The sequence below is a fragment of the Pseudovibrio denitrificans JCM 12308 genome (genome assembly GCF_001310815.1).
GTDB classification, from domain to species: Bacteria; Pseudomonadota; Alphaproteobacteria; order Rhizobiales; family Stappiaceae; genus Pseudovibrio; species Pseudovibrio denitrificans.
Map to the genome: position 1 here is coordinate 114,933 of NZ_BAZK01000009.1, position 57,671 is coordinate 172,603.

General features: G+C 50.2%; 50 protein-coding genes and 5 pseudogenes (2 of these 55 cut by a window edge). 33 read left to right on the forward strand and 22 right to left on the reverse strand.

Going from position 1 to position 57,671, the window contains the following annotated elements:
* From JCM12308_RS13955 to JCM12308_RS13965, 3 genes are all read right to left on the reverse strand, one after another.
* A protein-coding gene (locus tag JCM12308_RS13955) for a TRAP transporter large permease (RefSeq protein ID WP_054784165.1) crosses the window boundary here: on the reverse strand, positions 1–942 show its 5' portion. 360 nt of this gene lie to the left of the window's left edge; 942 of the gene's 1,302 nt are visible here — the first part of the coding sequence; the start codon lies at positions 940–942; the stop codon falls past the left edge of the window.
* Complete coding sequence (locus tag JCM12308_RS13960) at positions 942–1,487, reverse strand: TRAP transporter small permease (protein WP_054784166.1); 546 nt, start codon at positions 1,485–1,487, stop codon at positions 942–944. The genes JCM12308_RS13955 and JCM12308_RS13960 overlap by 1 nt, the downstream gene beginning before the upstream one ends.
* Before the next feature lie 94 nt (positions 1,488–1,581).
* Positions 1,582–2,574, reverse strand: coding sequence for a TRAP transporter substrate-binding protein (locus JCM12308_RS13965; RefSeq protein ID WP_008548988.1), 993 nt, complete (start codon positions 2,572–2,574; stop codon positions 1,582–1,584).
* A gap of 608 nt (positions 2,575–3,182) precedes the next feature.
* On the opposite strand from JCM12308_RS13965, the gene JCM12308_RS13970 reads away from it, so the two are divergent.
* Positions 3,183–3,908, forward strand: a complete 726-nt coding sequence (locus JCM12308_RS13970; RefSeq protein ID WP_054784167.1) for an FCD domain-containing protein — start codon at positions 3,183–3,185, stop codon at positions 3,906–3,908.
* A gap of 206 nt (positions 3,909–4,114) precedes the next feature.
* Here the strand turns inward: JCM12308_RS13970 and JCM12308_RS13975 are convergent, their stop codons facing one another.
* From JCM12308_RS13975 to JCM12308_RS14010, 8 genes are all read right to left on the reverse strand, one after another.
* Positions 4,115–4,978, reverse strand: coding sequence for a sugar kinase (locus JCM12308_RS13975; protein ID WP_208978571.1), 864 nt, complete (start codon positions 4,976–4,978; stop codon positions 4,115–4,117).
* Positions 4,979–5,189: 211 nt separating this feature from the next.
* Complete coding sequence (locus tag JCM12308_RS13980; protein ID WP_054784168.1) at positions 5,190–6,224, reverse strand: zinc-dependent alcohol dehydrogenase; 1,035 nt, start codon at positions 6,222–6,224, stop codon at positions 5,190–5,192.
* 2 nt (positions 6,225–6,226) lie between these two features.
* Positions 6,227–6,985, reverse strand: coding sequence for an SDR family NAD(P)-dependent oxidoreductase (locus JCM12308_RS13985; RefSeq protein ID WP_054784169.1), 759 nt, complete (start codon positions 6,983–6,985; stop codon positions 6,227–6,229).
* Positions 6,986–7,011: 26 nt separating this feature from the next.
* Entirely contained in the window at positions 7,012–8,142 is a 1,131-nt protein-coding gene (locus JCM12308_RS13990; RefSeq protein ID WP_054784170.1) for an extracellular solute-binding protein, read from the reverse strand.
* Between the two features lie 145 nt (positions 8,143–8,287).
* Positions 8,288–9,610 (reverse strand): TRAP transporter large permease, encoded by a 1,323-nt coding sequence (locus JCM12308_RS13995; protein WP_014290248.1) that lies wholly within the window; start codon positions 9,608–9,610, stop codon positions 8,288–8,290.
* A 2-nt stretch (positions 9,611–9,612) separates the two neighbouring features.
* On the reverse strand, positions 9,613–10,035 hold the full coding sequence (locus JCM12308_RS14000) for a TRAP transporter small permease (protein WP_164845314.1): 423 nt from the start codon (positions 10,033–10,035) through the stop codon (positions 9,613–9,615).
* 223 nt (positions 10,036–10,258) lie between these two features.
* Positions 10,259–11,356 carry a C4-dicarboxylate TRAP transporter substrate-binding protein gene (locus tag JCM12308_RS14005; RefSeq protein ID WP_208609265.1) on the reverse strand — a complete coding sequence of 366 codons (1,098 nt, stop codon included), beginning with the start codon at positions 11,354–11,356 and terminating at the stop codon, positions 10,259–10,261.
* A gap of 36 nt (positions 11,357–11,392) precedes the next feature.
* A complete protein-coding gene (locus JCM12308_RS14010; protein ID WP_054784172.1) occupies positions 11,393–12,397 on the reverse strand; it encodes a LacI family DNA-binding transcriptional regulator in 1,005 nt (334 codons plus the stop codon).
* 352 nt (positions 12,398–12,749) lie between these two features.
* Here JCM12308_RS14010 and JCM12308_RS14015 point away from each other — a divergent pair, with 352 nt between their 5' ends.
* Genes JCM12308_RS14015 through JCM12308_RS14030 form a run of 4 tightly spaced genes read left to right on the forward strand, consistent with a single transcriptional unit; the run spans position 12,750 to position 16,661 of the window.
* Positions 12,750–13,940, forward strand: a complete 1,191-nt coding sequence (locus JCM12308_RS14015) for a CaiB/BaiF CoA transferase family protein (RefSeq protein ID WP_054784173.1) — start codon at positions 12,750–12,752, stop codon at positions 13,938–13,940.
* Position 13,941: 1 nt separating this feature from the next.
* Entirely contained in the window at positions 13,942–14,733 is a 792-nt protein-coding gene (locus JCM12308_RS14020; RefSeq protein ID WP_054784174.1) for an enoyl-CoA hydratase/isomerase family protein, read from the forward strand.
* A 25-nt stretch (positions 14,734–14,758) separates the two neighbouring features.
* On the forward strand, positions 14,759–15,712 hold the full coding sequence (locus tag JCM12308_RS14025; RefSeq protein WP_208609266.1) for an MBL fold metallo-hydrolase: 954 nt from the start codon (positions 14,759–14,761) through the stop codon (positions 15,710–15,712).
* Positions 15,713–15,728: 16 nt separating this feature from the next.
* Positions 15,729–16,661, forward strand: coding sequence for a 3-hydroxyacyl-CoA dehydrogenase family protein (locus JCM12308_RS14030; protein WP_054784230.1), 933 nt, complete (start codon positions 15,729–15,731; stop codon positions 16,659–16,661).
* A gap of 151 nt (positions 16,662–16,812) precedes the next feature.
* Here the strand turns inward: JCM12308_RS14030 and JCM12308_RS33020 are convergent.
* Both JCM12308_RS33020 and JCM12308_RS14035 read right to left on the reverse strand, forming a co-directional pair.
* Positions 16,813–17,282: pseudogene (locus JCM12308_RS33020) on the reverse strand (GGDEF domain-containing protein).
* Entirely contained in the window at positions 17,239–17,838 is a 600-nt protein-coding gene (locus JCM12308_RS14035; RefSeq protein ID WP_054784176.1) for an FHA domain-containing protein, read from the reverse strand. Before JCM12308_RS14035 ends, JCM12308_RS33020 begins: the two are co-directional and overlap by 44 nt.
* A gap of 285 nt (positions 17,839–18,123) precedes the next feature.
* Here JCM12308_RS14035 and JCM12308_RS14040 point away from each other — a divergent pair, with 285 nt between their 5' ends.
* From JCM12308_RS14040 to JCM12308_RS14050, 3 genes are all read left to right on the forward strand, one after another.
* Positions 18,124–18,399, forward strand: coding sequence for a hypothetical protein (locus JCM12308_RS14040; RefSeq protein WP_054784177.1), 276 nt, complete (start codon positions 18,124–18,126; stop codon positions 18,397–18,399).
* A gap of 280 nt (positions 18,400–18,679) precedes the next feature.
* The gene (locus tag JCM12308_RS14045; protein WP_208978572.1) at positions 18,680–19,714 is read left to right on the forward strand and encodes a YcaO-like family protein; all 1,035 of its coding nucleotides are present in this window, start codon (positions 18,680–18,682) and stop codon (positions 19,712–19,714) included.
* Positions 19,715–19,718: 4 nt separating this feature from the next.
* Positions 19,719–21,080, forward strand: coding sequence for a TfuA-like protein (locus JCM12308_RS14050; RefSeq protein ID WP_128647406.1), 1,362 nt, complete (start codon positions 19,719–19,721; stop codon positions 21,078–21,080).
* On the opposite strand, the gene JCM12308_RS14055 is transcribed toward JCM12308_RS14050, so the two are convergent.
* The 6 genes from JCM12308_RS14055 to JCM12308_RS14075 form a co-directional block, all read right to left on the reverse strand.
* The gene (locus tag JCM12308_RS14055) at positions 21,050–21,742 is read right to left on the reverse strand and encodes an SDR family oxidoreductase (RefSeq protein WP_164845315.1); all 693 of its coding nucleotides are present in this window, start codon (positions 21,740–21,742) and stop codon (positions 21,050–21,052) included. The genes JCM12308_RS14050 and JCM12308_RS14055 overlap by 31 nt on opposite strands.
* Before the next feature lie 2 nt (positions 21,743–21,744).
* On the reverse strand, positions 21,745–21,939 hold the full coding sequence (locus tag JCM12308_RS32310) for an SDR family oxidoreductase (RefSeq protein ID WP_128647408.1): 195 nt from the start codon (positions 21,937–21,939) through the stop codon (positions 21,745–21,747).
* 42 nt (positions 21,940–21,981) lie between these two features.
* Positions 21,982–23,001, reverse strand: a complete 1,020-nt coding sequence (locus JCM12308_RS14060) for a hypothetical protein (RefSeq protein WP_128647409.1) — start codon at positions 22,999–23,001, stop codon at positions 21,982–21,984.
* 47 nt (positions 23,002–23,048) lie between these two features.
* Positions 23,049–25,535, reverse strand: coding sequence for a protein kinase domain-containing protein (locus JCM12308_RS14065; RefSeq protein ID WP_054784181.1), 2,487 nt, complete (start codon positions 25,533–25,535; stop codon positions 23,049–23,051).
* Between the two features lie 197 nt (positions 25,536–25,732).
* Positions 25,733–26,509 carry a DeoR/GlpR family DNA-binding transcription regulator gene (locus JCM12308_RS14070; protein WP_008547099.1) on the reverse strand — a complete coding sequence of 259 codons (777 nt, stop codon included), beginning with the start codon at positions 26,507–26,509 and terminating at the stop codon, positions 25,733–25,735.
* Positions 26,510–26,611: 102 nt separating this feature from the next.
* A complete protein-coding gene (locus tag JCM12308_RS14075; protein WP_054784182.1) occupies positions 26,612–27,505 on the reverse strand; it encodes a sugar kinase in 894 nt (297 codons plus the stop codon).
* Positions 27,506–27,753: 248 nt separating this feature from the next.
* Between JCM12308_RS14075 and yihU the strand changes: the two are divergent.
* The 15 genes and pseudogenes from yihU (at position 27,754) to JCM12308_RS32325 (ending at position 44,290) form a co-directional block, all read left to right on the forward strand.
* Positions 27,754–28,589 (forward strand): annotated as a pseudogene (gene yihU, locus JCM12308_RS14080) (sulfolactaldehyde 3-reductase).
* Positions 28,590–28,604: 15 nt separating this feature from the next.
* Positions 28,605–29,656 (forward strand): annotated as a pseudogene (locus JCM12308_RS31565) (aldose epimerase family protein).
* 33 nt (positions 29,657–29,689) lie between these two features.
* Positions 29,690–30,430: a sulfite exporter TauE/SafE family protein gene (locus tag JCM12308_RS14090; protein ID WP_054784183.1), complete on the forward strand. Its 741-nt coding sequence runs from the start codon at positions 29,690–29,692 to the stop codon at positions 30,428–30,430.
* Between the two features lie 195 nt (positions 30,431–30,625).
* Complete coding sequence (locus tag JCM12308_RS14095; protein WP_054784184.1) at positions 30,626–31,480, forward strand: class II fructose-bisphosphate aldolase; 855 nt, start codon at positions 30,626–30,628, stop codon at positions 31,478–31,480.
* A gap of 487 nt (positions 31,481–31,967) precedes the next feature.
* Positions 31,968–32,801, forward strand: a complete 834-nt coding sequence (locus tag JCM12308_RS29965; protein WP_208978577.1) for a hypothetical protein — start codon at positions 31,968–31,970, stop codon at positions 32,799–32,801.
* A complete protein-coding gene (locus JCM12308_RS29970; protein WP_208978578.1) occupies positions 32,789–33,313 on the forward strand; it encodes a hypothetical protein in 525 nt (174 codons plus the stop codon). Before JCM12308_RS29965 ends, JCM12308_RS29970 begins: the two co-directional genes overlap by 13 nt.
* A 92-nt stretch (positions 33,314–33,405) precedes the next feature.
* A complete protein-coding gene (locus tag JCM12308_RS14105; RefSeq protein ID WP_054784185.1) occupies positions 33,406–33,930 on the forward strand; it encodes a TRAP transporter small permease in 525 nt (174 codons plus the stop codon).
* A gap of 30 nt (positions 33,931–33,960) precedes the next feature.
* Positions 33,961–35,250, forward strand: a complete 1,290-nt coding sequence (locus JCM12308_RS14110) for a TRAP transporter large permease (protein ID WP_008547030.1) — start codon at positions 33,961–33,963, stop codon at positions 35,248–35,250.
* A 72-nt stretch (positions 35,251–35,322) separates the two neighbouring features.
* Positions 35,323–36,378: a TRAP transporter substrate-binding protein gene (locus tag JCM12308_RS14115; RefSeq protein WP_054784186.1), complete on the forward strand. Its 1,056-nt coding sequence runs from the start codon at positions 35,323–35,325 to the stop codon at positions 36,376–36,378.
* Between the two features lie 127 nt (positions 36,379–36,505).
* Positions 36,506–38,520: pseudogene (locus JCM12308_RS14120) on the forward strand (alpha-glucosidase).
* Positions 38,521–38,804: 284 nt separating this feature from the next.
* A pseudogene (gene dhaK, locus JCM12308_RS14125) lies at positions 38,805–39,868 on the forward strand (dihydroxyacetone kinase subunit DhaK).
* Positions 39,869–39,879: 11 nt separating this feature from the next.
* On the forward strand, positions 39,880–40,503 hold the full coding sequence (gene dhaL / locus JCM12308_RS14130) for a dihydroxyacetone kinase subunit DhaL (protein ID WP_054784187.1): 624 nt from the start codon (positions 39,880–39,882) through the stop codon (positions 40,501–40,503).
* Between the two features lie 5 nt (positions 40,504–40,508).
* Positions 40,509–42,905, forward strand: coding sequence for a phosphoenolpyruvate--protein phosphotransferase (gene ptsP / locus JCM12308_RS14135; protein ID WP_054784188.1), 2,397 nt, complete (start codon positions 40,509–40,511; stop codon positions 42,903–42,905).
* Between the two features lie 300 nt (positions 42,906–43,205).
* Positions 43,206–43,868, forward strand: a complete 663-nt coding sequence (locus tag JCM12308_RS32320) for an iron-containing alcohol dehydrogenase (RefSeq protein WP_280138379.1) — start codon at positions 43,206–43,208, stop codon at positions 43,866–43,868.
* Positions 43,869–43,891: 23 nt separating this feature from the next.
* Positions 43,892–44,290: a dehydroquinate synthase/iron-containing alcohol dehydrogenase family protein gene (locus JCM12308_RS32325; RefSeq protein ID WP_444544400.1), complete on the forward strand. Its 399-nt coding sequence runs from the start codon at positions 43,892–43,894 to the stop codon at positions 44,288–44,290.
* A gap of 117 nt (positions 44,291–44,407) precedes the next feature.
* Here the strand turns inward: JCM12308_RS32325 and JCM12308_RS14145 are convergent, their stop codons facing one another.
* The gene (locus JCM12308_RS14145; RefSeq protein WP_054784189.1) at positions 44,408–44,869 is read right to left on the reverse strand and encodes an Lrp/AsnC family transcriptional regulator; all 462 of its coding nucleotides are present in this window, start codon (positions 44,867–44,869) and stop codon (positions 44,408–44,410) included.
* A gap of 113 nt (positions 44,870–44,982) precedes the next feature.
* Here JCM12308_RS14145 and JCM12308_RS32770 point away from each other — a divergent pair, with 113 nt between their 5' ends.
* The 6 genes from JCM12308_RS32770 to JCM12308_RS14170 all read left to right on the forward strand — a co-directional run bounded on the left by JCM12308_RS32770 (position 44,983) and on the right by JCM12308_RS14170 (position 50,786).
* Positions 44,983–45,660 (forward strand): amidohydrolase, encoded by a 678-nt coding sequence (locus JCM12308_RS32770; protein WP_306303346.1) that lies wholly within the window; start codon positions 44,983–44,985, stop codon positions 45,658–45,660.
* Between the two features lie 62 nt (positions 45,661–45,722).
* Entirely contained in the window at positions 45,723–46,124 is a 402-nt protein-coding gene (locus JCM12308_RS32775; protein ID WP_306303347.1) for a M20/M25/M40 family metallo-hydrolase, read from the forward strand.
* A 13-nt stretch (positions 46,125–46,137) separates the two neighbouring features.
* Positions 46,138–47,307 carry a diaminopropionate ammonia-lyase gene (locus tag JCM12308_RS14155; RefSeq protein WP_054784190.1) on the forward strand — a complete coding sequence of 390 codons (1,170 nt, stop codon included), beginning with the start codon at positions 46,138–46,140 and terminating at the stop codon, positions 47,305–47,307.
* A 455-nt stretch (positions 47,308–47,762) separates the two neighbouring features.
* Positions 47,763–48,773, forward strand: coding sequence for a TRAP transporter substrate-binding protein DctP (dctP, locus tag JCM12308_RS14160; protein WP_054784191.1), 1,011 nt, complete (start codon positions 47,763–47,765; stop codon positions 48,771–48,773).
* 52 nt (positions 48,774–48,825) lie between these two features.
* A complete protein-coding gene (locus JCM12308_RS14165; protein ID WP_054784192.1) occupies positions 48,826–49,476 on the forward strand; it encodes a TRAP transporter small permease in 651 nt (216 codons plus the stop codon).
* Positions 49,477–49,478: 2 nt separating this feature from the next.
* On the forward strand, positions 49,479–50,786 hold the full coding sequence (locus JCM12308_RS14170) for a TRAP transporter large permease (RefSeq protein WP_054784193.1): 1,308 nt from the start codon (positions 49,479–49,481) through the stop codon (positions 50,784–50,786).
* Between the two features lie 37 nt (positions 50,787–50,823).
* Here JCM12308_RS14170 and JCM12308_RS14175 read toward each other — a convergent pair whose 3' ends face one another.
* On the reverse strand, positions 50,824–51,480 hold the full coding sequence (locus JCM12308_RS14175) for a GntR family transcriptional regulator (protein ID WP_054784194.1): 657 nt from the start codon (positions 51,478–51,480) through the stop codon (positions 50,824–50,826).
* 464 nt (positions 51,481–51,944) lie between these two features.
* On the opposite strand from JCM12308_RS14175, the gene JCM12308_RS14180 reads away from it, so the two are divergent.
* Positions 51,945–53,294 carry an FAD-dependent oxidoreductase gene (locus tag JCM12308_RS14180; RefSeq protein ID WP_054784195.1) on the forward strand — a complete coding sequence of 450 codons (1,350 nt, stop codon included), beginning with the start codon at positions 51,945–51,947 and terminating at the stop codon, positions 53,292–53,294.
* 155 nt (positions 53,295–53,449) lie between these two features.
* On the forward strand, positions 53,450–55,063 hold the full coding sequence (locus tag JCM12308_RS14185; RefSeq protein ID WP_128647410.1) for a BCCT family transporter: 1,614 nt from the start codon (positions 53,450–53,452) through the stop codon (positions 55,061–55,063).
* A 33-nt stretch (positions 55,064–55,096) separates the two neighbouring features.
* On the opposite strand, the gene pdxR is transcribed toward JCM12308_RS14185, so the two are convergent.
* Positions 55,097–56,584, reverse strand: coding sequence for a MocR-like pyridoxine biosynthesis transcription factor PdxR (pdxR, locus tag JCM12308_RS14190; protein WP_054784196.1), 1,488 nt, complete (start codon positions 56,582–56,584; stop codon positions 55,097–55,099).
* A gap of 199 nt (positions 56,585–56,783) precedes the next feature.
* On the opposite strand from pdxR, the gene JCM12308_RS14195 reads away from it, so the two are divergent.
* Together JCM12308_RS14195 and JCM12308_RS14200 are read left to right on the forward strand one after the other, a co-directional pair.
* Positions 56,784–57,524, forward strand: a complete 741-nt coding sequence (locus JCM12308_RS14195; protein WP_054784197.1) for an enoyl-CoA hydratase/isomerase family protein — start codon at positions 56,784–56,786, stop codon at positions 57,522–57,524.
* A 20-nt stretch (positions 57,525–57,544) separates the two neighbouring features.
* Positions 57,545–57,671, forward strand: partial view of an acyl CoA:acetate/3-ketoacid CoA transferase gene (locus JCM12308_RS14200; protein ID WP_054784198.1) — the start only. It continues 1,460 nt past the right edge of the window; 127 of the gene's 1,587 nt are visible here — the first part of the coding sequence; it begins with the start codon at positions 57,545–57,547; its stop codon lies off the right edge, out of view.

The following is a 57,671-nucleotide window of genomic DNA, read 5'->3' on the forward strand; positions in this document are numbered from 1 at the left end:
GATCGCCAGCAGTGCATCTGTAATCATGTAAGGAATGTCGGCGCGGGTCATAACCCAGGACATACCAATGGAGATTGCGATAAGCACCATCACGATCGATGTGGTGACGACAGCTTCCAAAAGCAGTTTGGGCAGCTGATGTAGTTTGATCTCGCGGTACACGATCACAGAGAGAAAGAACGCATAAACTACCGCAATTGCTGAAGCTTCAGTTGCTGTAAACACGCCGCCCAGAATTCCACCCATCACAATAATGACGAGCAAAAGGCTTGGTATCGCATCCCACGTCACTTTCAAGGCTTGCTTGAGCGTTGGACGCTCGGCGACCGGATACCCACGTCGTTTTGCAATGAAGCTGCCAACCACCATAAGGCTCAGCCCCATGAGAATACCCGGCAAGTAACCAGCCATAAACAGTGTTGCAACTGACACACCACCCGCGGTGAGTGCGTAGATGATCAATACGTTGGAGGGAGGAATGAGCAGACCAGTAATGCAGGAAGTGACGTTCACTGCTGCAGAGTAAGCGGGGTGATAGCCTGACTTCTTCTGCAATGGCGCCATCGTGCCACCAACCGCAGCTGCCGCCGCTGTTGCTGAACCTGAGATCGATCCAAACAACATGTTCGCCATGACATTAACGTGTGCAAGCGAACCCGGCATGCGACCAACCAGGATCTGAGAGAAGTTTATCAGGCGTATAGCAATACCGCCGCTGTTCATCAGCACGCCAGCAAGAATGAAGAATGGAATTGCCAGAAGCGCAAAGCTATCCAATCCAGCAACCATGCGCTGACTGATGACGGCAAGGATTACCTCTAAAGGCATCATCATAGCGCCGGCGATGATTGCAGAAACCCCAAGAGAAAACGCAATCGGAACGCCTGTAAAGACAAGAAAGAAGAAAGACCCAAACAGAGCCAGAGCAACATACCATTCCATCACGCCACCCCATCCTGCTCGAATTCACGGGAGAGATTATGAGCAGCTATAGTCTTCTCGAAACCAAGTAAGTTCCGCAGTGCTTCAATGGCAAAGTGAAGTGAGTAAATCACGATTACGCCGCCGCTCAAGGGGAGAACAAGATAGATGTACTCCATTGGCAGCAGCATAGCCGGAGACAGTTGGCCAGTTGCCTGCACCTTGAGGAGCAGTCGCATACCACCAAAGATCATTGTTGCTGCTGCAAAGCCTCCAACAACCAGATTGGAGTATGCTGTAAAGAGTAGCTTTTTGCGGCCTGTCAACCGGCCAGTAAAAAGGTCAATCGCCAAATGACGCTGTGCCCCAACACAGTAAGCCCCACCTAGTAAACCAACCCAAATCATCGAAAACCGAGCGATTTCATCGGTGAATGTGCTTGGTTGGCCAAGTATATAGCGGCTCACAACCTGCCAGGTGACACACACCACCAGCAGGGCCATGACGGATACGCTGAAAGCTGCAATGATCACGTCAATGAACTTTTTGAGTTTGTTTGGAAGCATCACGCCTCTCCAAAACAGGTATAAAGAGAGTGCAACTCAAGCGTTGCTGCTGAAAGATGGAGGGACACAGTATGCCCCTCCAAACATGTTGAAGTTACTTGCCAACTGCCTCAATGCGCTCAATCCAGGAGTATTTCTTTGGATCTTTTTTTGCATCGTCATACAGGGGCTGAAGAGCCGCACGAAATGGCGCTTTATCAACCTTGTAGAACGTTGCTCCTGATGCAGCGGCTTTCTCACGAGAGTTCTGAACTTCTTTATCCCAGAGGACTTGCTCATACTTCTCGGACATCTCAGCGGCCTTCATAAGGATTTCACGCTGTTCTTCTGAAAGAGCATCCCAAGTCTGCGTTGCGATCACGAGATAATCTGGAACCGAGGTATGGCGGTCTTCAGAATAGTGCTTTGCGACTTCCACGTGACGAGTTTGATAATAAGAAGGCTCGTTGTTTTCCGCCCCATCAATGACGCCTTGCTGTAGTGCTGTGTAGACTTCACCAAATGAGATCGGAGCAGGAGAACCACCAAGCAACTCAATCATTTTGTTGGTTGTTGGTGTTGAAACAACACGAATTTTCATACCTTTCATGTCTTCAGGAGACTGAATAGGTTTACCCGCATAAAAGCTACGCTCACCGGCCACGTAGCCAGCAATTGGAAGGAAGCCTTTTTCCTTTGGTAGTTGCATCATCTCACGACCAACTTCACCAAAAAGAACTTGGTTGAAGTGTTCTTTGGAGCGGAAAAGGTAAGGCATGCTGAAGACGGAGAATGCGCTTTCAAAAGATTCCATCTCACTGGCGGAGCCCTTTGTCATGTCCAATGCGCCTTGCTGAAGCATTTCGAGCGTTTCACGAGGGCCACCCATCTGACCACCCGGATAAATCCGAAGCTTCATTTTGCCATCAGACAGCTCTTTCATGTCTTCAGCCATTTTTTCAAGCGTCTGCGCAACAACGTGACTTGGATCCAGATTGTGGGCCAGGCGCAAGGTCACTGCCTCCAGTGCATAAGCAGAAACAGAAGAAAATGCGGCAGGTAGAGCAACAACCAGGCCGAGTGCTAGCTTTGAGTATTTATTAGTCATGTAATCCCAACTTCTTGGAAGAACCACTTCCCTCATAATGCTTATCTAAATTGATCTATAGCAGTCCGAAACTAAGCGGATATGTGGTAAAATTGGTTCGACCAAAACCTCCGATACGAATTGGTAGATTTTATTTCCCATTGCGCTTACTCCGTCCAAAGAGTCTAGCGTCGTTGAATTTGTTATACCAATAATCCAATGTTAGCAAATAAAAATCCAAGAAAATGCGGTTATTGGGTAGCATTTCAAATATTGGTATGACAAATAAAATCTATTTAAATCAATGCCATATGTGGCTAATTGGTGAATTTTGTCGCATCGGTTTACAGATTTATCACAGATGTGGAATTGATGTCTGAAACCCGAAATGCAATACAATGATTTTTTGTTATACCAATTGAAGAGAGGAATGTTTTGTCTTAAAATCGAAGCCAAATTTTAGAGTGAGTTCTTTCCCATTGGCGAGAATGTTGTTTTCTAATCGCTGAATTTGATGAGAGCTAATCCCTGAAAAGACAGCGTAAACCATTGGATTCGAGGAGACGGATCTTTGAGCTTATCTTGGGAGGCAATTGCTTCCACAGTATGATCTTGGATCTGGAGTTTGAATGACTGAAGCTAATAATCGCCTGTACCGTATGATCGGCGAGCAACTCAAAGAGAAAATCAAAAATAAAGAATATGCTATTGGAGGAAAGTTGCCGCCAGAGCGTACAATCTGTCAGGAACTCGGTGTTAGTCGAACCGTGGTACGCGAAGCAATTATTATGCTAGAGATTGAGGGGATTGTCTCAGTACGTAAGGGCTCGGGAATTCATATTCTGAGTGATCAGCCTAAAAGGGTGGAGCAGGCTCCCGAGGAGCTAGATAGTATCCTCTCCCGAGTTTCAGCTGATTTGAAAAGTACTGGTCCTTTCGAATTGCTTGAAGCACGCCAAAATTATGAATGCATGATTGCAGAACTAGCAGCGATCAATGCAACTCAAAAAGACATAGAAGAACTCAGAAGAATCCAAAAAAACGCATTGGCGGAAGATCGTTCTCGCGATTCAAAGTGGGACAAAGAGTTTCACATCGCACTAGCAAGATCATCCTCTAACCCGGTTCTGGCAATGCTGGAGGAGATTCTGTGGCATGACCGCACAGCAAACCCACTCTGGCAAAACCTGCACACGCATATTGATGTGAATGACCTGAATAGCTGGCACCAGGAACACCAGCTAATCCTCGATGCTATCGAAGCCAGAGACCCCAAACGCGCCTACAACGCCATGTGGAACCACATAGAAAGCACCAAAAACACCCTCTACAAAGCATCCTCTGCGTTGGAGTGAGGTCGATTTCAAATATCGCGAACCCAATGCTCTGTGACTGTTCGTTTTAATCACAATTCAACCCACATAGGTTTACATTTGCTATTGGTCTTAAGAGGACTTTAAGACGTTTCCTTTTTGAGTTGAGGAAATTATAACTTTGTTACCTTAAGTGGTTACTTTTATCCCACAAACCACTTCATCAACAATCGCACCCGGATGCTGAATCACCTGGCTGCTACGCAATGTGCCAATGTTGCCGCGTGTTCGATGGGTTGGCCTATTAAGCGGGCGCCTAGGTAGCCGGCGGCGAAGGAGTCGCCGGCGCCGGTGGTGTCTGTTGGGGTGATTTTTTGAGGAAGTGGAGCTTCGGTCAAACCGTCTTGGTTCAGGATTATGCAGGTGTTGGCGCCTTCTTTGACGACAACTTCTTTTGCGCCCCAGTCCAGCCAGTTTTGGGCGATGGTTTTGGGGTTGTCTTCTTGCCAGAGTGCCGAGTGATCATCGGTTGTGACCAAGGCAATATCGGCTATGGAAGCTGCCGTCTGGAAGAGTGATCGGCATCGATCTTGATTAGGCCAAAGACGAGCCCGAAAGTTGGGATCAAAAGCGATCTTTGTGGACCCGGAGAGCTCTTGCAATGCACTCATGAGATTGTCTTGCTGTTGTGTGTCTAGAATTGCAAGGGAGATGCCTGAGAAGTAGATCATCTCAAAAGGCGACAAGTACTCGCAGATCTGATGAGCAGACCAGCCAGCAAACATCTGGCGAGCTGCCGAGTTTTCACGCCAGTAATGGAAACTACGTTCGCCTTCATCATCTGTTTCCACCATGTAAAGGCCCGGCTGCCCCTCAGGGATTTCAATAATATGAGAGGTATCAATGCCTTCTTTGACCATGGCTGCACGCATTGCCTGACTGAAACTATCTGAACCAAGGCCAGTGAGATAAGATACTTCCAGATCAGGAGAAAACTGTCTGGAGAGATAGACTGCGGTGTTGAAGGTATCTCCTGCAAAACCTTGCTTGTACTGGCCTGAACCTGCCTCTGCCAATTCAATCATGCATTCACCAAGAGCGACAATTTTCATAGGAGATCTCCTGCCGCCTGGTGTTCTCCCGTTGAGTAAGAAGGCACAAAGGCGCTGTTCCTGGCTTCATAAAGCCAAGCTTGAATCAAGTTTGTTTTTGGTCGGTTTGCGGACTATCAGCCTGTAGAAGCAGGCTGATAGTCCTTTTTCTGCCACTGGTTACCCCAAGTTCGCCTCATGAGGTCAATGTTCACCAGTGGCAGGGAGGTTCTTAGTCCCGTTGTACGAGTACTTTGCCGACTGCTTTACCGCTGTTCATGAACTCACAAGCTTCTTGAACCTGTGAGATTGGATAGCGACCAGCGATGATTGCATCAAAGTTCACCGAGCCGGATTCAATCAGCTTCACAGCCTGATCATATTCATTGGTGAAGAGGATGCTGCCGATGGAGCGGACCTCTTTAAGAGTGTTGAGGTGCAAGTTGATCGGAACTGATGTTGGTTGTATCAAAGACAGGATTGAGATTGTGCCCTGCTTGCGCACTGATGCCAGCGCCTGATTGTAAGCGTGCGGTGAACCACTTGCTTCAATCACCACGTCATAATGGTTTTCAGGCACTTTCACATCTACATCAGGGCCGCTCAAGTATCCTTTGGAAGCCCCAACAGCTTTAGCCGCTTCAAGGGCTTCGGCATTCAGGTCAGTTGCGTGCACTTCAGCGCCCAATGCATACGCCGCGATGGTGGCCAGAAGACCCATTGGCCCCATACCTGTGACGAGAACTTTATCGCCTGCTTTCACCTCTGCGCGGTTCACTGAATGCATCGCACAAGCCAATGGTTCGGCAAATGTCAAATGCTCAGGATTAGCATCCGGAGTAACCGCACGCAGACAGCGGGCAGGAAAATCGAAGTACTCCCGAAAGAACCCGTCAATATGCGGTTTTGTGGTTGCTGAACCCGGAAAGCGCTTGGTGGCACACATGTTGATGTCGCCAGACTGACATTTCGGACAAGAACCACACTCGATCACCGGATTGATTGCAACCAGCTGATCGTTTTCAAATGAGTGACCGTTGGCATCGACGACATAAGCACTGGCTTCGTGGCCCAATGTAACAGGATAATCCAAATAGAAGCCGGAGTTCGCGAAGTGGCGGAAGTAGTGCATGTCTGTGCCGCAGATGCTAGCCGTTGCCAAACGCAGGCGCACATGATCCTTCTCGATGGTTTCAGGCATTTCTGCCTCAACCACTTCAATGGTCTTTGCGGACGTCAAAAGAGATTTTGTGTAGGAGATAGTCATGATCAAAACCCTACAGAAAAGCCGCCATCGACCGCTATGGACTGGCCGCTGACGTATGCTGCATCTTCAGAGCAAAGGAAGGCGACCATCGCAGCGATCTCTTCAGGCTGGGCAAGGCGTGGCATTGGGATGCGGCCTTTGATTTTTGCACCGCGGACTGGATCACCATCCAGAACTGCACGTGTCATTTCCGTATCGATGAAGCCTGGGCAGATGGCATTAACACGGATGTTTTCCGGTCCCAAGTCCACAGCGAGGTTACGGGTCAAACCAATAACTGCTGTTTTTGTGGTGACGTAGGCTGGTGCCGTTGGCAGGGCCAGCAAACCACCCATGGAAGATACGTTCACGATGGAACCATCCTTGCGTGGGCGCATGTGGCGCAGTACTTCGCGAGTCATCACGAACAAGCCGTTCTGGTTGATGTTGACTACATTCAGCCATTCCTCATCAGTCACATCCCAGATCGGCTTTTTCAGGTGAACGCCAGCGTTGTTGACCAGACCAAAGATAGGGCCTTCCTTCGCTTCAATGTCGTCGACAAGCGCAGGTGTGCTGTCATAAGCCGTTACGTTGTGAACGCGATAGGAGGCGTTTTCTCCGAGCTGCTCGCATGCAGACTTGAGGCTCTCTTCCTGAAGATCAGTGATCACCACCTTTGCATTGGAGTTGATTAGCCTTTGCGCCATTGCGAAGCCGAGGCCACGTGCACCACCGGTTACAACAACCAGTTTGCCTTTGTAATCGTAGGTTACGGACATTTTTGTTCTCGTTTGTGCTTGTATTATCAGGACTTGAAAGATTTTCGGTAGGCTGTGTCGATGAGATGCAGGGTCTCTTCTGTGCCCATATCTCCGCGGAGGAAGGCATTTACATAGTCGCCTGCATCATCAATAAACGGGAGGAAACCTGCATAACGCGGGCGTAGCCAGCTGCGATCCATCGTCTCGCGGATATTGCGGAACCAATCATTCGACAGCTCATTAGCCGCGTCATCGTTCCATGCTGCAGCATGTCCGGGTTGACCGTTGTTCTGGACATAAACGCCGGTTTGACATTCTTTGCCAGCAAGCCAGTAAGCGAACTTGATGGCTTCTTCTTTGTGGGTGCATTTAGCAGAAACGCTGATACCGGTACCGCCGATGATGGAACCAACAGGCCCGTTATCACCCAAGGCAGGCAGGTTCTCCTGATGAACGATCTTCTCGCGGAAGCCTGCCTGAGAATAATTGACATAGCCAAACAGCACAGGCGCGTAAGAAAAGTCATCGCAGGAAGACAGGATGTCCAGTGCGCCAATCGGGTTCATGTCGAAGCAGGAGGTGTAAACGTTCTTAGCGACAGCGCGCATTTGCTCAAGCACAAACCGTCCTGTTTTGCGGGTGACCAGATACTCCTGCGTCGTGCCGCATGGGTCACCAACGTTTGCGCAAAGGCTCATGAAGCCGTCAATGGCATCAACTGGTTTCAGCGGATAGAGCACCTTACCCTGCTCTGCGAGGCGGATCACCTCATCCCATTTAGTCACCGGTTCCTCAAGCAGGTCACGGCGACGGGCTGACACTTGAGCAGCAGCATCAATTGCCAGTGCCCATTGCGCTCCATTCCACTCATAGCTTTCGTGAGATGGGCCGATTGTGTTCTGGGCCAGATCAGCAAGCTCATCGGCGTACTCTGGCAGCGAAAGCGAGGCCAGAATATTTTGCTCACTTGCTTCGCCAACATGCGGATGGTCAATGACCATAAAGTCATAGGTGGTAGCGAGTGTGTCGAGGGGCTGATCACCGAACGCCTGCAAGGAGCGCTTCTCCCATTGGAAAGAAACACCTGGGTTTCGTCGGCTGTATTCTTCTGAGGCTGCGATCAGAGGATCTACACCGCGCGGGTGATCCCACGTCATACCTTTGAAATTAATCATTTTATCTCTGTGCAACTGTGTTCTGTTTTTGGAAGGATCAGGCCGGATGCAGAACCGGACGAGAAAGGCCTTCGTTTTGGGAGGAGCAGAGAAAGAGCCAGAGAGGGGAAATCTCCGTAGGGTGGCTCTTTCTCTAAGTCGGGAGCTACATAATGCTCGGCAGGTAATTGGTGACCATTGGCACCTTCACCAGAAGAATGATCAGGATAAGCAGCATGATCCAGTAGGGTGCTGCCCCTTTGAAGATCTGGCCCAAGGTGATTGCGGGGTCATTGAGCGCCGCTTTCACCGTGTAGACGCAGAGCCCTAGTGGAGGTGTCAGGATACCTGCTTCGATTGCCAGGATCGCGATGATTGCAAACTGGAGAGGCTCGTAACCTGCCGCGATTGCAATCGGAGCAAAGATCGGAATGGACAGTAGAATGATCGAGTTGGAGTCGATGAACATGCCCATGATGAACCAGACAAAGACCATCACCACCAGCAGCATTCCCGGAGACAGACCCCAGCCACCAATCACGCCGTCTACCAGATCAATAACCCCGCCGAATGCCAGCAGACGACCATAGAAAGAACCAAAGATTAGCAGCAAAAGCAGAGGAGCTGAGACGCGACCTGTGTGCAGGATCGATTCAACGATCTGATCTTTCTTCAAACCTTTGATCAGAGCCAGGATGAAGCCCAGCAGAGCACCGAAACCAGCAGCTTCAGTCGGCGTAAACCAGCCAAACCAGATACCGCCGAGTACGAGGAAGATCACACAGATGGTGCCCAGACCTCCAATGTATTCAACACGGCCCAGTGGTTCCTCATTGTACTGAACCTGATCATTCCCCTTGGTTTCACCAAGCCATTCCGGTCTGAAGATCGCCAGCCCGACAACATACAGCGCGAACAAGGTTGCCAGAGCAAGGCCCGGAATAAGGGCAGCCGCAAAGAGTTTGCCAATCGACATCTCTGTGAGCATGCCATAGATGATCAGCAGCGTGCTTGGCGGAATGAGCATGCCGAGACACGCACTGCCGGCAATACAACCAAGAGAGATGGAGTCATTGTAGTTCTGCTGCTTCATTTCTGGATAAGCAATCCGGGTGAAGGTCGCTGCAGACGCAATGCTTACACCAACAGCAGCTGCAAAGACGGTGTTACCAGCAACCGTTGCCACAGCCAACCGGCCAGGAAGGCGACGGAAGGCCTTGTTCATGACCCTGTACAAGTCTTTCGCCGCGCCACTGCGCGCTAGAAACTCACCCATCAGGACGAATAGCGGAATGACCGCAAAAACGTACTCTCGCAATGCTTCAATCAGCGTGGTGGAGAGAAGTGTCATTGCCAGATCAAAACTGCCGGAGAAAGCCCAGACACCCGCGATTGTTACCAGACCCAATGCAACAAAGATATGGAAGCCAGCAAAGATCAGAAGCAGCAGACCGCCAAACATGCAGGAGACAAGCGTAAGTTCGGACATGATCAGAGCTCCTCTTGAGAAACTGAGGAATTACTGCCAGTCACAGCATCAAAGGCGCGAAGCAAGTAATTGAGGAAGGCAAGACAGCAGCAGAAAACCACGACTGTTCTTACCGGATAGACGGGAAAGCGAAACTGGCCGCCGCCAAAGTACTCGCCAATGCTCCATGAGTGCAGCATTGGTTCCCACGAGGCATAAATCATCATTCCAAGCAGTGCTGCTCCTGCAAGCTCACCGAGCAGTCGAACGAATTTCTTCAAGCCTTCGGGAAGTAAATTTACGAACATGTCCGTGTGGAACATGCCATTTGTCTGGATGGAGTAAGAGATTTGAAGAAATGCGATAACAACAATAATATTGCTCACAATTTCTACTGTGCCAGTCAAAGGCTTATTGAATAAGCCACGCCCCAGAACATCCAACACAATCAAAGAAGTGACAAACAGTATTAGAAGCGCACTCAACATGTACACCCCTCTGTTTATGGCACTTATTGCGCTTCTTATTGTCATCTGCGCCCCACATACGCACTAAAGGTAGGAAATAACCAGAGGATCCAGAATCAGGCCCTGCAATGACTTGCCGCTTTAAACTCAGAGCAAGTGGCGCCACTGGCCGGGAGGGACCACCTCCCGGCCGAACGCAGTCCTATTTGATCTGGTATTCGTGTGGCCACTGATAGCCGAGTTCTTTCAGGTTCTTGATGTAAGTTCTGAAGATCTCGGTGCCAGGAGCTCCACGGGAGGTTGCTTCTTCTGCCTGACGGTTCGGATACTCAGCCAGACCACGAGCCCATTTTGCTTGTTCTTCAACTGGCAGGTTGATGATGTTTGTGCCAGCCGCTTTCAGGTGCTCCAGCCCTTTCGCATCTGCTTCGTTTGCCAGCTCCGAGGAATGGATTTCATACTCAGCAGAAACTTCGAGGAAGATGTCCTGAACTTCTTTTGGAAGCTTGTTCCAGCGGTCCAAGTTCATATTGATGGAAAGTGCAGATGGGGACCCGAAGTTCGCCACGGTAAAGTTCGTGCCCACTTCCTGCAGCTTGAAGCCATAGTAAGGTCCAGGGAAAATAACCAGGCCGTCATAAATGCCTGACTTCAAAGCGTTGTAAGCTTCACCTAGATTGGTCGTAACAGGCGCAACACCAGTACCTTCAAACCACAGCAGGTTTGGTCCGCCCGCACCAACCTTCTTGCCCTTCAGGTCTTCAAATTTTTCAAATGGGAAGGTCGTGCCAATACCGTAGTTGCCGTTTGCGCCAATTGCGAGCAGCTTCTGGTTATATTTTTCTTCGAAAGACTTTGTGAGCCAAGGCACTTCATCAAACGTTGCGCGTACAGCTTTTGTCGCCATAACAGCGTCGCCAGTCTGGAACGGGAAGTAGAATGGGAAGTTCTGAACAAACAGCTCAGTGATATGAGGGTAATTGATAACGCCAATATCAATCAGACCCTTCTGGGTTGCACCCAGAGTTTCTGGCAGTTTGACCAGTGAGCCAGAATAAGCTTTGATCCATTTGATTTTGTGGTCAGTTCGCTCTTCAACACGTTTGGCCACTTCAGGAAGGAATTGATATTCCAAGGCTTCCATATGGGAGAGGCCTTTGACAGGGTGGCCGGAACCTACCCGAAATGAAAAGGTATCTGCAAGTGATGTTGATACCAATGCAAGACTAGCTGCTGCAAATACAGCACTCCCAAGGGCAGTACCCAGTGTTAAGCGTGATCTTTTAACGTCGTTTTTCACGATTTTCTCCCTGTGTAAAGTCACTTAACTTGATTATTATCTTTTTGAGACACTCGATCTTTCTACAAGCAATGGGGCTTGATCGAGAATTTCCAGTTTCTTGTTTGAACTTGTTTTGCCAGAGCAAATCATCCGCACAGCTTCCAGTCCCATAGTGCGAAGAGGCATTTTCACAACTGTCAAAGCCGGCCGAACAAACTCAGCCAAGTTGACGTCATTAATACCGATGACAGAGACATCCTCTGGAACGCGTTTTCCAGCATCGTTCAGATAGGCCAGCGCTCCCACGGCTGACATAGCATTCGACACCAAAATCGCTGTAATGTCGGGGCGTTGCTCAAACAGTTCCTTTGCTGCGTGATAACCGCTCTCATAATTAGGATTTGCCGCAGCTATAGCGCTTTCACTGATGGGCAGGCTTGCCTCCAAAAGTGCCTGCTTCCAGCCATCCAAACGAGCTTCACTGAACTGAAGGTTCCTCTTGGTGCTGATAACGCCGATATTCTTATGTCCGTGATCAATCAGATACTGCGTCGCCATTTTGCCTGCGAGAAGGTCATCCATACGCAGAACCGGGGCAATGTTGATATCGCCAGATTGCAGGAAAACGAGTGGTATTTTGCGACTGACAGCATGCTCAATCGCTTTGTCGAGCTCTGTGCCTGCACCTTGAAGTATAAGTCCGTCTACTCCGCCACCGGCAATAAGGCTTTCAATCTTGGATACGTTGGCGCCAAGACTATCTGCCTCTCCAACCAGAATAATCTTGTCGAACTCAGAGGCACCAGCTTGCGCACCAGCAACGATCTCTGAGTAAACGGGATTAGTAATGTCATGCACTACGAGTGCAAGAAGTCCTGTTTCTGAGGATCGAAGAGACCGGGCTGCCACGTTTGGCTTATATCCGGTTTCCTCAATAATCGCCTGAACGCGTGCTCTGGTTGCAGCACTAACACGGAGTTTTTTATCTCCGTTGACGATCCTCGACACAACGCTTGGAGAGACACCTGCACGATTTGCAATGTCTGTTATTGTAACCACCCTAGGCTCCCCTGTGTTGGCTCATTGAAAAAACTCGATTCGAAATCAATTCGTAATTTTGGTAGCATTGGTAAAACGATTGCTCAACACTTTTACCAAATTATTTTTGAGTGGTAAAACGTTGTACCCATGAATACGGATTCTCTGAAAAAGATATTTTTTGCTCTTTACAAAATTCAAAATTCGGGAAACGTTTGGCGTAACGGATGAGCCTTCACACAAAAACAGGGCCATTCGCTTCTTTCAATTTATCCCACTTTGCGCCTCGGAATTCTATTTCGAGCGGGTTGCTTCCTGCGGCCTGCGATAGCTCATGGGGTTTTGAATATTGAGATAATCTAAAGAGGTAAAAATGAGTACTGCTAAGCAGGTTGGGGCTCTTGAAGGGATCAGAGTACTTGACTTTACGCAGATGATGCTTGGTCCACTGTGCACACAAAACCTGGCTGACCTTGGAGCTGATGTCATCAAAGTTGAGCGCCCGGGAAAAGGCGAATGGATTCGTTCTATGCCTATTCTCGGTGAGCTGGTTGGCGGTGATGGTGCTGCATTTCATGCATTCAACCGCAACAAGCGTTCCATCACTGTCAACTTGAAGGCTGAAGAAGGCCGTGCAGCTCTCCTTGAATTGGCAAAAAACTGCGATGTAGTCGTCGAAAACTACCGTTCCGGCGTCATGGATCGTCTCGGGCTGGGATACGAGGACTTCAAAAAGGTCAATCCGAAAATCATTTATGCCTCCGGCAACGGTTGGGGCACCTATAGCTATCTCGCTAAAGACAATTGGCCGGGACAGGATCTTCTGATTCAGGCCATGTCCGGCATTATGTTCAACACCGGCAAAAAGAGCGATGCACCAACTGCTTGCGGTACTGCAGTTGCAGACTTTGCAGCCTCACAAGCATTGGCGATTGGCATTCTCGGTGCAATCGTCGCTCGCAACACACACGGTGTAGGCCAGAAGCTGGAAACAAACCTCTATTCTGCAACCCTTGCGATGATGGGACAGGAGAACTTTGCCGTTCTCAATCAGGACATCGCTCTGGAGCGCTCCGAAGCAGGTATTGCATCTGCATGGAATGATGCGCCTTACGGCAGCTACCCAACAAAAGACGGTTGGGTCTGCATCGCGATGTGCCCGCTGGACAAGTTAGGCGACATCCTTGGCAGTGAGGAACTCAGCAAGCTGGATTCCTGGGAAGAGCGCAACGAAGCAAAACGCCTCATTGAATCTCTGACAGTCGCCAAAACCACCGAAGAGTGGATGAAACAGTTCCGCGAACAGGATGTTTGGGCAGCCCCAATCCGAAACGCGCATGAAGCCATGCAAGAACTGGTTGATCTGGATTCTGGCCGGCTGGTCACTATGCAGCACCCGGTAGCGGGCGAAGTCAAAGCGGTGGGCAACCCAATCACGCTATACGGAACTCCAGTCCAGACAAAATCCGCTGCACCAACTGTTGGCCAGCACACAAAAGAAGTCATCACTGAAATGCTGGGCGAGGATACCTATCGCAAACTCAGCGAAGCTGGAGCACTCTGAGATGGAAGAACGTCTCCATAAACATTTGGTACTTGAGCGCAAAGGCCCCATCGAAATCTTGCGCATCGACCGGGAAGAAGCTCTGGGTGCTCTCAACTTCGAAATTCAGGAAGCCATCGGCAATTATGTGAATGAGCTTCATGCCCGTAAAGACGAAGTTCGCGTATTGATCATCACAGGAACTGGCCGCGGTTTTGTGGCTGGCGCGGATATCACCGGCTACCACAATGTAGGCCAGACAGTCTTCGACGACTTCCAGCGTCGTTCCCGCCAGACCTTCGATGCCATCGCAAACCTACCACAGATCACCATTTGTGCAGTCAATGGATACGCTCTGGGCGGCGGCTTCGAGATCGCTATGTGCTGCGATTTCATTCTTGTGAATGAAAAAACCAAACTTGGTCTGCCGGAAATCAAGCTTGGCCTGTTGCCAGGTGGCGGTGGCACACAGCGCCTGCCACGCCTTGTTGGGCCGATGCGCGCAAAGGAAATCCTGCTTACAGGTCGCATGATCACTGCGAAGGAAGCTGTTGAGTATGGCGCCGCATTGGAAGCCTGCGCGCCTGATGAACTGATGCCACGCGCTATGGAACTGGCAGAAACTCTTGCAGCTCAAGCCCCTGTGGCTTTGCGGGAAGGTAAACGCGTCAACGATGATGGCTTGGATGCGGCGCTGAGCGCTGGCCTGACATTTGAACAGCGTGTTCTGGGCGCTCTTTACGCGACCGAAGACGGAAAAGAAGGCATCGCTGCCTTCATTGAGAAACGAGACCCTGTGTTTCAGGGCAAATAATAAAATTCATAGCGAAGGAAGAAAAATGTCCGATAGCGTCATTAGTTATAGAAAAGGTCCATTTGCGACAGTCAGCATGGGTCTTCCGGGCGATCACGAAGGTAAAACCGCAACTCGCGTGTTCTTCGTAAAAGGTGAAAACAAGCTGGCACTCATCGATTCCGGTCTTTATGGCGGATTGCCAGATCTTAAAAAGGCATTCGATGAGTTGGGATACAAGAAGTCCGATCTGGATTATCTGCTGATTACCCATGAACACATGGACCATGTTGGCAATAATGGTTGGTTGAAAGAAGAAACAGGCTGCAAAATCCTGTCTCATCCAGGCCGCATGGACCGCATTGCCGACAACATGCTGAACGCAAAAACCATCGTCCACGCATTCGCTGAAGGGGAAGAGTTCGATCTGGATCCAGAATATCTGGACTGGATGGGTCCAACGGCTGCTGGTTTGGACATGATTATCACCGAAGGCGACAAGATTGATCTTGGCGGTGGAATTGTACTGGAGACCATTGAGTTCCTCGGTCACTCCATGGCTGAAATCGGCTTCTTCGAAGAATCCACCAAGACCCTTGTTATTGCAGACCCGCTTCTGCCTAAGATCAATCCGGTTCTGTACCTCTACGAATGCCCAAAAACCATGCGGGCAACCTTCGATAAGCTGGAGCGCTTCCTGAAGGAGCGTAATGTAGAAACCGTGATCTTTGCACACGAAGAACCTATGGGCGTTGAAGGCACCATGGAACTTCTCAGTGACTGCCGTCGCCGCGTGGATCAGGTTGAAAAGTCCATTCTTGATGCAATTAAGGAAAAGCCGGGCATTTCCTTCCGGGAAATCCGCGACCGCGCTTGCGATGATCAAGGCATGGTTCGTGAATGGCGTGCGCTTGTTTCGGTTAATGCGAGCCTGAACGCCTTCGAAATGAAGGGTGTCGTGAAAAAAGAAAACAACGGATGGGTATACTGCGGTGACTAAATTGCCAAAATGCGCCGTGATTGGCGCCGGCACCATGGGAACGCACATTGCGTTCTCATTGGCCCTCGGTGGAGCTGAAGTTGCTGTTTGGGATCGTCCAGAAGCTGATCTAGCAGATTCTGCAAAACGTGCAGAACAAGCTTTCGACTTTGTGGTTTCTGAAGGCCTCGCCAAAGCAGAAAACAAAGAAGCTGTTCTAAAGCGCATTTCCTTCACCAATGACATGAAGGAAGCAGCTGGACCAGCAGGCTTTATTATTGAGGCCGTGCTGGAAGACATCGGTATCAAACAAGCCGTGCTGAAACAGGCAGAGGAGTTCTGTTCAGAAGACGCAATCCTGTCTTCAACCACATCTGCTCTGAGTGCAACCTCCATTCAGGCTGCCCTGAACAAACCAAGCCGCTTCTGTATCGCTCACTACGCACAGCCAGCATATTTGGTAAAGCTTGTTGAGGTGGTTCCGGGTGAGCAGACGAGTGAAGCAGTGACTGAAGCTGTTACACAGCTGCTGAACGATACTGACAAAACACCTGTTCTCTGTCCGGATATCCCAGGCTTCCTCTGGGCACGCATCCAGCATGCAGTTCTTCGTGAGTTTGTTTGCCTCGTGGACAAAGGCCTTGTCACTCCGGAAGCTTGTGACACCATCCTGAAGCAAGGTTACGCCTCACGTCTTCCGGCAATGGGCGCCTTCGAACATGCTGATCTTGCCGGTCTGGACCTGATCAGCGGCGATGCCGCACAAGCCGTCTGGAAAGACCTTTACAATGTCAGCGACCCACACGAGACCTCAATCGGCAAACTCCTGAAAGAAGGCCACACCGGCATGCGCTCCGGTCAAGGCTTCTACAACTGGAAAGACCGTGACCCCGACCAGTTCAAATCCAATCGCGACGCCGAAATCGTCCGCCGCGTGAAGATTCAGGCAGGTGCTAAGGTTATGATGTAAAACAAAAGACAAGAGAAACGGTGGCACGGATGACTGTGCTGCCAAAAGCATTTTTGCCAATGCCAAACTAAAAAATAAGATTTTGAAATGAAGTGATGATATTATTAGTATTAGTTGGATAAATTAACATCAAAATGGATATTTAGTTACATTAGGGGGGGTAAATGCTTGTGTTGTAATTGTCATGAATAGAGTTGTTGCTGACTGATCTTTGTAAGCTTACCACTCGATTTCGACCGCTTTTTTTTGCTGCATACATACGTGTATCTGCTAACTGGAATAGTTTATCGAGGTTTCCGTTTGTCTCCTCAATCAAGGCAATACCGATTGATACAGTTAAGTGAATTGTATTACCATCTTGGCGCAAAGGGGTTATGTCGATCTTTTTACGAATTCGTTCGGCAATTTCTGTTGATACAGCGCTGGATGCATTATTGAGCAATATTGTAAACTCTTCACCACCATAACGGCAAACAATGTCATCAGCCTCACCGTTGAGCGAATTATTGTGGCGATGTGGTTTAGCGCTTGATCTCCTAGATGATGTCCGAACGTGTCATTAATTTTCTTGAAGTAATCAATATCTATCAGGATTAGCGACAGATTTTGTTTTTTGTTTATTTAGAGACTTAAGTTGCTCTAAATAACCGCTGAAGTATTTTCTATTATAGGTAAGCGTAAGTGAGTCCAACGTGGCGGCTTGGTGCATTCTTCTCAAAACATCGAGCTCAGTATTGGAAAAGACAGAGTATCGAAAAAGTACTTTGGGTCCGACACGAATTAGGTCGTTAGGAGCTATCCAGGACCTTTTTACTTGAGACCCATTTACAAAGACACCATTGCGCGATTTCAAGTCGATTACTTGAACTCCTTCTGGTGTTGCTTCTAGAAGGAGATGCCGTCGACTAACGCTCGTGTCTCTAACCAAAATGTGAGAATCTAGCGATCGTCCAACTTGCGTTAGGGGGGTGTTGAGAAGATGAACTTGCCCGGTTTCATTGCCATTGACAAACATTATGCCAGGCTGTGAGTTATCGTTTTGACCTGATTGGTTGGCGATATCAAACGGGTGTTGTGAAGGGTCGTATTGAACTGTTTCATCTATCCCCTGCTCTAAATCATTCTTATGATTTAAAGATTGCTGATTCTTGCCAGTTCTAAGGTCATTGTGGCTCATATAGGCACTGGGTGTCCGTTAAATTCCGATGCGACTAGACGAGTGTGCCATAACGGTATTCGGAATTATTAATTTACATGCAACTTCTGTTGAAACATCAGCGAGCTCAAGCTTGAAGCCGTTTTCAGATTGATTGTGATAGCGTCTTGTAGCTTCTCAGTATTGCTAATTAGGTCAAATAATTAGTTGAATTATAATATAGCAATCTATGATTGTAAATATATGCAGGGGTGATAATAAAACCCAGGTATACTTATTTGATTCTTAATATCACGGAGAACAAAAATGTCTAATAATGACGGTAAGCAAGCTGAGTATGATCAGGATGTTCTGATCATCTGGAAGGATGAAGTATATCGCATCCCAGAAAAAGAGTGGAAGGGTAAAACGCCTGAGCCTGTTTCCGAACATCTAAGAGTGGAAGAACTGGTGAAGTTTGGTGCAGCAGTCGCATCAATCCCAAATTATGATGAACAAAATACAGCTGTAGATGCTTCACCAAGTAATGTAGGCGCAACTTGTTTTCTCCTGAATATTGATGTGATTAAAGGCGGATACTGAAAGGTATGGCACCGCATGAAGCGGGAAAGGCATGTCCTCAGCAAATGCAGAAGCTGACACCAATGCGTTCGACTGTGAAGTCGAACGCAAAGAAAGGATATCGCAAAGGAACTCATCGTCTTATTTCACCTTTAGAGACGATTGAGAGGGTGCAACCGCATTTGACTAAATTTGGGATTACTCGAGTAGCGAATATCACTGGACTTGATAAAATTGGTCTCCCAGTAGTTTCTGTTTATCGACCAATGCTCGCTCTCTTGCAGTTTCTCAAGGTAAAGGCTTGGGACTTTCTGCTGCTAAGGCATCTGGTTTGATGGAAGCAATTGAGCTACATCATGCAGAAAATGTTAAACTGCCATTGAAGCTAGCAAGTCTAGCCGATGTTTCTCAGGAGGGGACCATTCTTGATGTTTCTAAACTCCCTCGCCAGTTTAAACAACAGTTACCGGCAGACCGCCAGATACTATGGTGTGAAGGGCACGACCTGATAGAAGATAATCCTATCTGGGTGCCATATGAGATGGTTCATACCAATTTCACGCTGCCGTTATCAGGTAGTAGTGGTTACTTTCAGATGAGTTCTAATGGGCTCGCCAGTGGCAATTGTTGGCAAGAAGCTGTAAGTCATGGGATCTGCGAACTAGTAGAGCGAGATGCGCTCGCTCTTTGGTCTGCTAGTGGTTCTACGACTTGTACAAAGAGCCGTCTCAACTTGGCGTCAGTTGAGGATCCGGATTGTCTTGCAGTGATGAAAATGCTTCGTGAAGCTGGGCAAGCTGTTGGAGTGTGGTCAATCACAACAGATATCGGGTTGCCAGCATTTGCATGTACGCTTGTTGACCTCCATCCTAATCATTTAGGACAGCTATATGTAAGTGACGGTAGTGGCTGCCACTGCTCTCGTGAGGTTGCTCTCTTGAGAGCGTTGACGGAAGCCGCCCAAACTCGACTAACCTTCATTGCTGGAGCGAGAGACGATGCTCACCGTGACTTTTTTGAGATAGCGAGAAATCGTGATCGGATTTTAGAAGTTCAGAGAAGAGTAATTGAAGGCGGAGAGAGTTCAGGACTTCACTTCTCTGAAGTGCCTAGCTTTGAAGAGCAGAGTTTTGAGTATGACATTGCACGGCAAATAGAACAACTTCGTTCTGTCGGTATCGAGCAGTTGGCCATAGTTAATCTTGGTGGATATATTGAAGGTATTGATGTTGTACGAGTAGTTATTCCCGGTTTGGAAGGCCTGCACGATGCACCCGGCTATGTACCGGGCAAGCGTTTGAAACAGCAAAAGCGTTCTTGTGCTGGGGGTAGTTGAAATAATGTCAGCAGTTGTTTTCGTTGGCCCAAGCCTTTCATTAGCTGAAGCAAAATCCATTTTGGATGCCAGTTTCCAACCTCCAGTATCTCAAGGTGATGTTTATCGTGCTGTTGAGCGCGGCGCACGATTTATTGGGATTATAGATGGTTTCTTTGAGCAGGTCCCTGCTGTTTGGCATAAAGAAATCCTTTGGGCGTTGTCACAGGGTGTGCACGTTTATGGTGCGTCAAGCATGGGAGCGTTACGTGCGGCTGAACTAGTACCCTTTGGTATGGTTGGCATTGGTAAGGTATTTCAAGCTTTTCATGACGCCAAGCTTGAAGATGATGATGAAGTTGCAATTGCTCACGGGCCAGCAGAACTAGGATATCCAAAGCTGTCTGAAGCTATGGTTAATATTCGTGCAACCTTAGAGCGTGCTGAAAAAGAGAATGTGATATCGAAAGCATTTCGAGAGCTCTGCGAAAAAGAGAGCAAGTTATGTCATTTTCCAACACGTAGTTATGAGCGCCTGATGACGGTGTTGGAAGGGCAGGGAAATCGGGATGAGGCTTTACGATTTCGAAGTTGGTTACCGACTGGCAAGGTAGATATCAAGCATGAAGATGCCATGGAAATGCTTCATGTCATGTCAAAGCATCAGGCTCAGTCTTGCGGGCCTAAAGAAGTTTCATTCTCTTTTTCACATACAGATACTTGGGAAAAGCTTATCCGACAAACTGCTCCTGCAAAGGGAAGCGAAAAGCTTGATGAAATGTTAGACGAGTTACGTCTTGATCCGATTTTGTACAACCAAATAATTGAAAGGGGTGTTGCCAGAGCTCTGGCATTAAAAGAAGCAGATCGGAAGGCAATTACGGAGCAACCAGAACGCTTCCAGCAAAAGCTTCATGCCTTTTTTGTTAGCCGTAATTTGATCGAGGGCCCGGAAATTCAGAAATGGCTACATAGCCAGAGGCTTGATACTGGTGAATTGATTTCTTTGATTAAGCGTGAACAGCGTGTTGAAGCCATAAAAATTGATCTGGAGTCTGAAATTAGAAAATCCTTATTGGATGTTTTGCGCTCCACGGGGATATATGGCGACCTTCTTCAAAAAGTTACTGCCAAGAGCAAACTAATCTCAGATGGTCAGTTAAAGAGCTTTTTAAAAGGCGAAGATAATCTTTCTGAAGAACAGCTTCTAGATTGGCATTTTAATAAGCAGTTGGGTATTGGTGTTCCCGTTCATCTAGGCAGTCACATTGCTGAGTTAGGTCTGAAGAGCCGAAAGGCTTTTCTTCAGACCCTTATCAAGGATTACCTTTATAAGGTAGCGTTATCTTCAAGTCCTCAACTGGAAGATAGTGAAGCTACCAGCTGAGTAAGATGGTCTTTGATTGGCCGTGGGCGGAAACCCAAAATCTGCTGAGCCTCCGTGTTGTCGACCTCGCAGCCCTCATTTACGCACACAGTCATCAAGCCTGAAAAGGTCTGCATCATAGGATCTTCTGATGCAGACATTGTATCCAACTGCTCTTGAGGTATATTTTCGCGTTTAAAAGATTTGCCAGTAAGGTTTTCGCAGAGCAAGATAATATCTTGCTGACTGAGTGCCTCGGGGCCTCCGACTTTAAGTATACGGTTTCTAGCTTCTGGAGCTTTGACGCTTGTGCTGATGGCTTCACATACATCATCAATTGCAATCCAGGAAACCTTGCCTTCCCCGCCGCCAAACGTCAGAATAGCATTGGTCTCAGGATTTATACCGGTCGGCGCTGTCAGCCAAGATTCTTGAAAATGTGGGGCTTGAATAATTGTATAATCCATTCCACTAGCTTGCAGGGAGGCCTCGACGGCTCGTTTAGCGCTCTGGAGCGGAAATGTTCCCTGAAATTCAGGAAATGAAACAAAAACAAAATGTTTGACACCGCATTCTTTCGCAAGAGTCACAAGGTTTATTTGACCTTGGTGGTCAACGCTTTCAAAGGTGTCGGTCTCGCTTGGCCTAGAGACAGATGTTGCCGTAGAGACAACTGTATCCACTCCTATGCAGCTAACTTTAAAGAAGTAGGGTCCTTTAAATCTGCTACTACAACTTCAGCTCCAAGTGTTTTTAGTGTCTCAACAACTTCTTGGTTGCTGTTACGGCGCACCATTGCTCTGACCGACTGATCTTTTGCAATTAAGTTTTTGCAGACTCTTGAACCGAGTTCTCCGGTTGCTCCAACAACGAGGATCATTTTATTTCCCTATAAAATGGCATGATTCTAATGCTATGTAGTTTACAGATAATTTGAGGCTTCAGCTTGAAATAATGCTTCTTTTGCGTGTCTGAGCACCTCGAGATGGTCTTTTTCAGAGAAGGCTGCTGTTATACCTTCTAAGGCAAGCTCAACCTTATCAGGGAGCTTGAGCTGAATATGGTGCAGCAAGCTTAATGCACAATCATTTAGTCTTTTTACATCTCTCTCTTCAAACGAGATCTTTAATTCTACAATGACGGCAGTCCATTTCATGGAATAATCAAACGAAAGAGAAGACCAAATTTCTTTTGCTTTCTTAATTTTTACTTTGGCAAAATCGAGATTTTCTTTTTTAAAGAACACCCATCCCAAAGAGGCATAAGCAACTCCGACGTAGTCCATCATCTGAGCTTTGCCTGCTGATCTCAACAGCTTGTGTGCAGCATTTTCAGTTTTCGCTATATTGCCCATTCTCCGCAATAAAATCACGTAATAGCAAAGTGATCGGACTTCGCTGCTAGTATCGCCAACTTGCTTTGATCGCTCCAATGCCTCTTCTAACACTTGTTTTGCTTCAGTTAGTTCTCCGGCAAACAATAAAAGAAATCCGAGCTCAAATTGAGCAAAGGAGGTTTCTATCTCTAAGTTGGCGCTAGTTGCAGCTGATAGTAATTGGCGTCCCAATAGAACAGTTTGCTGATCAACTTGATATCGATCACGCCGCAAATTTCTAAATATTTGAGTGAGATAAAATTGATAGCGATGTTGAGGTAGACCGCTATCTTCAACTAAAACTTGCGTTTCGGATATCTCTATGTCCATTAAGCGAGAGTTCGCAGCCCAATAATGTGTCCATAATCGACCAAGTTTCACTTCTATATGTTCATTCACCCAGTTTATCGAAGAGTTAGGTTTTGAATACAAGATGCGTTCAGCCTCATCATAAGCTGACAAAGCATCGTCGTGTCGATGTTCTGCTTCAAAAGTCTTTCCAGAAAGTCGATATAGGCGAGCTTTGGTAATTACGTCGCTTGGTTGGCGTTCGAGAGCATCTACCACTTGTGCGCGGGCGAGTTCATAACTTCTTGTGAGAGAGTATAGTTGAGCTAAAGCAATGTTAACTGAGATAGCTCGGTGTTCCAGTATTGCTGCCTTCCTGTTTCTGTTTTCTCTGCTTTTTTGATTTCTGATAAAGCAGCCTTATTTAATCTCGTGGCTTCATCATTGGCGTGCTGGTGATGAGCAAAGTCAGCGGCAAATCGCAAATGTCGTGCAGCACGTGCTGGAACGCCTGCACAAGACCAGTGGTGGCCCAGGCGTGCGTCGATAGTTTCTGGTTTGAGTGCGTTGGTTCTTAAGTTATCGAGCTTTCTTGCAATCTTTTCATGAAGCTCTCGACGTTGATGCGAGGAAAGTTGGTGCTCTGTAACTTCTCGAATTTTGTCGTGTAAAAAGCGGAAGCCATCTTTTTCGTCGGCTTCCAGAACTTGGCGCTCAACTAGTTCATTAATTATCTGGCCTAAGTTTTCTTCGTGTAATTGCATAACGGACGAGACAAGTTCTGTCTCGAACACGCGGCCTAAAAGTGCAGCGCAATCAAGCGCTTTACGCGCTTCTGGAGTGAGCCGGCTAATACGTAACTTAATCAGTTCACTTAATGAGTTAGGAAGCGGGAGTTGCTTAAAGCAGTATGCTTCGGAGGAAGTATGATGCGTGAAGTTCCATTTACCAGATCTGTCGCGTTGAAGTAAGTGTTCGGCAACTGCGGTGCGCAAATACTCCGCAATGAAAAATGGGTTGCCATTACTCTGCTCGAAAAGAAACTCGGCAAAGTTTTGGGGAATCTCTTCAGTCGCGAGCATGCCGCACGCTAGTTTTTCTACATCTCCAATGCCCATTCTTTCTAATAATACTTCGCGCACGCAGTTTGACTTAAGCATGGAGCTCACTTGCTGAGTTTTTTCCTCAGTTCTCATCGTTCCGAGTATGAGTACTGCTATGCCCTCCAGACCTTCTTTCGTAAGAAACTCCAAAAATGCGATGGATAGTTCGTCTGCCCATTGAAGATCATCTAAGATCAATAGAAGGGGAGTTGCCTGAGAATACGAGGCTAAAACACTACGTAAAGCATTGAATAAGCGATTAAGATATTGATCAGCCTCAAGCTTTGGAGCGAGGGGGAGATGTTTGACCCAGGTGAGAGATTTTATACTAGCGGAATATTCTGAGAGTATTGCTGCGTGTTCACTCAAAATATTTTCATATACTTCTAATCCTTTTTCAGTGCAGTAGTCGGCTATATGATCTAACAAATGCAAGAAAGGATAAAGTGGTTGAGTTACTGGCTTGGGTTGGGTGTCATGCCTTCCTCGGAATGAGCACTCGCAAGTAGTAACTGAGATTCCAGTCTTCAGTACTCTTTTGGCAATCTCTGATGCAAAACGTGTTTTTCCTAATCCACTTTCTCCGAATGCTATTACAACTTGGCCTTTACCGTTTTTTGCTTGGATTAGACGGTCTTCTATGTCTGCTTGTATCTTTGAGTTTTCTATAAATGATGCACGATAAAGATAAGAGTGTCCCGTCGACGGCGTACTAGGCCAATGGGGACGTTGCACTCCCAATGTTTCGATAATTTGCAAAATTGTTTCTGCATAACCAATTCGCTGGTCTGTAGATTTTGAGAGGAGAGACATGATCATGTCATTAAGTGCTTTCGGAACACCATGGACAAGATCTGATGGGTTAATCGGGTTACGCTCAAGATGTCCATGAAGAACTTGAACTCGCGAACCACTAAAGGGTTTAAGTCCTGTAACAAGTTCGTACAGAATACATCCTAAGCTGTATAGATCGCATCGCGCATCGAGGGTTTCATTTAAGATTTGCTCAGGTGCCATAAAAAATGGTGAACCACTAGTTGCTTGGGCGTCCTCAAGAACCTCTCTACCTACTGTACCTCGAACTTCTGAGACGAGTCCGAAGTCAACGAGAACGGGATACATATTTTCTAAGATGAATATGTTGTCAGGTTTTAGATCGCGATGAATAATGCCTGAGCTATGTACATACGAAAGAACTTCGCAAATGCCATAGGTGAGCGTTAACACGTCTTTCAATCGACCAGCTGCTGCATCGCTTGAGCGGTTTGTTAAAAATTTGTAATCCTTGAACTCGACGCTTTCGCGTAAGTTTATCTCACCTACTTGCGTAATTGTTGTGTCTGAATCTTGCCCTGGTAAGAATACATTAGAAGCATTATTTACATAGCGTTTAGTTCTTTGAGATGACCAAATTTGCTTAGTTACATTTGTAAGCGTTGGCGCTTCTATCACTTCCATTGCATGCCATGGAAGTCCATCAGATACGCCATGGTCCAAAATTTGCACAACCCCAGGGTGCTGAATCTTGGCAAGAGATCTAATCTCCTGTCGGAGTTGATTTAACTTAGTAGCTTCATGTTTGGTCGCCATTTTGATAGCGACTTGTTTGCCTGAGGCCGTATGTTCACCAACGAACACAACCCCCATACCCCCTTGCCCTATCTGCTTGAGTACTCTGTAGGGACCTAACTGTTTTTTTGTACGTTGCATCTGAGTATCTATTACTAAAATTTTCTAATAATATATCAGATGTAGTGTTGTTGATCGATGTATGAAAAATTTTTGTTTTGCCTTCATTGGAGAAAAGAAAAATGGCTGAGACTCAGGCAAATCAATAGTTAAAAGAGCTAATTCCCAAAGTAATTTGCTCTTACTTCTTCATTGTTACACGTTCTATAAAACTCATCTCACATCACCACATTCAGCTGAACGTTGTTGCTGTTTAGGATTTTTACTAGGTCGGTGGGTGGTTCTTTGTCGGTGAAGAGGGCGGTGACGTCTTTTATGTTGCCGAGTTCTACGGCGGCGGAGGTTGAGAACTTGGTGGCGTCGGCGGCGATGAAGGTGTTGCGGGCGGTGCTCATTACGGCCTGGACAATGGCAACCTCGTTGAAGTCATAGTCCAGCATTGTGCCGTCCGTATCGATTGAGCCGAGGCTGGTGATCAAGTAGTCGACGCGGAACTTCTTGACGAACTCAAGCGCTGTTGTGCCGATGATGCCGCTGTTGTTGCTGCGCAGTTTGCCACCCGGAACCATCACATCAAAATCAGGTTTGCTATAAAGTACGTTGGCAACACGAAGGCTGTTGGTGATCACGCGCAGGCCACTACGCTTGAGCAAGTGGTTAGCGATGATCTCTGTTGTGGAGCCGATGGACACAAAGACGGTGCTGTTGTCAGAAATCGAACTTGCGATTGCTTCGGCAATTGCTTCCTTTTCTTCGGTTTCGGAAACCTGTCTGACTTCATAATCCAGGTTGACGACGCTGGAACACCTGCCAGCACCACCATGATGCCGGATGAGCAGTTTTTGTGCTGCTAATCGCTTGATATCTCTACGAATTGTCTGAGCTGATACGTCCAGCGCGCTGGCTAGCTCTTCAACGCTGGCATAGCCTTTTTCATTGACGTAATTCACCAGTCGCTCGTGGCGCGGGTTTCCAATGATGACCGTATCAACCATAGAGGCCTCAAAATCTCTGATCAGAAAACAACAAAAATGCGTATAGGACAGCTGATCATTCTGTCAAAACGAAAGCTCTGGCAGGCTTGCCGGAGCATTTTTTCAGGCATCAGCCTTCAGGAATGCCTCAACACTGGTGCGATCCGGGATTCCATCCCGTCCACCAAGACGCGTACACTTGAGCGCGGCCACTGCGCTGGAGAATGTAACGGCCTCTCTGGGCGTCATTTTCTCAGCAATTGCAACGGCAAAGGCACCGTGGAACACATCTCCTGCACCTGTGGTGTCTTTCACATCCACTTTGAAGCCAGCCTGGTGGCAGATCTCGTCTCCCTCCAGCCAGTAACATCCTTCAGAGCCAACTGTGACATAGAGTTTAGCGTTTGTTTTCGTTTGCGCAATGCGCAACCCTGCCACAGGGTCATCAACCTGTGAGAATTTCGCCAGACCCGGCTCAGAGAAAGCAACATGATCGGCCAGTTCTACCAAATCCGTTATATCTTGGGGGGTTACGTCCCCATCAAGGACGGTAGGAACACCCGCTTTCTTCGCTTCTTTGAGGGCAAAGTGAGCGCCTTGATGCCAACGGACGTCGGCCAGAAGGGCGTTGTAGCGCGCAAAATCAACTTTTTCGAGCCATCTGGTTTCAGGAGAGAGTTGGTCACCTTGGTAATTTATGATCATTCGCTCACCGTGATCATCTACCAAAATAGCCGAGAAGGACGAGCTGGCACCGGCAATCTGGTGGAGATGCTGAGTGTTTACATTGTAACCAGCCAACTCTTTGATCATGCTCGTGGCGACGTCATCTGTGCCAGCACGGCCTATGAAATCAACCGGATACCCAAGTTTACTTACGGCCACAGCCGCGGTTGCAGCCGGGCCTCCCCCAATCTCAAAGTAATCCGAAGCGACAAACTTACCTCCGGTGGTGGGCAACTGTTCGACTCTGAAAACACGATCCAGAACTGTGATGCCAACGCACGCAATGACCATTTATCTCTCCGTTATTATACGCAGATTCTGATCATTTTTAGCGGATACAGACCAGATATTGCGTGTTATTACTCATGTGTGTACAAATTTATCACCAAAAAAAGACAAAAACAATCACAGTGTGTTGTAATTTGCGCATCTTCAGTACTAAATGAACACAATGACAGTACTAACCATGACGAGGCACAGACATGGCAACAGTTGGATTTATCGGGTTGGGCCAAATGGGACAACCTATGGCGACGAACTTGGCCAAAGGTGGTCATACGCTGCGTGTTCATGATGTTAGTGCAGAGGCTGTTGCTCCATGGTTGCCAATGGCGCCGTTGCTGCAAGCAGTCCGGCAGAGGCTGCAGGTGGGGCGGATTTTGTTGTAACCATGCTGCCAAACGGGGCGTTGGTTCGTGAAACTCTGATGGGTGAAAACGGTGTTGCGACAACGCTCTCCAAAGATGCGCTGGTGATTGATATGTCCACGGTGCATCCGCTGGAAACGGATGCGATGATTGCTGATATGGCGAAGCTTGGTTTTTCCATGATGGAAGCGCCGGTTGGCCGAACGTCCGACCATGCGATTGCTGGTACTCTGCTGGTTCTGGCTGGTGGCACGAAAGAGCAGATCGCAAAAGCGCAGCCGCTCTTTGATCTGATGGGATCTGACACGGTGGATGCGGGTGGCCCGGGCAAGGGCATTCGCGTCAAGATCATCAACAATTACATGAGCATTGCGCTCAACACACTGTCGGCAGAAGCGGTTGCTCTGTCAGAAGCCATTGGGCTTGAGTTTGATGCGGCCATGTCTGTCATGAGCGGAACGCCAGCAGGCAAAGGGCACTTCACCACCACGTGGCCCAATAAGGTGCTGGCTGGTGATCTGAGCCCCGCGTTCATGATTGACCATGCGCACAAGGATCTGGGTATTGCGCTCGATCTTGCCAATCAGGTGGGGGTGCCGATGCCAATGGGGGCAGCTTCCCGCGAAACCTACAATATCGCGCGCAGTGCAGGGCGAGGGCGTCAGGACTGGTCCGCCGTTCTAGAGCAATTGCGTGCGCTTTCAGGGCTTGAAACCAAAGCAAAGTAAAATCGGGAGGTTCCAATGGAAGTCACTGTGGTTCCATTTGGTCAAGTGAACGGCAAAAGCGCAGATCTGATCACGATCACCAACAAGAATGGTCTTCAGGTTTCACTCACCAATTATGGCTGCATCGTCACATCGCTGATCGTTCCTGATCGCAATGGTAACAAGGATGATGTGGTGCTGGGATACGAGTCCCTGGAGAAATATCTGGCAGGGCATCCGTTCTTCGGGGCGATTGCCGGGCGGTGCGCAAACCGTATTCAGGATGGCAAGTTTACGTTGGATGGTATGGCGTATCTGCTGGAAACCAATGAGCCACCAACCGTGCAGCACCTGCATGGCGGCAGCAAGGGTTTCGATAAGTATGTCTGGGGCTATGACATTGAAGAAAAAGCAGATGTTGTCCGTGTGCACCTGCACCGGGTGTCGCCAGATGGGGAATCTGGGTATCCGGGGACGTTGAGTGTCACTCACACCATCGCTCTGGATGATGCCAACCAGCTGCACTTCAACTTCTGTGCCCATACCAGCAAGCCAACCATCCTCAATCTGGTGAACCACAGCTATTACAATCTGGCGGGGCACGACAAAGGCTCAGTCGAGGACCATGAGCTGAAGCTGTTTGCGGATCATTATACGCCTGTTGCGGAGAATATGATCCGACAGGGGAAGTGAAAAGCGTGGCAAGGTCAGGGCTGGACTTCCGTGAGGGGGCTGTCATTGGTCAGAACATGGATAAGCTGGCTGGTCGCTGGATTGATCATAACTTCGTTCTAAGCGGCGAGGGCCGAGGCAAGTACAAGAAAGCAGCTGAGCTGTATGATCCAGCCTCGGGTCGTGTGATGGAAGTGGAAACAACGCAGCCTGCGATCCAGTTCTACAATGGCTTCAAGCTCTCCAACAAAGCATGGTTTGGGCGAAATGGCTATAAGTATGAGGAGTTTGGTGGGTTATGTCTGGAAACACAGCACTTCCCGGATAGCCCGAACAAGCCGCACTTCCCCAGCATCCGGCTGGACCCGGAAGATGTCTATAAACAAAAGACGATCCATCGGTTCAGCACACGCTAATCATCTGCGCCAGACGGGCGCCAGAGAAATACAATGACATTCGAAATCATCGTCGTTTCAGCGATCATAGCTCTGGGTAGCTTTACCCAGGGCCTCACAGGCTTCGGTCTGGCGCTTGTTTCAGTCCCCCTTCTGTCCCTTGCTATTGACGTGAAAGCTGCTGTTCCGGTGGCTGGCATCTTCGGCTGGTTGGTGACATTCCCGATCGTTTGGAAAATGCGCACTCATGTCAGATGGAAGCCAGCTTTGCTGCTGTTTCTTGGCTCTTTGCCGGGGTCTTATCTGGGGGCGGACTTGCTCAAGCGGTTGCCTGCAGAAGCTATTCTCATCACCATGGGTGTCGTCCTCGTTGCCTCAAGCATCTACTCGTTCCTTTCCAGAGAGGCTTTGTTCAAAGAGGTTTCGAAACCGATCACCGTTGGAACCGGTTTCTTTTCAGGAGCTCTGGGCGCGAGTGTTGGTGAGCCGGGACCGCCAGTGATCGCTTACACTTCCATGCAGCCATGGACGGCAGATCAGGCCAAATCCACGCTCGTTTTCTTCTTTATGCTTCAGATGGTTGGGGCGATCACAGGCTTCTGGTTTCAGGGACTGCTCACCGATGTGGTCATAGGTCATGTGGTCAAAGCGCTGCCTGCTTTCATCATCGGCATGTCGCTTGGCATGTTTGGCTACCATCTGCTGCACACTTACAAAATCGACTATCACAAGATCATTCATGGACTGCTTTTGTTCATCGGACTGATGTTGATAGTCAAAAATCTACCAATTTGAGCGCAATACCCTACGTAGCAATACGGCTGTGAGCAAAATTGGACATAAAAATGATCATTAATGTTGTTATTTGATCATATCTGTGAGAATTTACAGTCATAACCATAAATGGAAAGCGAAAATGCCAGCCACGGGTTCGGGTTTGGCATGAGGAGCCATCCAGCAGAACGTGGAATGACCCCGAGGACATAACAAATGCCTTACGTTTCAGGAAAAACAATGATCCAGCACGCTTGGGAGAACGGATACGCTATTGGCGCATTCAGTGCTCACAACGCGGAGTCCATTCGTGCGATCTTGACTGCAGCTGAAGAAGAACGCGCTCCGATCATGATCCAGGTTGGTCAGAAAGTGATCAACACGCTCGGCCTTTATCAGATGAAGGACATGATCGACACGTTCATGCGAGACATCACTGTGCCTGTCTGCATTCACCTGGATCACAGTCGCCAGTTTGAGCAGACCATGGAAGCTACTCGTGCAGGCTTTCAGTCGGTGATGTTTGATGGTTCTGGCTTTCCTTTCGAGGAAAATACCAAGACAACCAGAGCAGTAGCTGATGTTGCCCATGCTCTGGGCATTGGCTGCGAAGGTGAGATCGGTAAGATCGGCGGCACTGAAGATGACATCACCGTTGATGAAGCGGATGCCATGATCACCACAGTGGAAGAGGCGCAGGAGTTCGTCGAAAAGACCGGTGTGGACTATCTGGCGATCTCTGTCGGTACCGCGCACGGCGTGTACAAAAGCGAACCGAAGCTCGCCTTTGAGCGTATCAAGGAAATCAAAGAACAAGTGAAGAAGCCACTGGTGCTTCATGGTGGTTCTGGTGTGCCAGATGAGCAAGTTAAGAAGGCAGTTGAGCTAGGTGTTGCAAAGGTGAATGTAGATACTGAACTTCGCCAGGCCTTTACGCTGGGTGTGCAGGAAGTCTTTGCAAACGATCCTGAAGAGTTTCATCTGGCGCACTCACTCGGTCGCGGTGAGGAAGTCATGAAACAGAAAGTAAAAGAGAAGATTCGTGTCTTCGGGTCCAATGGAAAAGCCTAGATAACCTTCCAATGTGATTCCCGATGCTGCAACTCCTCCCGAGATGAGCAGCCAAGTGTCAGTCTGCCCCACAGGCTGGCACTTCTTGTTTTGGATGCATGTAAGAAAACGCTCAATTATACCGTGCATACTCTCCGTAAGCGCAGAAAACTGCGCATTTTAACGCAGACATATCACCGCATTGCTTGTTTTCTCCGCTGTCCTACTCTGAAAACACCAGTTCCAAGCACATGATCGTTCTTTGCGTCAAAAAATAACAATGAACGTTGAAAAGTGGACAAAAATGTCAAATATCACCAAATAAATGAGCATAAAGGAAAAAATAATGACCATTTATGTGGTATTACTCATAGTTAGTCACTAAGGTTCAAAGTAGTCTGTTTTTACAAGATAAGGGGGCTGGGGAGCCCTCGATAAAAAGGCCTGGGGGAGAGAGGTTTCAGACGCGGAAACGTCACTCTCGGCTAAATACAGTAGGGAGTTAATAATGTCCGTCGACACACCCCGTATTGGCATCGTCGCGCTCGGTCGTCCAACCTTTGATGTTCCCTATGCAGAAGAAATTCTCGCGCAAGCCTGGAAGAACCTCCAGACACTGGACGCTGAGTTTGTTGGTGAACCAAAGCTGCTGTTTGATGCGGACGCCGTCAAGGAAGTGATGCCAAAGCTTCAGGAAAAGCCGCTCGATATGCTTCTTCTGCTGCAGGTGACTTTCACTGACGCCACCATGACTGTTGAGCTCGGCAAAGCCATCGATGCGCCGCTCGTCATGTGGTCCTATCCGGAAGCAAGAACAGGTGGCCGTCTGCGCCTCAACTCATTCTGCGGTGTCAATCTGGCCTCCCACGCTCTCAGCCGCAGCAACATCCGTCTCGATTATGTTCATGCAGCTGCTGAAAGTCCAAAAGCGATTGAAGAGCTGCGTTTGCTGGCGCGTGCCGGCGCAATCGTCAACCAGCTCAAAGGCTCAAAGCTCAAACTGGTTGGTGAGCATCCGGATGGGTTTGACGCCTGCAACTTCAATGAGCAGGAACTGGCAGACCGCTTTGGCATCAGTGTTGATCGTATTCCGGTGATCGACTTCATCGATCAGGTGAAGGAACTGCCGGATGAAGTCGCGGACGCACCTTATGAGCGACGCGCAAAGGACTTTCCAAATCTGGCGGATCTGGATCAGGAAGCCACCTGCAAAACACTCAAGGTTTACTCCAAGCTGCGCACCGAAGCAGATGAAAAAGATTATGCCGGTGTGGCAGTTCGCTGCTGGCCAGACTTCTTTACTGAATACGGATGTGCGCGTGTGGTGCGTTGGCGCTCCTGAATGAAGACCGGACCCCAAGTGGCTGTGAGGCAGACATGATGGGTGTCGTGACATCTCTCACATTGCAGCACGCATCGGGCAATAGCGTGTTTAACACAGATCTTGTTGACGTGAATGTTGAAGATGACACGGTTGTGTTCTGGCATTGCGGGCAGGCGCCAATTGATATGGCCGATCGCGACCAGCCAGTGCAGGGAACGATCCATAGTAATCGCAAGCTGCCATTGCTTTCCGAGTTTGCTTTGAAGCCGGGGCGCATCACGATGGCGCGCTTCAGCCAGGGGTATGGCAAGCTGCGCCTCATACTGGCTGGTGGTGAAATGGTACGTGCTCCATTGGCGTTCTCTGGCACTGCTGGCACAGCAAAGCTGGACACACCGGTCAAAGACTTCATGGAAAAGATGATCGCAGAAGGGCTGGAGCATCACACTGCTCTGACTTACGGCGACCATCGTCCGGTTCTTCGCGCGCTTGCCAAGCGCCTCGGTATCGAGGTGGTCGAACTCACCTGATACCCGGAGCGTTCTGAAGCTGTCTTTGGCTCTCATGCTTCAGAGCGCTCTTTCCTCTCTTTGGGCAACTCTTAAGGCAAGGAAAGAGCATCATGCTTAAGGCGATCGAAAAAGGCCTCGCCGCCATCAACAATCCCATCGCCCGGGCAGGCGAGTATGTTGGTGGATTTTTCCTGGTCATCATGACCTCAATTGTGCTGCTGCAGGTTTTCTTCCGCTACATCCTCAACAGTCCCATCAGCTGGACGGATGAAGCCTCGCGCTTTCTGATGATTTACATGACGTATCTGGCGCTGCCGGTCATCTATCTGACAGGCAAAAACATCGCCATGACGTTTGTGCTGGATGCAGTGGAGGGAACACGCATCGGGCATCTGCTGAAAGCCATCATTCATGTGATTGCACTGGTTCTGTTCGCAGTCTGGATCAAGTTTGGCTGGGTGTTCTTTGGCACGGGCTCTGTCACCGCAGATAGTCTGCCGATCCCTATGTACGTGATCTACATCGCGCCGCCTGCGCTGCTGGCAATCACCTGCCTCGCGGCTTTGCAGAAGCTGGTAGGCGAGCTGGACCAGTTCATCCATTTCAACGCCAATAACAAAAGCGAAAACGCTTAGGCTCCAATACCTTAACGGGAGTGTATAGGTATGGTCTCTCCGATCTTCCTTCTATATTTCTTGATTTTCTTGTTGATTGGTGCCCCAGTGCTTTTCGCGCTTGGTTTGTCCCCTGTGATTGCTCTGTTCCAGGACGACAAGGTTCTCTTCATCAACATGCTCTACCAGCGCCTTTACGCTGGTCTCGACAACTTCCTGCTGCTGGCGCTGCCGTTCTTTATGCTGGCGGGTGAGTTCATGGTGAACGGTGGTATCACCACTCGTATCATCACCTTCTCGCAAACCATGGTGCAGCACTTCCGTGGCGGTCTCGGTCACGTGGTGATCTTGGCTTCCACCCTGTTTGCAGCGTTGACGGGGTCTTCGGTTGCGGCGACCTCTGCGATTGGCAACATGCTGATCCCTGAGATGGAGCGCTACAAATATGACCGCACCTATGCGGCGGCTCTGACTGCAGCGGCAACAGTTCTGGGCACCATCATCCCACCAAGCGGTATCATGCTCATCTACGCTTTCGTGATGAACACCTCCGTGGCTGCGATGTTCATCGCAGGTGTGGTCCCTGGCATCATCTTCTGCATCGGCCTGATGATCATCAACCGCTGGCAGATCAAGAAGTATCCTGATGTTGAGCAGTTTGAACGGGCCAGCCGCAAAGAGCGCTGGAACAGCTTCTCCATGGCTTTCTTCCCGCTGCTTACACCTGTGATCATTCTGGGCGGTATCTACTCAGGTGTCTTCACGCCAACTGAAGCTGCTGCTGTGGCCGTGTTCTATGCGCTGATCCTGTCCGTGGTCGTGCTGAAAGTGCTCAAGCCTGCCAGCGTCTTCCCGATGTTCATGCGCATCGCTGTCAATGCAGCGGCAATTCTGATCATTGTGGCCGCGGCGAGCGGGTTTGCTTCAGCCATCTCTCTGTCCGGTATCGCGAAGGACATCACCTCCTTCTTCCTCGGTATCACCCGTGATCCTTATCTGCTGTTCTTCATCATCAACGTCTTCCTGTTCATCGTCGGCATGTTCCTCGATGCAGGTCCGGCAATCCTGATCTTCGCGCCAATTCTTGCGCCGATCATGACACAGGCAGGTATTGATCCGGTCCACTTCGGTGTGGTCATGTGCGCCAACCTTTCCATCGGTCTGGCAACACCGCCAATGGGTCTCGTTCTCTTCGTCGCCTCAAGTGTTTCCGGGGTGCCCTTGCAAAAGATCTCGAAAGCGATCCTACCGTTCCTAGCGATCGAATTCGTAGTCATCTTCCTGATTTCATTCTTCCCTGCGCTCGTCATCGGTTTCCCGAAACTGCTGGGCGTGATGTAGGCGATCCAACCCTTACCAACGTGCTGCAACGGGAGTGGGGCAGCAGACTTTAAAACTCATGTGGAGGAAAACATGAACTTTAAGAAAACAGCAATCGCATTGCTCAGCTCAGTTTTCATGGCTGCGGGTGCACAGGCAGCAGATTACACTCTGACTGCTCCGCACGTAACCAACCTTGACGGTTACAACCACCAGTCACTGCTTGTGTTTAAAAACTTTGTAGAATCCCGCTCCAATGGCGCGATCGAAGTCGAGATCTATCCGGGCGGTCAGCTTTGCGGCACAGCAAAAGAGTGTCTGGCAGGCGTTCAGAACGGTATGTTTGATTACTTCCAGACAACCATTCCGGAACTGGCAAACTACTGGTCTCCAGTGAGTGCATTTGACCTGCCCTACATGCTGCGCGATGACCGCGTTGCTGAATGTGTCTATGACAACGATGAGTTCCTTGCTGACGTTCGCGGCAACGTTCTGGGCAGAACCAATGACACTCTGCGCTTGATGATGGTGTCCAACTCCGGCGGCTGGCGTAACATTGCGACTACTGACAAGCAGGTCAAAAATCCTGATGACGTAAAAGGCCTGAAACTGCGTACCGTTCCAGCTCCAATCCAGCAGGAACTGGTGAAGCAGCTGGGTGCTGCGCCAACTCCGATCTCATGGCCGGAAGTTTATACCGCCCTGTCTACCGGTGTTGTTGACGGTACCAAGAACGGCATCGTGGACATCACCATGATGAAGTTCCAGGAAAGCCTGAAGTACATCGCTCTGGATGGTCACGCTTACATGGGCGGCGTTTGGGTGATGAACAACGCCAAGTTCAATGGTATGCCTGAAGAACTGCGCAAAGTGGTGATTGATGGTGTAGCAGCTCAGAACCAGTATCTGCGCTCCTATCCAAAATGGCGTGAGTTTGCAGCGTTTGAAGAGTTCCGTGAGGCAGGCGGCACCATCTACACCCCAACCACAGAAGATCGCGCAGCATTCAAGGCAGCAACTGCTGGCGTGCGCGACTACTTCATCGAAAACAGCGATGCAGACGGTAAGGCTTGGCTGGAGCGCTTTGAAAACGAAATCAAAGCATGTGAAGCTAAGATCGATGCGTCCTACGCAGCTTCTCTGAAGTAAGACAAGAGGGGCGCGGGCAACATCATCCGCGCCCTTTTTCTATCCGTTCCAGATTTTCGATAGCCCGGTGCTGACAGACCGATCCGCCAGAACAGGCCGGTGTCGCACCAACTCCGCAGGCACTCAAATGAACATTGTTAAACAAGAAAATGGCTTCACTGTTCTGCACAAAGACCGTACCGTCTTTACGCACAGCTTGGACAAACCGGCAATCTTTCTGGGAAGCGGTCAAGGCACCTTCGATATGTATCGCGGGAACTTTGACATCAAAGATTATGTCGAATCCCGCCTGCCAATGCGTGCTTTCAGGATTGACGAGGAAGGCGATAAGACAAGCATCACACTCGGGGTTGAAGGTGAGGACTATCTCACGCTGACCATTTATGAGACGGAAGAAGGCCGCCTGATAGTGGACTTCAACAGCCTGAAAGATGAGGTGAACCGTTTCTGGATGCGCGTCCATGCAACACCGGAAGAGAAGGTCTACGGTTGCGGCGAGCAGCTGACCTACTTCAATCTGCGTGGCAAGAACTTCCCGCTCTGGACGTCTGAGCCGGGTGTTGGCCGCAACAAGAATAACTACGTGACATGGCTGGCAGACACCAAGGATAAAGCGGGCGGTGATTACTACAACACCAACTACCCGCAGCCGACCTTTGTATCCAATGACAAATACTTCTGCCACTTACAGACAACAGCCTACGCGGACTTTGATTTCCGCCATGATGACTTCCATGAGCTGCAGGCCTGGAACATCCCAGACTACCTGCTGTTTGACCGGGAAGATAGCTTCACCGCGCTCGTCGGCAACATCTCTAATGTTTTCGGCACGCAGCCAGAACTGCCGGATTGGGTGCTGGATGGCGTGATCCTGGGCGTTCAGGGCGGCACCGATATTACTCTTGAGAAAATTGAGCGGGCCAGAAAGGCGGGCGTCAAAGTTGCCGGTGTCTGGAATCAGGACTGGCAGGGCATCAAGATGACGTCCTTCGGAAAGCGCTTGCATTGGAACTGGGAATGGAGCCCTGAACTGTATCCGGGCCTTGATACCAAGATCCATGAGCTCAAAGAAGATGGCGTCCGCTTCCTCGGCTACATCAATCCGTATGTGCTGGAAGGGCAGTCCCTTTACAAAATCGCCAAGGAAAAAGGCTATCTGGCCACCAAGGCTGATGGTGGTGACTATCTGGTTGATTTCGGCGAGTTCTATTGCGGTGTGGTGGACTTCACCAATGATGAGGCCTGCGAATGGTACAAGGGCGTCATCAAAGAAAACCTGATCGGCTTTGGCCTTGATGGCTGGATGGCTGATTTCAGTGAGTACCTGCCAACCGACTGCACCCTCTCCAATGGTCGCTCTGCTGAGCTGGAGCATAACGACTGGCCGCGCCGTTGGGCGAAGATCAACCACGAAGCCATTGAAGAATGCGGCAAGATCGATGACATCCTGTTCTTCATGCGGGCAGGGGGCACGGGCTTCCAGCGGTACTGCCATGTGCTTTGGCAGGTGACCAATGCGTGGACTGGTGCATTGAAGATGGTCTGGCCTCCGTCATTCCGGGCGCACTGTCCGCTGGTCTGATGGGCAACGGTATCCACCACTCGGATGTGGGTGGTTACACCACTTTGCATGGCATGAAGCGCACCAAAGAGCTGATGATGCGTTGGATTGATTTCTGCGCTTTCACACCAATGATGCGCTCTCATGAAGGCAACCGTCCGGGTGACAACCACCAGTTCGACACTGATGATGAAACGCTCTTCCATCTGGGCCGGATGTCCCGCGTGTTTGCCAGTATGAAGCCTTACCTGAAAGCCGCAATTGCGGAAAACACAGAGGCTGGCATTCCGGTTATGCGCCCGCTGTTCATGCATTATGAGCAGGATGAAACGGCCTATGACATTCAGTTCCAATACCTGCTGGGCCGCGATGTGATAGTCGCACCGGTCTACAATAAGGAAGAGACGGAGTGGAAGTTGTACCTGCCGGAAGATGACTGGGTGCATGCGTGGTCGGGGCAGGCGTTCAAAGGTGGCTGGGTCACCGTGGATGCACCGCTTGGTGAGCCGCCTGTTTTCTATCGTAAATCCAGCGAATATGCAGACCTGTTTGCAGCTCTGCCTCAGGTCGCAAAAGCCTAATACTCTTCGGTTTTCGCAGGTTGCTTGGCCTGCGAAAACCACCCTCGGTGCGATGCCGATCACTGTCAGATTTCAACCTACCAAATGAAGAGGACGATATTCCGCAGGTATTCAGAGAACACGGAACTTGCACAATCTTGGCATGGGATGCGCCTTCGTCAATCAGATGCCTTCTGGCCCCTGAGCAACAAGGTGAAATGTTGGAGAGTTTAAGTTCGTGAAGGCTCTTTGAACCAACGGAATAATCAGGTCCGGATTTGCTGCTCGGGAGTTAAGCAAAAACAATGAAGAAACTGATCAACCGCGTTGAAGATGTCGTTGCTGAACAGTTGGCTGGCATGCGTGCAGCACGACCGGAACTGAAATTCTCCGAGGAGCCGCGCTACATCTGGCGGGAGGACAATGAAGATAAGATCTCTCTTATTTCCGGTGGCGGCAGCGGTCACGAACCCCTTCATGCCGGATACATTGGCAAGGGCATGCTGACAGCCGCTTGCCCGGGTGAAGTGTTCACCTCTCCAACACCTGACCAGATGTACGAATGCGGTAAGGAGGTAAACAACGGCAAGGGCGTTCTGTTCTTCATCAAGAACTACACCGGCGACGTCCTCAATTTTGAATCTGCCGTTGAGCTTCTTCACTTTGATGACATCCCAGTGGCTCTATCACCATTGATGATGATGTGGCCGTAAAAGACAGCCTCTACACCGCAGGCCGCCGCGGCGTTGGCGCGACCGTGTTGATTGAGAAGATTGTGGGTGCTGCTGCTGAGGCTGGATATGATCTGGCCCAGTGTGAGGAACTGACCCTGCGCCTTAACAATCGTGCCCGTTCCTTTGGTGTTGCATTGTCAGCCTGTACGGTCCCAGCCAACGGTAAACCATCTTTTGAACTGGCAGATAATGAAATCGAGTTTGGTGTCGGTATTCACGGGGAACCGGGTATCGAGCGCCGCTCCTACAGCGACCTCAACACACTGGTTGAGCAGATGTGTGATGAGATCATCAACACACCGGCGTACACCCGCACCGTTCGCACGTGGGACCGTGAGGTAGGTGAATGGAAAGAGCAGGACATCACCACAGAAGAGTTCAAGCAGGGCGACCAGTTTATCGTGATGGTGAACGGCCTTGGCGGCACCACTCAGGGTGAGCTGTATGGCGTTTACGGCAAAATGGCAGAGTGCTTTGACAAAGCCGGCTACAAGCTGGCCCGTAATCTTGTCGGCAACTACTGCACCGCGCTGGATATGGAAGGCTTCTCCATCACCTTGCTGAAGGCTGACGAAGAAACTCTGAAGCTTTGGGATGTTCCGGTCAATGCACCAGCCTTGCGCTGGGGAGTTTAAGGATTACGGCTATGACAGTAAAAAAAGAACAACTCCTGGAATGGCTTAAAGACTGTGCAGCGGTGTTTGCCGAACAGCGTGATTACCTCACACAGCTTGATGCAGAAATTGGTGATGCTGACCATGGCATCAACATGAACCGCGGTTTTGAGAAGGTGCTGGAAAAGCTGCCGACCATGGATGCCATGTCCATTGAGATGATCCTTAAAACCACGGGCATGACACTCATGTCTTCCATTGGTGGAGCTTCTGGTCCGCTCTATGGCACGTTCTTCATTCGTGCAGCGGCGGCCGCAAAAGGCAAGGATGAGCTGGATCTGACCGACCTGACAGCTGTGCTGGAGGCTGGCGTTGCTGGCATCGTTGCGCGCGGCAAGGCTGAGCCGGGCGATAAAACCATGTGTGATGCCTGGTGGCCTGTGCTTGACGCGGCCAAAGCAGCTGAGAGCCTCGAGGCTGCTTTGCCAGCCATGGTAGCTGCAGCAGATGCTGGCGTTGCCTCCACGGTTGATATGCGGGCAAAGAAGGGACGTGCGAGCTATTTGGGTGAACGCTCCATCGGACATCAGGATGCTGGCGCAACCTCAACCATGTTCATGGTCAAAGCGCTTTCCCGCGCGGTCGTTGGGAGTTAAGCGAAGTGGTAGGCATCGTCGTTGTGTCTCACAGCTCCAAGTTGGCAGAAGGTGTTGCCGAGCTGGCGCAGCAGATGACACAGAACAAGTGTGCCCTTGCAGTGGCGGGCGGGATTGATGATCCCGCCAATCCAATCGGCACAGACCCCGTTCAAGTGATGACCGCCATTGAAACCGTAATGGATGACGATGGCGTTTTGGTTCTTATGGACCTTGGCAGCGCTTTGCTGAGCGCTGAGATGGCTCTAGAGTTACTGGGAGATGAAGTTGCGTCTTCCGTCGAACTCTGCGCTGCCCCCATTGTAGAAGGCACCATGGCTGCTGCCGTTGCAGCTGGTTCTGGTTTGCCACTGGCTGCCGTGAAAGAGGAGGCGCTTGGCGCGCTGAGTGCCAAGAAGAAGCATCTGGGTGTTGAAGAAGAGGTGGTCGTCACTGCGGCGCCTGAGGTTCCAGCTGGAGAGGAGCTTCGGTTCAACTGGACTGTGCTCAATCCTCACGGCCTACACGCGCGCCCCGCAGCTGCTATTGTCGGCGCCCTTGCTGGTTTTGATGCTGTACTTCAAATTGAAAAAGCAGAAGAACGCGCCAATGCCAAAAGCCTCAACGCCATTGCCGGTCTTTCCGTGCGCCGTGATGATGAAATCACATTCATTGCCAGTGGGGTACAGGCAGAACAAGCTATTGCGGCTTTCAAAGTCCTGGCTGAAGACGGATTTGGTGAAGATGTAACTGCAGAACCTGTGGTTGCGGAAGCGGAACCAGCTCCTGCCCCATTGCAAAGTGTTGAAGGCGCGATCGCAGGCCTTCCAGCGTCGCAAGGCATTGCCTTTGGTCGTGTTGCCTTCTTCCAATCTGTTATGCCAGCTGTGCCGGATCGGGCCTTTGCTGGTGTCGGTGAAGAAAGCAACCGCCTGTTTGCAGCAATCGGTTCCATCGCCAGTGAAATGCAACGCAGTGCAAAGTCTGCGAAAGATGCAGAGCAGTCCGGCATCTTCGCCGCGCACGTTGCCATGCTGACGGATCCAGAACTGGAACCGAAACTGCGTGGTTACATAGCGGACGAAAATGCGATTGCCGAACAAGCCTGGATTTCGGTGATGTTTGAGCTTAAAGCCCAGTATGAAGCCGCTGACAGTGACTACATGCGCCAACGGGCTGTCGACATCTGGGACATCACGCGGCAGGTTATGGTTCAGTTGACCGGATCAGAGGGTGAGGGCGCTTCTGTGCCTGCCAACTCAATCCTGATCGCCGAGGATCTGACGCCGACTGATACTGCGAAGCAGGATAAAGAGCACGTACTCGGCATCTGCCTGACAGGTGGCGGCAAAACCTCTCACAGTGCGATCATCGCCAGAGCCATGGGCATCCCGGCGATTGTTCGAGCGGCTGGTGCGTTTGATCTGTTGGAAGATGGTCAGCAAGTCGTGCTCGATGGCTTTGAAGGACTGCTCTGGACGGATCCTTCTGAAGAGGTGGAAGCGGATCTGGTTGCCCAGCACGAAGCATGGAAAGCGGAACAGGCAGAAGCCGCATCTAAGGCCATGGAACCAGCCATCACGCTCGATGGTGTTCATTTTCCGGTACAAGCCAACATCGGTAGCTTTGAAGATGCTGAGAAGGTAATTGCAGCAGGCGCAGAAGGCGTCGGCCTGATGCGGACGGAGTTTCTGTTCCAGTCACGCGCCGAGTTGCCGGATGAGCAATCTCAGTACGAAGAGTACAAGCGCATTGCAGCCGCCTTTGGAGATCATCCGATCACCATCCGCACGCTCGATGTTGGCGGGGATAAGCCGCTGGAAAGCTACCCGATGGAGGCGGAAGAGAACCCGTTTCTGGGGCATCGCGGGGTGCGAATGTGCCTTGCGGACAAAAAACTCTTTTCAACGCAAATTCGCGCACTCATTCGCGCAGCCGCTGAGCAGCCCAACATTCAGATGATGATCCCAATGATTTCAACGGTTTCTGAGTTGAAATACTGCAAAAAACTGGTCGAGGAAGCGCGTGAAGAGCTCGGGCTTTCACATAGCAACGCACCGATGAACGTTGGGATCATGATTGAGGTGCCTTCTGCTGTGTTGGATGCGGATAACCTGGCAGCTGAGGCGGATTTCTTCTCCATCGGCACCAATGATCTGACGCAGTATGTGATGGCTGCTGATCGCGGAAATCCTAAGGTTTCTGAGTTGGTTGACTATACTCAGCCTGCAGTGCTCAGGGCCATCCGCATGACCTGCGAGGCGGGGAAACGCGCGGGGATACCCGTGAGTATGTGTGGTGAAATGGCAGGAGACACCCAAGTCACCGAATTGCTGCTCAAAGCAGGTATCTCCAAGCTCTCAGCCAGCGCCTCACTGCTGCCGGCACTGAAAGAACAGATCAGACAAACCTCCCTGAATTGATCTCATAGGTGTCGGATAACCATGCCCGCTTGCCCCTCGGCAAGCGGGTGTTTACGCGTGTCCAGCAGTCCACTGTACATTCGATCTTTGATGACTGAATTGATTGTAAATTTACATTTTGAGGGCTTAATATGACAAATGGTGTAAATATATGATCGTTTACGGATTTATCCGAATGGTATCTCCAAAAAGTGACACCTAGTATTTCACTGAATGACGACGCTTTCAGGGTGCCTGTACACCCACTTCGGTACGCTCTGTCCGGGGATAAGCGGCAACCTCCAACAGTGAGATTACACCATGGACCAGATCATCATTTCTCCGAGCAAATACGTTCAGGGCGAAGACACCATCGCCAAAATTGGTGACTACATAAAACCCCTGGGCCAAAAAGCAGCTATCCTCGCTGACAGCTTCGTAACTGGCCTTGTTGGAGACACTGTCAAAAAGAGCTGCGCAGACGCTGGTATTGAGCAGCGTATGGAAGAGTTTGGTGGTGAATGTTCCCGTGCCGAGATTGATCGGCTGATGGAGATCTTCAAGGCAGAAGGCTCTGATGTGGTAGTCGGTATCGGTGGCGGTAAAACGCTCGATACAGCCAAAGCCATTGGCTTTTATCACAAAATTCCAGTGGTCGTGGTGCCAACAATTGCCTCAACTGATGCGCCAACCTCTGCGCTTGCGGTGATTTATACCCCTGAGGGCGAATTCTCAGAGTATCTGCTGTTCCCGTCCAATCCGAACCTGGTCATCATGGACACAAAGATCATCGCAGGGGCTCCAGTTCGCCTTCTGGTCGCTGGTATCGGTGATGCGTTATCCACCTACTTTGAGGCGCGCGCCAACGGTCTTTCCGGCAAAGCACCATGGCAGGCGGCCTCCCAACCAAAGCCGCCCAAGCTCTCGCCAAGCTCTGTTACGACACCCTGCTGGCTGATGGTTATAAGGCCAAGGTTGCCGTAGAAAACCGAGTGTCCTCAACAGCAGTGAAAAACATTATTGAAGCCAATACTTTACTCTCCGGTCTTGGCTTCGAAAGTTCTGGTCTTGCCGCCGCTCATGCCATCCATAACGGCCTGACAAAACTGGAAGAATGCCATCATCTCTATCACGGCGAAAAGGTTGCTTTTGGTACACTGACCCAGATGCTTCTTGAAAATGCACCAATGGAAGAAATCCAAGAAGTCCTCACCCTCTGCCGCTCCGTTGGTCTTCCAACCAATCTGTTCGACATGGGCGTCAAAGAACTGGACCATGCCAAACTCATGGAAGTCGCAGAAGCCTCCTGCGCAGAAGGCGAAACCATCCACAACATGCCTTTCCCCGTCACCCCAGAAATGGTCTACGCCGCCATGCTCTCCGCCCACCAGATCGGGCTGAAGTGAGCGATGTATCTTGATTAGCTCTGAGGCCGTCGCGTTTAGTTTCATCCTTGTCTTTGGATGGGGAGAAACAAACGCGACAGTCAGCTACAAACTATAAGTCTCTTAGAGATATGCCCATCAAACAGAAACCTTCACCCCTGTCTTAATTGGATCCATCGAAACGAAGGTTTTGAATTTTTTGATGTTTCCGTTTTTGAAGAAAATGTGGCGAGTGAACTCTTCGTATGCTGACATGCTTTCAACGACGACGACCAGCACGAAATCGATCTCTCCGGTCACATAGAAGCATTGCTGGACTTCTGGGGCATCGCGGAAGATTTGCTTGGCTGCGTCGATGTCGGTTGGCAGTTCGCTGACCAGTTCTACTTCAACAAAAATTGTGATCGGTAGCCCCACCATTGCTGGATCAACCACAGCAACATTGGCAGCAATAACCCCTTCGGCTTCCATACGCCGGATGCGGCGCTGGACGGAAGGGGCGGATAAGTTGACGGCCTCGCCAATCTTTTGCTGAGAGGTGCGGTTGTCTGCTTGGAGTATGCGCAAAATGGCGTGGTCATATGAGTCTAGAGGCGTCATGTGAAAGATTATTGCATATCAAGCGCTCATATTCAGCGCATTTTTCACGACTGATGAAGTACTAATTCAGATTACCAATTGAATTGCAGCACGCCGCCTCTCGGGAGAACTTCATGGCTGACTTTGCGCATCGTCTTCAGGCCCTTCGGCATGAGTTTCATCAAAATCCTGAGCTCGGCTTTCAAGAGGAGTGGACCAAGGCACGGATCGCTCGCCATCTGCGTGATCTGGGCATTGAAACCCACGAGGGCATCGGTGTTGTCGGCGTCCTAAGAGCCGGTAACAGCCATAAAGCCATCGGCATACGCGCGGACTTTGATGCGCTTCCGATCACCGAACTTAACGAGTTTGCGCACCGGTCTCGTAATGAGGGCGTGATGCATGCCTGTGGCCATGATGGACACACCACCATGCTTCTGGGGGCTGCGGAGCTTCTGGCCAAATCTCCTGAGTTTGATGGAACAGTTGTGCTCCTGTTCCAGCCCAATGAAGAGCATGGTTTAGGTGCCCAGGCCATGATTGATGAGGGTGTCTTGCGGAACTTTCCGATTGATGAGGTTTATGGTCTGCACAACCTGCCCGGCGAGCCTGTTGGGCGGGTATCTACCCGGGCAGGGGTGATCTGCTTCAGTGAAAGTCTGTTTGAGATCACGATCAATGGGCAGGGCGGGCATGCCTCAATGCCCCAGGCTGGCCGTGAGACAATGACCCCAGCTGCTGAGCTGTTCTGGCGCTTCAAACCATCGTCTCCCGAAAGCTGCCACCGTCTTCTGGTGCTGTTGTTTCAGTAACCGAGTTTATCACAGATGGTCAGCGCAACGTCCTGCCGGGTCACACACTGCTGAAGGGGGAAGTGCGCGCTGCTGCTCCAGAACACCGAAAACAGGTCGAGACCCATCTGAGGCAGATCGCAGAGGGTATTGGTGTGAGCCATGGTGTCGATGTTTCAGTGGAGTTCCGCACGGAGTTCATTGAAGCGATCAATGATGCCGATGCCGCTTCTCATGTGATTGAAGCAGCCAGAACGATGGGGCTGGAGCATGACGGTGCGCGCCCTTCCATGACGTTTTCTGAGGACTTCGCAAATTTTGCTGCACAAGTTCCCGGTTGTTTTCTTCTGATTGGAAATGGCACGGAAGGTGCCCACGCCAAACCATTGCATGCAGCTGATTATGATTTCAACGATGAGCTTCTGGAGACGGGGGCTCGGTTCTGGGCTGAATTGGCAAAGCAGCGTCTCCCAAAAGGCAAATAAGCAGGAGTATCCCATGTCCAAAAGCATCTCACATATTCAGGGGTCTCCAAATTTCGGCCCGGCAGCACTCTCCGTTTTGCCCGAAACTGCTTTTGTCCAGGCGATTGCCGAGATCACCCAGTGGGAAGGATATGAATCCAGCCCGTTGTTTTCTCTGCCGTCTCTGGCGCAGGAAGTCGGGGTAGGGGCGATCCTCTACAAACATGAAGGTCCCCGTTTTGGTCTTGGAAGCTTCAAGGCCCTAGGCGGTGCCTATGCTGCATTGCGCGTTCTGCAGCGGGAAGTATCACGCCGCACCGGAGAAGAAGTCTCCCTCTCAGATATTCGTGAGGGGCACTGCGCAGATCAGGTGAGCCGCATCACCTTGGCATCCGCAACCGATGGCAATCATGGACGGTCTCTTGCCTGGGGATGCCAGAGATTTGGCGTGCCTTGCAAAATCTATATCCATGCGGAAGTCAGTCAGGGCCGTGAGCAAGCGATGCAGGAGCTGGGTGCGGAAGTCATTCGTATCGATGGCGACTATGATGCGTCCGTTGAAACGTGCCGGAGTGAAGCGGAGGCAGCTGGCTGGTTCGTGGTTTCTGATACATCCTGGCCCGGCTATACAGAGCCTCCAAGGGATGTCATGGCTGGCTATGGTGTCATGACCCACGAGATATTTAATGATCTTGAAAGCCCGCCGACCCACGTATTTTTGCAGGCCGGAGTAGGGGGCATGGCAGCTGCTGTCGCTGCTTCATTGCGGCAGCACTGGAAGGATGAAGCCCCAAAAGTCTGCATTGTTGAACCGGACCTTGCTGCTTGTCTGTTTGATAGCGCCAAGCAGCGACAGGCCGTATCCGTTGAAATTGGCGAAGAAACGATCATGGCAGGCCTGTCCTGTGGCGTTCCCTCCCCAATGGCCTGGGAAATCCTGAGCAGCGAATGCTCGCATTTCCTCACCATCAGCGATGATCTGATCGCCACAACAATGCGCCGCCTCGCACACCCACTTGGCAATGACCCAGCCATTGAGGCAGGCGAAAGCGGCGTCGCTGGCCTCGCCGCAGTGATCGAAGCCTCCAAAGACCCAGAGCTCTGCTCTGAGCTAGGCTTAACTCCAGACTCCAGAATCCTCCTGATCGGCTCAGAAGGCGTCACCGATCCTGAGATCTATGCTCAGATTATGGGAAATAGCTAGCCTGAACAGTGGTTGATTAGTCTTACATCCTCAAGTCTGTTTTGCTTATCTCACCCATTGCACCCAATGGAAAATCAAACTGTATATAAGCAGGTATGCGGATGCGGGGTATGGTTTTGGGGGTGGAGAGGATGAGCGGAGTTAAGGCATTGGGCCTTGGTTTTGCTGGAAGCTTCACTTGCTTTGGTTGGGAACCGTAGCAGGAGTGTGAAGAGAACTGGAACTGATCCGGGGCAGTGGCGACAAGTGCGCGAACCCCGCAGCGGCTTTCGTTGATGAGCCAAATTAAGCTACGAGCAAATGCTCTGGTGTTGGATCAGTCTGTCTGCATACCTTCGCAAATGTTTGTCTTGTTCATCTGGAAAGATCCTTTCCGGAAATGAGGTGTCGTGTCTCCCGTTCTGCGGTCTCTGACTGAAGCAACATAAAAAGCTGCTTTCAGAAAGGGAGAGGATATGATTGGGGCACTTAAGAGATTTTCACGCACAACGGCATTGGCTCTGTCACTTGGCATGGCTGGATTCGCTGGTGGACAGGCGCAAGCGGAAGAAAGCCTGATCTTGGCACATGCGATGAATACAGATCACGTATTCCACGCGCTTTCCGAGCGTTTTATGGGAGAGCTGGACGGTAAAGCCATCAACATTGATTATCATCCTGGTGGCGATCTTGGTGACTGGACCTCCCTATTTGAGCAGTCCATGCAGGGTGTTGTGCCAATGAGCCTCACATGGGGTGCATCTGAGTTTGATGGCCGGTTGGATCTCGCTTACCTCGGCTACGTGGTTTCCAATTGGGAACAGGCGCAGAAGCTCTATGGTCCGGGCTCAGATATGCTGGATATCTACAACGGTATTCTTCATGAACTTGGCTTGCATGCGGTAGGGATTATTCCAACGGATTTTGGTTCTGTCGTGATCCGCAAAGGCGTTGGCAAGGTGCCGGTCAATTTTCCTGCTGATGCCAATGGTTTGAAGATCCGTGTTCCGGGTCTGCCGATGGCAGTGGAACGCTTCAACAATCTGGGTTTCTCAGCTGTTCCGATCCCGCTGGCAGAGGTTTACACCGCCCTTCAGCTTGGTACGGTCGATGCGCGTTCATTCTCAACCGCGGTTGAGACGTATTCACTGCGTGACGTTCTGGAAACCAACATCCTCACCAATGACTATTTCGAGCACGCCTTCTGGCTGGTGAACAAGGACTGGTGGGAAGGCCTTGAAACAGCTGATCGTGAAGCTCTGCAAACTGCGATCGACACCACACTTGAGTGGTCCTGGGGAGAAGCGCAGGCAAAGAGCGAAGAGTTCCTGCAAAAAGCCAGAGATGCCGGGATCAAGGTGGTTGAGCTGGATGATGCCCAGCAGGCAGCTGCGCGCAAGATTGCTCATGAAACGGAATGGCCAGCCATGGAGAAAATCATTGGCTCTGAGATCATGAGCCAAATCCGTCAAGCTGCTGCAAACTAATAATAATTGAAGAGAAGGCCGGAGTGTGCTCCGGTCTTCGGTTGGGAGGCATATGACCGTGAACCGCGAGTCTAAACAGCACCCGCGTGCGCCGGTGCAGGTCGCTTCATTCATCTATGATCCGGAAATTACCGAAACAGAACCGCCGGATCATGTCACCGCAATCCCAGAAGGTCCGCAATCCAGAAGCATGACTAGGCTGCTAAAAGCGGAGCGGCTTCTGGAAAGATCTCTGTATTTTGGTCTGGTGTCGATGGGCATTGGTCTTGCCGCAATCATGTTTGTGCAGGTTCTGCTTCGCTATGTGTTTGCGCTGCCGTTTGTCGGTATTGAAGAGCTTGCTCTGCTGATGGGGGCCTGGTTTTACTTTCTGGGGCTTGCTTATGTGACCCGTAATGGAGAGCACATTCACGGTGGCATCGTGACACTGTTGATCAAAAGTCCGCGAAAGATCCAGAGCATCCGCTTGATCATGACACTGGCCAGCATCGCTGCCTGTCTAGTGTTTGGGTATTATGCCAGCAAGTACGCGATCTTTGAAATAGAGCGTGGGCGCGCAAGCTCTTACATGCGCTGGCCAAAAGGGCTGTGGTCTGCCTCCATGATCATCGGATTTGCAGGCACGATCATCTACCTCTCGCTGCAAGCCATCAATCAAACCATTGACCTTAAAACAAGACTTTCAGTCGTGAAGAAGGGCTAATCATGTTCATTTTTCTTGCCTCTCTTCTGCTTATCGTCGTGCTGTTGCTGGCTGAAATGCCAATCGCATTTGCATTTGGTGTTGGCGCGCTGGTGTTCGGCATTGCTTCAGACTCAAACGTTTCCTTCCTGATCCCTTACGCCTATCAGACCACGCTCAGCTTCGCTCTGCTGGCGCTGCCCTTGTTCGTGCTGGCTGGAACACTGATGGCTGAAGGTGGCATCTCAGATCGACTGCTCAGTTTCGTGAATGCGTTTGTCGGGCGCATGAAAGGTGGGCTTGGCGCGGTGACTGTGATCACCTGTGCCTTGTTCGGTGCGATCTCTGGCTCATCATCTGCCGCCATTGCGGCGATTGGGCAGATCATGATCCCGCGGATGGTGAAGGAAGGCTATCCGGTTGGCCACGCAACGGCGTTGGTAGCGTGTTCTTCTGTGCTGGCGTTGATGATCCCGCCGTCTATTCCGATGATTGTGTTTGCAGTGACGGGTGGCTTGTCCGTTGGGGCGGCGTTCCTATCGACGGTTATTCCGGGTGTCCTGCTGGCTCTGGTTTACATCGCCCTCAACTTCTTCTTCCTGCGCAAGGTGGATACCATTCAGGTGGAGGAGCCTTTGCCATTTAAGGAAGCAGCGCAGAATGTTGCCAGCAGCGGGCTGAAGGCATTCTGGGCGCTGATGATGCCATTATTGGTGTTGGGGGTGATTTACAGCGGTATCGCAACGCCAACAGAAGCTGCTGCAATCTCACTGGTTTATGCGATTGTTGTTGGGGTGTTCATCTATAAAGGGCTGAGCTTCAAAGATATTCCGGCGGCCTTTGTGCGGGCGGCGATCACCACAAGTTCCATCATCGCAGTGTTGTTCTTTCTGTTTGTGATGAGCCGGGCGATGATCCTGCAGCAGGTGCCGCGTGAAGTGGCTGAGGTGCTGATCTCGCTGACGGAAAACAAGATCCTGATCCTGTTGCTGATCAACCTTATTTTGCTGCTCATTGGTATGATCGTGGATGATGTATCCGGCAGTGTGTTGGCGGCAATTGTATTGCTTCCGGTGGCAACGGAGATTGGCGTTCATCCAATTCACTTTGCAGCGATTGTTGGCACCAATCTGGGGCTGGGGAATGTATCCCCACCGTGTGCGCCCATGCTCTATATGGCCGCCGGGGTGAGCAAGCTCACGCTGGATAAGTATGTGGGCATCACACTCAAGTTCCTGCTGCTTGGGCATCTGCCGATGGTTCTCATCGTCACCTTCTTCCCGGAACTGTCGCTGGCTCTGCCAAGACTGATCATGGGTATCGACGTTTAATCCATCCCATCCTCTGCGGTGATCTCATCGCAGAGGATCAGTTGGCTGAGAGTTTGATGACTTTCAGCGCACTTCCAGCAAGATATTCATGAAGCTTCAAGAGTTGCTCCTTCGCAGCAACCTCATTGCCAATAGCGACTGAGCGCATGATGTCTGCGTGAAACTGGCTGCAGACCATGGTGTCGTCACGCGTTTTATTGGCAAACCAGAACCGGCGGGATTGGCTCTGCACACGGGCAAGCGCATGGTGGAAGTATGGGTTGCCGCTGGCATTGGTAATGGCGAAGTGAATGCCTCGCAAAGCCTCCAGCAGGCTAGCATCTTCATCACCTTGCGCACTTTCCAAAATGTTCTGTGCCAGTTGCAGCATATGAACGCGGTGTTCGCTGCTACCACGCAGGATCGCATATTTGATGCAAGTCGGTTCAATCTCTTTGCGGATCTCCAAAAGCTGAAGTTGCTGCGCTGCTGAAATCTCCAGAAACTCGACACCCTTTCGTGCATGCACTTTCAGCATGTCTTCCTGCTCAAGAGCCTGAAGGGCTTCTCTGACGGGAGTGCGTCCAAGCTGTAATATGGCAGAGAGTTTGTTTTCTGAGTAAAGCTGCTCCGTATCCAGCTCCCTGAAAATGACTTTGCGCTCTATCTCAGCCTTGGCAAAAGCTGCTTGTGTTGTTGCTTGGAAATCAGACACCTGGTGCTCCGCTTGCTTAAGCTGGCATGTAAATTCTGGCGGTGAAGCTAGAGCAATGGAATCTGCGAGTGAAGCAATCTGTTTATTTCCACATTTGTACTTAGGATAAGTTTCAAACTGTATATCTGGTAATAGTGCTTAGCTGTGCGCAAGTATATGCACAGATGATTGTTGTGCAATTTCTATCTGTATACATATAGCATAACAGCCACTTCGATAGGTGCTCGCTTATCTATCTGTTTTGTAAAGATATTTTTTGTGTGAGTGAGAATTTGAAGTTGCTCACCACAAAACTGTCAGTGACTATTTCAGCTGACTGTATGTACGTTCTTCTACTTTTGTCAGTGCCCGCTCTTCGTGATGTGTTTCACAATATGTTAGTTAGGAAGAGAGGCTCATAAGTCAGCTCATCCTCTCATATTAGCGTTATATAACAATATGTTATCTTATATGTGAGTGGCGATATGGCTTGGAAGGAATTAGCATTAAGCGCAGTCGACAGTCCGGTGTTGGACGAGGCTGATGTTGTGGTGTGTGGAGGTGGCCCGGCAGGTGTTGCTGCGGCTGTGATGAGCGCCCGGGATGGCCTTAAAACAATCCTTGTCGAGAAGAATGGCTTTTGCGGTGGCGCTGCAACAGCAGGTCTGTCTGGGACGATTTGCGGTCTGTATCTGACGCAGGATGAAATTGCCAAGAAAACACCTAAGCAGGTCGTCTTTGGTTTTGCAGAAGAGTTTCGTCAGAGACTAGAAGGCAAGCAGGGCGTTACAGAGCCCCAGATCTACGGCAACACGCATGTGTTGACATTCGACCCACTGCGTTGGCGCGAAGTAGCCGATGATCTGCTGGAAGAAGCTGGTGTAACATGTTTGTATCACTGCCTTATCACTGAGGTGATGAGAGAGGATCAACGCATCAAAGCGATCAAACTGGAGAGTTCAGCCGGGAGCACCTTCCTGAAAGCCAAAGCTTTCATTGATGCGACAGGTGATGCCGCTGTACTGGCAAAAGCTGGATGCGAGCATTCTTATGGCGACAAGGGTAACATCCAGAACCCAACCATGATGTTCCGTCTTTCCAACGTGGAAGCCGAAGGTTTTTACAAGGTCTTTGGTGAGGACACCATTTCACCGCCTGAAGTCACCGAGAAGATCCGCGAAGTCAACGCAAGTGGTGAACGTCATCTGCCGCGGGACAAGGTCTGGGTCTTCCCAACACCGCAGGACGGTGTGTTTTTGATGAACTGCACTCGCCTTGCGGGGCAAGGTGGCCGGATGCTGAATGTCATCAATCCAGCTGACCGAACCTATGCGGAGATCTATGGCCGCCGCTCAGCCCGTGACTATCATGCCTTCTTCAAGGAGAACGTTGAGGGCTTTGAGAAAACACAGCTGATCGACATGCCGCCGGAGATCGGCGTGCGCCAGACCCGGACGATCCGTGGCACGAAAACACTGACAAACGATCAGGTCGTGAACTGCGAAAAGCCAGCGGACGGCATTGCCCGCTCATCCTGGCCAATCGAGTTGCATGCTGGCAAGCAGAGTAAGCTGCATTGGCTGATGAACGACTACTACGAGATCCCTTGGGGCACGCTTGTTCCTGAGGAGTTGGACAATACAATTGTCGCGGGCCGTTGCCTGAGCGCAGAGCATGAGGCGCTGGCATCTGCCCGCGTGACGGCTCAGTGCTTTGAGATGGGGCACGCAGCGGCTGTCGCAACCAAAATTTCACTCGAAAGCGCAGTGAAATACAAAGATCTGGATCCGGAGCAAATCCGCCAGAAAATGCGCGTGAATAACAGCGCATTGTAGCACCTAGTCACATTCAAACTGACCACAAGTAACTGTAGGAAGCTGTAGCCGTAAGGATGCTGCTTCCTGCAAAGGGGCTCGTGCGGCCTGACGCCGCCGAAACCTTTGTCTGAAGGCCAAACATCGGGAGAGATATTATGGCTTTGGAGGAACCCATGACAAAACCAACCACAAATAAGGGGGAGATACTTAAGCCCAGCTTGGACAAGTCCATTTTCTTGCCAAGTCTACTCTTCAGCCTTGCGATCATCATTCCGATGATCCTGATGGGTGAGGCACTCAATCCTTACATCACAGCAATCAATAACTTCGTGTCGCACAGCTTTGGCTGGGCATACATGGCTTACGGCACCATTGGCCTGTTCTTTCTGGCATGGGTGGCCTTTGGCCCACTGGCCAACGTAAAGCTGGGCAATGCAGACGATAAACCAGCCTTCAACGATTCAAGCTGGGCTTTCATGATCCTGGCAGCCGGTTTCGGTATCGGCGTGGTCAACTGGTCCATGGTTGAGCCTATGATTACCATGGCCTCAGCTCCTGCTGGTGCAGAACCATTCTCTGCAAAGGCTGCTGAAGATGCGCTTGCTTATGGCTTGATCCACTGGGGACCATTCCTTTGGGTTGGCTACATGGCGCTCGGCCTTCCATTTGCGTACTTCTTGTTTGCACGTAAGCCAAAGGTTCAGCGTTTTGCGCTTTGCTTTGAGCCAATCCTTGGTCAAAAGCGGGTTGAAGGACCAATCGGTACCGCAATCAATGCATTCGCTGTTTTCGGTCTTATCGGTGGTATCGGTACGACCCTTGGTCTTGCTATTCCGCTGCTGGCTGGTTTGCTTTCCGTATTCATCGGTATTGAGCACACCATGTTCGTGGAAGTCGGCGTTCTGCTCTTCTTCGGCGCGTTGACCATGTACTCTCTTTCCAAAACCATTTCGAAAGGGATGAAACTGCTCTCAGACTTCAACGGCTGGCTTGTTGTTGTGGTGCTGGGTGCGATGATCCTGTTTGGCCCAACGGCTTACATCATGAACAGCTTCACAAGCATCTTCGGTAATGCAATGGAGTTGATGCCGCACGTGTTCACCTGGACAGATACCTATGGCCTGTCCAACGGTTATGCGCAGGACCAGAGCGTGTTCTACATGGCTTGGTACATTGCATATGCACCTCAGATGGGCCTGTTCGTGGCATGTGTGTCTCGCGGCAGAACTCTGAAGAACGTTGTGCTGGGCTGCGTTGGTTACGGCTCCTTGTCTGCCTTCGTATTCTTTGCAATTCTGGGTGCTTTCGCTGTTCAGCTTCAGCTCTCCGGTACTGTTGATCTTGCCGCAAACTTCAATGAGCACGGCATTCCGTCCACAGTCGCACTGGCATTGAGCAACACTCCGCTTCCAGCACTGGCTGTGCCAATCTATCTGGTGATGGTGGCAATCTTCGTGATCACCACGATTGAAGCTTGTACCCGTAACCTGGCGTCCATGACCAACAAGAACATCAGCGGCGACATTGAGCCTTCAACCTCTTCCCGCCTGATCTGGTGCGCAATCATCATTGCAATCAGCTTCGGTGTGATCCTTGTTGGCGGTCTGGATGTGGTTGTCACGCTGGCTCTGGTGCCAACGGTGCCACTCGTTGCACTCAGCTTCCTTGCGACCTACTGCATGGTCAAGGCAGCTCGCAAAGACTTCCCGCACTTGTTCCGCTCCAAATACACCGCCATCGAGCGGCATGAAGACGGATCTCTGACGGTGAAAACCGCAGAACTCTAAGACCCCTGAGAGAGGCAGCAATCGCTGCCTCTTTTATTTTTCCCTCAAAGCTGCTTTTGCAATAAGCTCAATTCCCTCCGGAATAAGCGCGTTATCGATCACCGAATATCCCAGACGGATATGGTTCAGGTTCTCACTTGGATTGGAGAAGGTGAAGCCACCTGTTTCAAAGTAAACGCTGGACTCCATCACCTTCTGCTGTAGCTTCCCGGCATCAATGTCTTCCGGTAATTTCAACCAGATGCTTCCCCCACCAAACTCTGGCAGTACAGAAGCGCCCGGAAAATGTGCCTCAAGTGACTGATGCATCGTCTTGCATCTGGTTTTGTATTCATTCGAGATTTTTGCGAGGAACCGGTCAAAGTAGCCCCGCTGTAGGAACAGGGCGACACTGCGCTGGTTGTTGACGGGCGGATGTCGCAAAATGTGGTGGCGAAGTGCTTTTGCCTCGCGGATAAACTCCCTGTCTGCCACCAGATAGCCAATGCGCAGCCCCGGCATCAGACTCTTGGACAGGCTGCCCGCATAAATCACGTTCCCACATCGATCCAGGCTTTTGAGGGCAGGCGGTGGTGTCTTGTCGAAGGCGATCTCTGCCTCGTAATCATCCTCGATGATGAACTGACGATTTTGCGCCGTGATGCGCAGCAGCTCTTCCCGTCGCTCAACAGGCATGGTGACAGTGGTCGGAAACTGATGGCTCGGTGTGGTGTAAAGGCATTTGCATTGGTTGATCTCATCACTCAGGATCATCCCACCTTTATCAATCGGCAACCTGCGCACATTCAGGTTTTCCATCTGCGCCATGTTCAAAATGTCCGGATATCCTGGATCTTCTATGCCGATCGTCTCACCTGTCCGTAGCAACAGCTTCACGGCAAGGTACAACGCTTGCTGCCCGCCCAATGTGATCAGGATTTCTTCCGGGTGGGCGATGATCCCGCGCTTGGACAGCACACGCTGCATGAGCTGCTCAACAAGCAGCTCATCATCAATGGAGGAGTAATCTGTCGCCCAGTTTCGCATCTCCACCACATTGACTGAGTCGCGAATACACTCGCGCCAGCTGGCAATCGGGAACAGGTTTGGATCGATCAGCCCACAGATGAACGGGAAGCGAAACCGGACGAGACTGTCACTTGGCTTCACCACACGAGGCATGTTGAAACTCCGTCCGCGAAAATGCGAGTTGAAGTCCATCTTAATCACATCTGTATCACTACTATTGGCAGGTGATGTGTACAGATTTTGCGAGGCCTGACTGGAGAGCAATGCATCTTCGCGGATGTAGATGCCAGCCCGGTCTCGGCTCTCCACAAACCCATCCTGCTTCAGGCTCTCATAGGCCAGTGAAACTGTTGTGACACTTACCTCTAAGTCTTTGGAAAGCTTACGAATAGAAGGTAAGGGACGATGAATGGGAAACTGTCGGTTCACAATCGCAATCGCCAGCTGACGCCGAATTTGTGTCTGCAAACTCTCGGATGAACTTCGGTCAATTCGGATCAGGTTGGCGTACATTTTCTTCTCTTTCCAAATCCAGTCAGCTAAACTGTATATATGGAAGAGAGTTACTGTATATAAAATAAAATGACAATCAAAAATAGACTGCCTCTCAATTCAGAAGGGCAAAGAGGCACCACAAACGCTCTCCAGCTCCTCTGACATTAACGGGAAGCTGAACCGCGCAAAGCGGATCAGGATTACTTGGGAGCAGACTATGTCAGTTGAGTTTTCCGTCGAAAACAAAGTGGCCTACATACAGCTGAATCGGCCTAAACAGCGCAACGCGCAAAACAAAGAAATGCTGGATCTGCTGGATGCAGCCCTCGAGCGGGTTGAAACCTGCGACACAATCAATGCAGCTATTATTTTTGGCGCTGATCCATCCTTCTGTGCAGGCAGCGATCTGACAGAACTGGGTGCATTGGATCTGGATGGTATTTGCGACGTTGAAAAGCGCAAAGCAGCGTTCCTACGCCGCATTTCACTCTGCCCAAAACCAATCATCGCAGCCGTACAGGGCTATGCAGTTGGTGGCGGAGCATTCCTTGCAGCAGCGTGTGATGTGGTCGTGGCCGCAGAGAACGTGAAGTTCAAAGGCATGGAAGTGCCAAATGGCTGGATCACTCCATGGGGTTTCCATGCACTGAACGCCCGCATGGCTCCGCGCCACGCACAGCGCGCTGCATGGGGTTACAAGTTCATCACCGCAACAGAAGCTCTGCGCATCGGTCTGGTTGATGAAGTGGTTGCACTGGAAGACCTATTTGAGACAGCCCGCACCATTGCTGAGGAACTCGCAGCACTTCCACCGGTTTCAGTACAAGCGACAAAGCGCTGGTATCTGAATGCTTGTCTGGCGGAAGGAGAGGCCGAAGACGCCAAGCTGAATTCTCTCTTCCGCCAGCATTGCCAGATGGAAGCTGCGCAAGAAACCTTCAAAAAATTTGAAAAATAAGAGATCACTGGGAGATAGCTGTGACTAAATTTTCAACTCTGGAACAGGCTCTGTCTGTCATCAAAGACGGCGACACCGTTGCCTCCACCGGCGTAATTGGCTGGATCACACCAGACGTTCTGCTCAAAGGCATTTCTGATCGCTTTG

Bases quoted from the DNA above. Each gene is read 5' to 3' on its own strand.
- JCM12308_RS14035 (WP_054784176.1), bottom strand. From the start codon at position 17,838: ATGAGCCACAATGACCTTAGAACTGGCAAGAATCAGCAATCTTTAAAT.
- JCM12308_RS14095 (WP_054784184.1), top strand. From the start codon at position 30,626: ATGCCTTACGTTTCAGGAAAAACAATGATCCAGCACGCTTGGGAGAAC.
- pdxR (WP_054784196.1), bottom strand. From the start codon at position 56,584: ATGTACGCCAACCTGATCCGAATTGACCGAAGTTCATCCGAGAGTTTG.
- JCM12308_RS14110 (WP_008547030.1), top strand. From the start codon at position 33,961: ATGGTCTCTCCGATCTTCCTTCTATATTTCTTGATTTTCTTGTTGATT.
- JCM12308_RS14195 (WP_054784197.1), top strand. From the start codon at position 56,784: ATGTCAGTTGAGTTTTCCGTCGAAAACAAAGTGGCCTACATACAGCTG.
- JCM12308_RS14015 (WP_054784173.1), top strand. From the start codon at position 12,750: ATGAGTACTGCTAAGCAGGTTGGGGCTCTTGAAGGGATCAGAGTACTT.
- JCM12308_RS32320 (WP_280138379.1), top strand. From the start codon at position 43,206: ATGGACCAGATCATCATTTCTCCGAGCAAATACGTTCAGGGCGAAGAC.
- JCM12308_RS14020 (WP_054784174.1), top strand. From the start codon at position 13,942: ATGGAAGAACGTCTCCATAAACATTTGGTACTTGAGCGCAAAGGCCCC.
- JCM12308_RS14050 (WP_128647406.1), top strand. From the start codon at position 19,719: ATGTCAGCAGTTGTTTTCGTTGGCCCAAGCCTTTCATTAGCTGAAGCA.
- JCM12308_RS14185 (WP_128647410.1), top strand. From the start codon at position 53,450: ATGACAAAACCAACCACAAATAAGGGGGAGATACTTAAGCCCAGCTTG.
- JCM12308_RS13965 (WP_008548988.1), bottom strand. From the start codon at position 2,574: ATGACTAATAAATACTCAAAGCTAGCACTCGGCCTGGTTGTTGCTCTA.
- JCM12308_RS14145 (WP_054784189.1), bottom strand. From the start codon at position 44,869: ATGACGCCTCTAGACTCATATGACCACGCCATTTTGCGCATACTCCAA.
- dctP (WP_054784191.1), top strand. From the start codon at position 47,763: ATGATTGGGGCACTTAAGAGATTTTCACGCACAACGGCATTGGCTCTG.
- JCM12308_RS14105 (WP_054784185.1), top strand. From the start codon at position 33,406: ATGCTTAAGGCGATCGAAAAAGGCCTCGCCGCCATCAACAATCCCATC.
- JCM12308_RS14070 (WP_008547099.1), bottom strand. From the start codon at position 26,509: ATGGTTGATACGGTCATCATTGGAAACCCGCGCCACGAGCGACTGGTG.
- JCM12308_RS14075 (WP_054784182.1), bottom strand. From the start codon at position 27,505: ATGGTCATTGCGTGCGTTGGCATCACAGTTCTGGATCGTGTTTTCAGA.
- JCM12308_RS14115 (WP_054784186.1), top strand. From the start codon at position 35,323: ATGAACTTTAAGAAAACAGCAATCGCATTGCTCAGCTCAGTTTTCATG.
- JCM12308_RS14170 (WP_054784193.1), top strand. From the start codon at position 49,479: ATGTTCATTTTTCTTGCCTCTCTTCTGCTTATCGTCGTGCTGTTGCTG.
- JCM12308_RS13975 (WP_208978571.1), bottom strand. From the start codon at position 4,978: ATGAAAATTGTCGCTCTTGGTGAATGCATGATTGAATTGGCAGAGGCA.
- JCM12308_RS13980 (WP_054784168.1), bottom strand. From the start codon at position 6,224: ATGACTATCTCCTACACAAAATCTCTTTTGACGTCCGCAAAGACCATT.
- JCM12308_RS14040 (WP_054784177.1), top strand. From the start codon at position 18,124: ATGTCTAATAATGACGGTAAGCAAGCTGAGTATGATCAGGATGTTCTG.
- dhaL (WP_054784187.1), top strand. From the start codon at position 39,880: ATGACAGTAAAAAAAGAACAACTCCTGGAATGGCTTAAAGACTGTGCA.
- JCM12308_RS13985 (WP_054784169.1), bottom strand. From the start codon at position 6,985: ATGTCCGTAACCTACGATTACAAAGGCAAACTGGTTGTTGTAACCGGT.
- JCM12308_RS14180 (WP_054784195.1), top strand. From the start codon at position 51,945: ATGGCTTGGAAGGAATTAGCATTAAGCGCAGTCGACAGTCCGGTGTTG.
- JCM12308_RS32770 (WP_306303346.1), top strand. From the start codon at position 44,983: ATGGCTGACTTTGCGCATCGTCTTCAGGCCCTTCGGCATGAGTTTCAT.
- JCM12308_RS13970 (WP_054784167.1), top strand. From the start codon at position 3,183: ATGACTGAAGCTAATAATCGCCTGTACCGTATGATCGGCGAGCAACTC.
- JCM12308_RS14155 (WP_054784190.1), top strand. From the start codon at position 46,138: ATGTCCAAAAGCATCTCACATATTCAGGGGTCTCCAAATTTCGGCCCG.
- JCM12308_RS13995 (WP_014290248.1), bottom strand. From the start codon at position 9,610: ATGTCCGAACTTACGCTTGTCTCCTGCATGTTTGGCGGTCTGCTGCTT.
- JCM12308_RS14165 (WP_054784192.1), top strand. From the start codon at position 48,826: ATGACCGTGAACCGCGAGTCTAAACAGCACCCGCGTGCGCCGGTGCAG.
- JCM12308_RS32310 (WP_128647408.1), bottom strand. From the start codon at position 21,939: ATGATCCTCGTTGTTGGAGCAACCGGAGAACTCGGTTCAAGAGTCTGC.
- JCM12308_RS14025 (WP_208609266.1), top strand. From the start codon at position 14,759: ATGTCCGATAGCGTCATTAGTTATAGAAAAGGTCCATTTGCGACAGTC.
- JCM12308_RS13990 (WP_054784170.1), bottom strand. From the start codon at position 8,142: ATGATTAATTTCAAAGGTATGACGTGGGATCACCCGCGCGGTGTAGAT.
- JCM12308_RS29965 (WP_208978577.1), top strand. From the start codon at position 31,968: ATGTCCGTCGACACACCCCGTATTGGCATCGTCGCGCTCGGTCGTCCA.
- JCM12308_RS13960 (WP_054784166.1), bottom strand. From the start codon at position 1,487: ATGCTTCCAAACAAACTCAAAAAGTTCATTGACGTGATCATTGCAGCT.
- JCM12308_RS14065 (WP_054784181.1), bottom strand. From the start codon at position 25,535: ATGCAACGTACAAAAAAACAGTTAGGTCCCTACAGAGTACTCAAGCAG.
- JCM12308_RS14090 (WP_054784183.1), top strand. From the start codon at position 29,690: ATGACATTCGAAATCATCGTCGTTTCAGCGATCATAGCTCTGGGTAGC.